Source organism: Halocalculus aciditolerans (assembly GCF_014647475.1).
GTDB lineage: Archaea > Halobacteriota > Halobacteria > Halobacteriales > Halobacteriaceae > Halocalculus > Halocalculus aciditolerans.
In genome coordinates, this window is the sequence record NZ_BMPG01000007.1 from 1 (window position 1) to 53,536 (window position 53,536).

The following is a 53,536-nucleotide window of genomic DNA, read 5'->3' on the forward strand; positions in this document are numbered from 1 at the left end:
AGCGAGCGAGAACCGCGGTAACGCGAACGGGGAGCAACGCGACCCGTGAGCCGCGCGACGTGAGGGGCGAGTGCTTCGCTGCTCGCACGTATACGTTCGCGCGAGACCTTGTGGAACCGGCAGGCGTCGACGTCGTGAACGAGACTTGAGGAGCGAGACCGCGGGAGACGGCGGAACAGGCGATGAGCGACAGTGCGGGTTCTCTTCGAGATGCGACGCGCGTCGCTGGGTGGAGTGAGTTCGGGAGGCGCGTACTTCGACAGCCAACCTCGCGTTCTGTATCGCACTATGAGATTTATCGGGTGTTCGCGGGGCTTTTACCCGCAGCGGGCGTACGGACGCTAAATGGTTCGTAACGTCGCCGCTGACGTCGCCGAGTTGGAGGACGAGGACTTCCACCTCCTCTCCGGCGTCGAACACGGCATGCGGTTCTCGCGATGGGTGAACCGGGAGAAGCTCCCGGAGTTCGCGCGGCTGACCGAGGAAGAAGTCGACTATCGGCTCGACCGGACCGAAGACCGGGGGCTGGTGGAGCGAAAGACCATCCAGTACGAGGGCTTCCGACTCACGTTCGAGGGGTACGACGTGCTGGCGCTCCGGACGTTCGCGGAGCGCGACACCGTCGAGGGGTTCGGTGCGCCGCTCGGCGTCGGGAAGGAGAGCGACGTCTTCGAGGTGCAGTCGTACAAGCCGATGGCGTTGAAGTTCCACCGCGAGGGGTACACGAACTTCCGGGAGGTCCAGAAGGAACGCGATTACACGAGCGACAACGACCACATCTCGTGGTTCTACACGGCGCGGAAGGCGGCGGAACGCGAGTACGACGCGCTCGAAACGCTCTATCCGGACGTGCGCGTGCCGCGCCCCATCGACCAGAACCGCCACGCCATCGTGATGGAGAAGATCGACGGCGTGGAGTTGAACCGCGCGAAACTCGACTCCGAGCAGGTCGTCGGCGTCCTCGACCTCGTGTTGCAGGAGCTCGGGACGGCTTACGCGGCCGGGTACGTGCACGCGGACATCTCCGAGTACAACGTCTTCGTCGCGGAGGACGGCATCACGCTGTTCGACTGGCCGCAGTCCGTGCCGACCGACCACGAGAACGCGCGGACGTTCTTAGAGCGCGACGTCGAGAACATCACGTCGTACTTCCAGCGGAAGTACCCGAACGACCTCCCCGACGTGGACGTGGACGCGATTGCGGACGCCGTCGCCGCCGACGACTTCCGGACCGTCCGAGAGCACCCCGAGTAGTCGCGTGTCGTATTCTCCCCGGGAATAAACCACGGTCGGTCAATTAGCACGCAACGACTAGGTACTTCACCGAATCCGGCGATTATCCGGTATGGGTTCGGAAGACTCTGAGCGGCAGCAGTTCGACACGCGCGCCGTGACGTTCGGTGAGAAAGCGGACGCCGCGGCCGGCGGCGACGTCGTCTCGCCCATCCACCTCTCCTCGACGTTCGCGCTCCCCGGGCTCGACCCCGATTTCGGCCTGGAGGACGCCGACCCGGAGAAGGGAGAGTGGCTCTACGGCCGGCTGTCGAACCCGACGCGGCACGCGCTGGAGAAGCGTCTGGCGTCGTTAGAGGGCGGCGAGCACGGGTTCGCGTTCGCGTCCGGGACGGCGGCTATCGCGACGGCGGCGATGGCGGTCGTCGAGCCCGGCGACCACGTCGTCGCGTTCGACGACCTCTACGCGGGGACGAAGCGGCTCTTCGAGCGGGTGCTCCGCGACCGCTTCGGCGTCGACGTCGAGTTCGTGGACGCGACGGACCTCGGCGCGGTCGCCGGCGCGGTGCGGGAGGACACGGCGCTCGTCTGGATGGAGACGCCGACGAACCCGCTGCTCCGGCTCTGCGACGTCAGGGGCATCGCGGCCATCGCGGACGCCGCCGGCGCGGTCTTCGGCGTCGACAACACCTTCCTCTCTCCCTTCTTCCAGAACCCGCTCGCGCTCGGCGCGGACGTCGTCGCGCACTCGGCGACGAAGTACCTCAACGGCCACTCGGACAGCCTGGGGGGCGCGCTCGTGACGAACGACGACGCGCTCGCCGAGGAGATCGCCTTCCTCCAGCAGGTCGGCTTCGGGAACCAGATGGCCCCGTTCGACGCGTACCTCGTCCTCCGCGGCGTGAAGACGCTCCCGGTGCGGATGCGCCAGCACGCCGCGAACGCCCAGCGCGTGGCGGAGTACCTCGACGACCACGACCGCGTGCGCGCCGTCCACTACCCCGGCCTCGCGTCCCATCCACAACACGACCTCGCCGCCGAGCAGACGACCGGCCACGGCGGCATTCTCTCCTTCGAGCTCGACGGCGAGTTCGCCGACGCGAAGGCCTTCCTCGAAGCCTTAACCGACTTCACGCTCGCGGTGTCCGTGGGCGGCGTCGAATCCCTCGTCGAACTCCCCGCCGGGATGACGCACGAACCGCTCCCGAAGGCGGAGCGCGAAGCCGTCGGCATCACGGACACGCTCGTCCGCATGAGCGTCGGCGTCGAGCACGTCGACGACCTCCTCGCCGACCTCGACCGCGGGTTCGCCGCGATGCCCGAATCCCGGGCCGTAAACTGAATAGAGCGATATAGAATCAGGTTCCGGGGGTCACGGGGCCGCGACGGCATTAGCGGTACCTGGCGGCCGGCGGCGTCGCTGTACGGGTTGGGAGCGGGAGAAAGGGGGATGGGGTTACTCGCGGTCGACGAGGAGCGGAGAGTCCGGGTTGCAGTCGTCACCGCCGCAGACGCCGGCGTCGTCGCCGGCGCGTTCGACGCCGGCGGTGAGGCGGTCGATCCGCCAGTCGGGGTCGTGGCCGTCGCGTTCGTGGTCGTCGACGCATTCGCGGGCGTCGCGGAGCTTCGAGAACGCCGCCTCGAACTCGCAGTCCGGACAGGTCACGGTCACGCGCGTGGGCATCACTCGAAGCGATGCGGCGGGCCGGGATAGGCGTCCCGCTTACCGGCCGGGAAGGGCGTCGCGATGATTGAGTTCGGGCAGGCTGACGGGGAAGGGAGCCGCGACGATGACGGCGGCGGTGACGTCGGGGGACGAAGTGGCTGGAGCCGTGGGCGGCGAGGAGCCCCGCGAGGAGGCTGAAGGGCGTGGCGGGCGTGAGCTCGGACGACCGTACGTCGCGTAGTCGGCTCCGCGACGTGAATCAAGGGGTCGTCGACGTGGCGCGCGTTCCGAAGGCCTTAACGTCGCGACGGAAGTAGCGAGAGTAACTCGCTGGTGACGGGCTCCAGCGGGCACCCGCTTCGGCGGGACGAAATGTGGACGGCCGGGGCGCATCGCGTCTCGCCGTCTGAATCGCAAGCGCCCGTGGACACACTATGGCACGAAGTTTCTACTCCCACATCAAGGACGCGTGGAAGCAGCCGGGCGAGGGCAAGCTCGCCGAGCTGCAGTGGCAGCGCAAGCAGGACTGGCGACAGCAGGGCGCAATCGTCCGCGTCGACCGCCCGACCCGCCTCGACAAGGCCCGCGAGCTCGGCTACAAGGCGAAGCAGGGCATCGTCGTCGCGCGCGTCTCCGTCCGGAAGGGGAACGCCCGCAAACAGCGCCACAAGGCCGGCCGACGGTCGAAGCGCCAGGGCGTGAACCGCATCGGCCGCACGAAGAACATCCAGCGCATCGCCGAGGAGCGCGCGACCCGGAAGTACCGGAACCTCCGCGTCCTCAACTCCTACTGGGTGGGTGAGGACGGCAGTCAGAAGTGGCACGAGGTCATCCTCGTCGACCCCGAGCACGGCGCGATCAAGTCCGACTCGGACCTGAACTGGATCTGCAACGACACGCAGCGCAACCGCGCGCTTCGCGGGCTCACGTCCGCCGGGACGAAGGGCCGCGGGCAGCGCACGAAGGGCAAGGGCACGGAGAAGACCCGTCCCTCGAAGACCGGCGGTTCGCAGCGCAAGAAGTAACCCGGTTTTCGGACTCTTCCGTTCTCTCGGTTCTTTCCGCTCGTTCGCGTCTGGGAGCCGTCGGCTCGCCGGCGTGTCAACGGTGGCGGGCGAGCGCGAGGGCGACGAGCGCGGCGACGAGGAAGAGCGCGGCGACGGCTTCGAAGGCGAGCGTGTAGCTGTAGGTGTGGCTGAGCGCGCCGAGGGCGACGGGGGCGAGCGCGCCGCCGACGGGGAGGCCAGTGTACACGATGCCGAAGCCCTTGCCGGTGTCACCGGCGTCGGAGAGCGCGTTCGTGATGCGGTCGCGGGCGGGGAGCGTGAGGCCGTAGCCCGCGCCGGCGGCGAGCCACGCAACGGTGAGGACGGTCGGGGAGAGCCCGAGGAGGAAGCCGGCGGCGAGGACGCCGGCGGCCCAGAGGAGGCTAGTGACGATGATGGCGAAGGCGTCGTAGCGGTCGGCGAGCCAGCCGCCGGCGAGGACGCAGACCGCGGCGGCGGCGAGGAACGCGGTGAGCGCGGTGTTCCCGAGCGCGGCGGTGTAGCCGAGGTCGACGGCGAACGTCGCGGTGTAGGTCTGGACGCCGGTGGTGGCGAGCGTGGCGAGGAGGAAGAACGCGAACATCCCGGCGACGAGCGGGTCGCGGAGCATGCGGACGCTCTCGAACCGCCCGGCGGCGTTGCCGCTCGCACGTTCGGTGTCGGCGTCGGCGAGCGCGCCGCGGTGGACGGGCGCGAGGCCGACGGCGAGGACGGCGGCGTAGGCGAGGCCGGCCGCGCCGATAGCGAAGAAGGCGGTGTGCCAGTCGGCGAGCGCGGTGAGGCCGACCATGAGACCGGGGGCGGCGGCGAACCCGACGAACCCGCCGAAGGAGTGGACGCTGAACTGGCGGCCTTCGGTGGCGTCGTCGCCGGCGGCGTCGAGGAGCGCGTAGTTCCCGGGGTGGAAGGGCGCTTGGCCGACGCCGGAGAGGAAGGCGAGCGCGAGCACGTGGAGGGGCGAGGTGGCGAATCCGACGAGGCCGACGCTGACGGCGGTGAGGGCGAGGCCGCCGACGACGACGCGTTTCCCGCCGACGCGGTCGACGAGTTCGCCGGCGGGGACTTGGCAGAGGAACTGCGCGACGAAGATGAGCGTGACGCTCAACGCGAGTTGGGTCTCGCTCGCGTCGAGCGCGCCGGCGAGCACGGGGAAGAGCGGCGGGAGGGCGAGGAGGTAGACGTGAGAGACGAAGTGGTCGACGCTCACGAGCGCGGTGACGCCGAGCGGGCCGGACGCTCGCCGCGTCACGCGACCACCCCCGCGGGCGTCGTTGTCGCGGTCGACATATCCGTCGGTAGTGGGGTTTCGACCCTAAGCGTTGTGAACGCTCCAAGATTCGGCGACAGTGAGGAACCGTCAGTTGTCAGGCGGCGCGGCCGCGTCGCGGCCGGTAGACGCGGGCGTACCAGAGCGCGAAGAGGACGAGGAGGACGCCGGTGCCGAGGAGGAAGGCTTCGACGCCGGGCTGGGAGAGGAACTCGACGGCTCTATCGAGGAGCGAGGGCTGGGTGTCCGCGGTCGAGACGGCCATCGTGGAGACTTGGCCGCCGCCGGCGTCGGCCTCCGAGCTCGCCGGTGCGCCGAGCGGGAGGCGGGTGACGAGCCCCTGGACGAGCACGCCGAGGACGGCGACGAGCGCGACCGCGCCGAAGAGCCGGGTGAGCGCGCGCGTGAGCACGGACTTCGACTCCTCGCCGCCGGCGAAGAGGACGAGACCGGCGTTCGTCGGCGCGTAGACGTTCATCTCCGTTCCCTGCTCGGAGTACCACGTGCCGGCGACTTCGACGAGCCCGGCTTCCTGGAGTTTCTCGAGGTGGTAGCTCGTGTTCTGCAGCGAGGTGTCGTGGCGGTCCGCGAGGTCTGAGGTCGTCGAGGGCTCCTCGTAGAGCGACGCGAGGAACTCGCGGCGCGTCCGCGCGGCGAGGACGTCGAAGACGTCGTCGGCGTCCGCGTCGTCCAGCGCGAGGACGCGCGTGTCGTCGTCACCCGACCCCTGCACGCGTGGTCGCGGTGGGAACTGACTGGGCACGCGTACGGATACGTGCCGGGTGGCTTAGATGTTTTCGAGAGTCAAGCCGTGATTTGACCCGGGTTCGTTCGCCGGTTACGCGCCGCGCCAGAGAACGTCGTCGGCGAGGTCGCCGCGCGTGATGACGCCGACCGTGCGCCTCCCGGCGTCGCGGACGACGGCGAACGCCACGTTCTGCTCGCGGAACGCCTGGTAGAGTTCGCGGGCGGTCCACGAGTCGCGCGCGGAGAGCGGCGCGTCGAGCACGCTGTCGAGCGTCGCTCCGTCGCGAGCGGCGCGGGCGGCGGCCCGCGCGGTGACGACGCCGCGGACGTCGTCCAGCGTGTCGCCGACGACGAGGACGCGGGTGACGTCGGCGTCGAGGGCCGCGTCGCGCGCCGCTTCCGCGGTGGCGCTGACGGGAACGGCGACGACGCTCTCACGCGGCGTCATGAGTTCCTCCACGGCTTCCTGTTCGAGGGAGAGCACGGCGTTCACGCTCTGGCGTTCGTCGTCGTCGATGACGCCGATCTGCGCGCCGGTGTGGAGGAGCGCGAGAATCTCCTCGCGGGTGACGTAGGGTTTCTCCACGGCCGGGCCGGCTACGAGCGTGGTGAGCGCGGCGGAGGCGTGCTCGAACAGCCAGACGACGGGGCCGAGCGCGCGTTCGAGGGCGGCGACGGGGCGGGCGACGCGGAGCGACCACGACTCGGCGTTCGCGACGCCGAACGCCTTCGGCGCGATCTCCCCGAAGAGGAGCACGAGCACGCTCGTCACGACGGTCGCGAGCGCGATGCCCGCCCCGTCGGGGAGGAGGGCGACGGAGAGCGCGGCGACGACCGTGGAGAGCGCGACGTTCACGACGTTGTTCCCGACGAGGATGGTGACGAGCAGTCGGTGTGGGTCCTCGCGGAGCGCGGCGAGCGTGCGCGCACGGGCGTCCGCCGACGAGGCGAGCGATTCGACACGGTGGATTTGGAGGCTGAAGATCGCGATTTCGGCCGAAGAGAAGAACGCGCTCGCGGCGAGCAACACGGCGCAGAAGACGGCCGCCCCGACGAGGAACGTATCGACCATACCGAATCGAGCGGGCGACGGCCACATAAGTGCCGTCCCGCGGACGGCGTCGCTTTTCCCGACGCCGCGTGAACAGACAAGTAATGAGCGGTCCCCCGGCCGAGTGTCCGCGGTGCGGCGGCGTGCGCTTCGAGCGACAGTACACGACCGGCGCGGGGTGGCGCGTCGTCGGCTACCGCTGTCAGGCGTGCGGCTACCGAGCGAGCGCGGACGCGACGACGCAGGCGGCGACCGTCGTGGGGGCGGCCGCGCTCGCCGCCGCCGTCGCCGCCGCGGTGAAGCGCTGGGTCTCCTGACTACGCGTCCCAGCGCGCGTCGGAGAGCGTGCGCTGCACGACCTCGTGGCCGACGGCTTCCGCGAGCGCCTCGTAGCCGGCGCGCTCCGCGGGGTTCCGGGCGTTCGCGATGAGGCGGGAGACGATGAACTCGGGCGTGGAGCGGCCGACGACGCCGAACCGCGGCTGGTAGTCGACTTCGAGTTCGAGGTCGGGCGTGAGGCCTTCGGCGAAGATACCGTCGACGCGCGCGGCGTCCGGGAGCGGTTCGAGGTCGTCCGCGAGGTGCGTGACGAACACGCCGAGCGCGCCGCGGTCGACCGTGAGCGTGACGAGGCCGTGCAGGAGGTCGGCGGCGCTCCCCGGCTCCGTGATGGCTTCGAACTCGTCGACGAGCATGATGGTCTTCCCCTCCGCCGTCACCGGCGGGACGACGGACTTCAGCGTTGACTCCAGCACGCCCGCGTTGAACGACGCGTGCCGGCGGTGGAAGACCACGGCGTCCACGACCGGGACTTCGGCGTGTTCCGCGGGCACGGGGAGGCCGAGGTGCGCGAGCACGCTCACCTCGCAGAGCGTCTCCAGCACCGTCGTCTTCCCGCCGGAGTTCGCGCCCGTCAGCACGGCGACTGCGTCGTCAGACGGCATCGGCGTCCCCGTCGCGTCCTCGCCGAACGTGATCCCGTCCGCCCCGCTCGCTCCATTCGCGCTCGCACCGAGCGCGTGCACGCCGACGCCGTAGTCGATGGGTTGGACGGATTCTCCCTCGGCTTCGAGGTCGAGGTTCCGCGCGCCCACGACGGCGAGTCCGTCGTCGACGAGCGTCGGGCGCGTGAGGTCGAACGCGTCGGCGAACCGCGCGAGCGAGAGCGCGAAGGCGATGTCGTCCACGGCTTCCACCGCGGCGTCCACGTCCGCCCGCGCGTCGTCCACCGCGTCCCGGAGGTCGTCGGCGACCGCCGCCTCCCGCTGCTCGACGTCCTCACGGAGGTCGTCCGCGAGCCCGCGGAGCGTGTTCGAGACGAAATCCGCCGCGTCAGCCGCCTCCACTTCGGTCGCGCGCCGCACGCGCGTCGACGACACGCCCGCCTCGTCGACGACGTACTCGACGAACGCCTCGCGGAATCCCTCTGTACCCTGCACGCCCTCGCTCCGCACCGCCGCCATGACGCTCGCCGGGTCGCGCGCCAGCCGCTCCACCGCGTCCAGCGACTCGCGGTACTCGTCCAGCCGGTCGTCCGCTCCGGGCGCGACACCGCCGTCGTCGAGCGCCGACAGCGCCGTCGACGCGTCCGCCAGTGCGTCCGCGTCCAAGTCGCCGAGCGGCGCGAACACCCCGTCCGTGAACCCCGCGTCGAGGAGGTCGACCGCCGTATCCACCGCCGACGCCTCGCCGCCCGCAACCGCGTCGTGCGCGTCGAACACCGCCAACACGCGCTCGCGCCCCCCCGCATCGAGCCCGCGCCACGTCTCCCGCGCCTCGCCCACGAGGTCCAAGCGCGCCTCTATCGCGTCCGCGTCGAGCAGCGGCGTCAACACGCGAATCCGGTCCGCCGCGTGCCCCGTCACCGCGTACGACTGCGCGCGCTCCACGAGATCCTTGTAGATGTCGCGCGCGTCGTCCGTCGCCAAGAGGTCCAAGCCCTCACCGCCGTTCGCCCGCCGCAGAATCCGCGTCGCCCGCCCGCTCGACACCCCCGCCTCCACGAGCGCGCGACTGTTCGCCGACTCGATCGCCGACACCGCCGCCTCCACCCCGAGCGCCTCCGACAGCAACGCCGCCGTCTTCGGGCCCACGCCCCAGTACTCCTCCAGTCGCATACCACCGACTGCGCGACCACGCCGGTTAGAGCTTTCGCGAGAACACACGGAGCCTCCACCGAATCGCCCCATTCGCTCGCTCGACCGTTCGGCTGTCCGGCGGGTCTCCCTCCTTCGCGTCGCTCTATCGCTCCGACCCGCCTACTCCTCGAAGGTCGCGCCTGCCGGGTGAACCCGGCAGGTCTCCGCGTCGTAGCCGGCGTCGGTGAGGCCGGTGCCGAGGGTGTAGACGGTGCGGCCGAGCATCGCCATGCTGGCGGTGTCGACGTCGTCGAGGACGGCGGCGACGTCGTCGGTGATGACGCCGGCGTCGCGGGCGAAGCTGCGGGCGGCGTCGATGAAGCCGGGGAGGGTCGGGCGGTCGAGGAGCGCGGTGAGAGCGTCTTCGCCGGCGGCGGAGAGTTCGGTGGTGGAGCCGGAGATGACGTCGCTGGTGGCGAGCCCGCCGAAGGTGAGGTATTCGACGCGGGCGGCGGCGGGGATGGCGTCGAGGCGGCCGTGGGGGGGTGCGCCGGGTTCGAGGCGGATGGGAACGCCGCCGCGGGCCTGCGCGACGACGTCGCCGAGGCCGGTTCCGGAGGAGACTTCGGCCTCGTGGGCGACGCGGATGACGGCGTTGTCCGTCTTCCCGCAGTCGAACGCGGCGTTCGCGGCGTAGGCGGTGCCGAGCGCCATCGCGCCGGAGACGCCGAAGCCCGCGCCGAGGGGGAGCGGCGTCTCCGCGTGAATCTCGGCGGTGACGTCGAGCGCGTCGAGCACGCCGGCGACGGGCGGCATCTCGACCGGGTCGCCGTTGAGCGTCACGAGAGAGTCCGGAGCGGGTGTGAGCGCGACGGTGACGCCGTCGGTGAGCGTGACGCCGGCACCGCGGGAGCCGGCGCGTTCGGGGTCGGCGTGTCGGTGGACGCTGAACAGCCCGGTGATGTGCCCGGGGACGAAAACCTCGACTGCGTCCGTCATTCGTGCGAGAGGAAGCGATGGGTGTAAGTTAACCGTTCGATTCGCGGACGGCGTCGACCGGGCCGCGGGCGCGGAGCGCGAGGAGCGCGCCGAGGAGGACGACCCCGGACGCGGTGACGACGAGGGGAGAGCGAGGCGTCGTCGACGGCGCTCAGCCCTCACTCCGCGCGGCTCGCGTGTCGCTCACGTTCGTGCTCCCGCTCGCCATAACGCGGTTCTCGCTCGCGCCGTCGGCGCTCGCTCCTCACTCCCCGCCCGGCTCACGGGTCGCTCACGTTCGTTCGCTCCCCGTTCGCGTCATCGCGGTTCTCGCTCGCGCCGTCGGCGCTCGCTCCGAACCGCGTTACGCCTCTTTCGCTCCTTTCACCGTCTCGCGGACGGCGTCGACGCCTTCGTCGTGCAGGAGGTCGCCGACGACGATGGTGTCGGCGTGCTGCGCCATCTCGTAGGCGGCGTCGTAGCCGTGGATGCCGCCGCCGTAGAAGAGCGTCGCCTCGTCGATGCCGTCCTGGGCGGCCTGCACGACGTCGGGGTCGCCGAGCGTCCCCGAATATTCGACGTAGACGATGTCCTGGCCGAACAGGCGTTCGGCGACTTTCGCGTACGAGTGGACGTCGTCCGCGGTGAGGTCCGTGTCCGCGTCAGTGAGTTCCGCGACGCTCGCATCGTCGTTCAGAACGATGTAGGCCTCCGTCGTCGTGCGCTCCCACGCGATGTCCGCGATGCGCTCCCACTCCTTGTGCGCGCCCGTCACCCAGAACACGTCGCCCGCGTTGAACACCGTCGGAATGAGATACCCATCTAAGGCGTCGTCCTCGACGACGACGCTCGGCATCGACGGCTCCTGATAGAGCGGCACGTCGTGTTTCGCGCACGCCTCGATGACGCGCTCCATCTTCTCCGCCGTGATATCCAGTGTGCCGCCGATCTCGATGGCGTCCGTCCCCGTCGCACAGACGTCGTCGAACGTCTCACCCGCTACCAGTTCCTTGTCCGGGTCCACCTTCAGAACGTGGTCCCAGTCCGTCCACGGCGTAGTCATACTACCGGGTAGCGGCGCGGACAGGCAAATTCCTTCCGAACCGACGGGAGAACCAGAACGTCTCGCCGACTAGTGGAGGCCCATCGCCTCGATCTGCTCCTGGTAGCGGTTCCGGATGGTGACCTCAGTCACCTGCGCGACGTCGGCGACCTCGCGCTGCGTCTTCTTCTCGTTGCAGAGGAGGGACGCGGCGTAGATGGCGGCTGCGGCGTAGCCCGTCGGACTCTTGCCGGAGAGGAGCCCCTTCTCGGCGGTGGTTTCGATGATTTCGCCGGCTTTCGACTGCACTTCCTCGGAGAGGTCGAGTTCGCTGCAGAACCGCGGGACGTACTTCGTCGGGTCGACGGGTTTCATCTCCAGGCCGAGCTCCTGACTCACGTACCGATACGTGCGGCCGATCTCCTTGCGCTCGACGCGGGAGACCTCGCTGATCTCCTCCAGCGAGCGCGGGATACCCTCTTTCCGGCACGCCGCGTAGAGACAGGAGGTGGCGACGCCTTCGATACTGCGCCCGCGGATGAGGTCCTCCTTCAGCGCGCGCCGGTAGATGACCGACGCCACCTCGCGCACGGAGCGCGGCACGCCGATAGCGGACGCCATGCGGTCGATTTCGCTGAGCGCGAACTGGAGGTTCCGCTCGCCCGCGTCCTTCGTTCGGATGCGCTCTTGCCACTTGCGCAGGCGGTGCATCTGCGAGCGCTTCTTCGAGCTGATGGACCGACCGTAGGCGTCCTGGTCCTTCCAGTCGATCTGGGTGGTGAGACCCTTGTCGTGCATCGTCTGGGTGGTGGGGGCCCCGACTCGCGACTTCTGCTGGCGCTCCGAGTGGTTGAACGCCCGCCACTCCGGCCCTCGGTCCACGTTGTCCTCCTCGACGACGAGCCCGCAGTCCTCGCAGATGAGCTCGCCCCGGTCGGCGCTCTGCACGAGGTTCGAGGACTCACACTCGGGGCAACCCCGCTGGTCGCCGTCGCGTTCTCGCTCCGCTACGTCCTCCTCTCGCGTGCGCGTGGACCGTGACATTCTATTGATAGAGTAGAGAAACGCTTATCATAAAACCACTGGCCGGGGTGAAGGTGGTCCGGCGTCGACGTCGAGGCCGAAAAGAGCGCCTATCGCGGTTTTACGGGCCTGAGGGAGGTGTTCTCCGTCTCCGGATAGAACGGAATCCCTATACGAGAGGAAGAGTGACTGCGGGTAATGCCGACCATTGAATGCGACGTCGCGGCCGCGCGCGAGCGCCTCGCGGACGCGGGCGCGGACGTCGAGGAGGGGAACACGCCTCACGAGCGGTGGCGGGCGTCGCTCGGCGACGCGACCGCCGTCGCCTACGAGGATAAGGTCGTGGTGCAGGGGAAGAACCCGGCCGACGTCACGGCGGTCCTCGAAGGCGAGCGCGGCGGGCGCGTACACGCGTACTTCGACGGGGCGAGCCGCGGGAATCCGGGGCCGGCCGCCGTCGGCTGGGTGCTCGTGAGCGGCGACGGCATCGTCGCCGAGGGCGGGGAGACCATCGGGCGCGCGACGAACAATCAGGCGGAGTACGAGGCGTTGACGAAGGCGCTGGAGATGGCGAGCCAGTACGGCTTCGACGAAGTGGAGGCGAAGGGCGACAGCCAGCTCATCGTGAAGCAGGTGAAGGGCGCGTGGAACACGAACGACCCCGAGCTGAAGGAGAAACGCATCGCGGTCCGCCAGCTCCTCGAAGGGTTCGACGACTGGTCGCTGACGCACGTCCCACGGGAGGTGAACGAGCGCGCGGACGACTTAGCGAACGAGGCGCTCGACGATGCCTGAACTGCCCGAAGACACCGTGGAGGAGGTCGAGCGGTTGACGCGGCTGGCGCGGGACGCCGTCGACGACGCGGCGGCCGACGCGTACCGCGCCGAGCGCGACGAACTGCTCGACGAGCACGGGTATACGGCGCGTCATCGGGAGGCCGACGACACGCTCGTCCTCCACCCGAAGGAGTGGCTGGACGACGCCGGGACGGTCCGGATGGACGCCGTCGACACCGAGGAGGCGGTGGAGCTCTCGCTGTCCGGGCCGGGCGACGCGGCGGCGTACCGGGAGACGGCGGAGCAGAACGCGGCAATCGTCGACGCCGTCGCCGAGAAACACGGGGAGACGCACGCGGCGAACGTCCGCACCCTCGCGGACTTCGCGGAGAACCACTACGCGAAACCCATCGGCGACCTCGCGTCCGAGGAGGTCGAGGAGTTCGCCGAGGAGTACTTCCCGCGGAACGCGTGGCCGACCGACGAACAGCGCGAACTGCTGGAGCAGTCGCTCGAATACGCGTTAAAAGAAGCCGAAACAGTGGGGTCCGACGATGTCAGGACGTCGGATTAGTTAACCAGGGATTCGATGGTGTCGCGGCGCTCGTCGTCGATGACGAACTTATCGAGCACCCACGAGAGGTCGTCGACGACGGCGTCGAGGCCGTCGGCGGTGAGACCGTACTCGTTGGTTCGCTTGTCGAGTTCGGATTTCTCGACGAACCCCATGGTGACGAGGTCGTCGAGGTTCGGGTAGAGACGGCCGTGGTTGACCTCCTCGCCGTAGTAGTCTTCGAGTTCGCGTTTGATGGCGAGTCCGTAGCGCGCCTCCTCGGCGAGTACGAACAGGATGTTCTTCTGGAACGCTGTCAGGTCGCGGACGTCACTCCGCGTCGCAGGTTGTGCCTCTGACATACATTAATTCATGTCATCCCGCTATTTAAACGCTTCCCACCAGGGCGGGCGGTTCTATCGAACGCCGACCCGAAAGGCCCTTTAGGGCGTCGAACGCAGGTCGAACCGACCGATGACGAACCTCTGGGAAGACTTAGAAACCGGCCCGAACGCACCGGACGAGATCTACGCCGTCGTCGAATGCCTGAAAGGCGAGCGGAACAAGTACGAGTACAACAAGGACATCCCCGGCGTCATGCTGGACCGCGTCCTCCACTCGAACGTCCACTACCCGAGCGACTACGGCTTCATCCCGCAGTCCTACTACGACGACGAGGACCCCTTCGACGTCCTCGTGCTCGTGAAGGACAAGACGTTCCCCGGCTGCGTCATCGAGGCGCGCCCGGTCGCCCTGATGCATATGGACGACGACGGCGAGCAGGACGACAAGGTCATCGCCGTCCCGTCCGAGGACCCCCGCTACGACCACATCGACGACCTCGACGACCTCACGAAGCAGAAGAAAGACGAGATCGCGGAGTTCTTCCGCACGTACAAGAACCTCGAGGAGGGCAAGGAAGTCGCCGTCGAGGGCTGGTCGGATAAGGCGACCGCGAAGGAGGCCATCGAGCACGCGATGGACCTCTACGAGGAGAACTTCGCGTAACGGACGAACCGACGGACCGAGTCGCGCTTTTTACTCTTCGAGTTCGTAGGTGCGGAGCGTTTCGAGCGACGAGAAGGATTTCGCGGGGTCGCGTTCGACGAGGTGGAAGGCGTCGATCTCGATGGGGTCGGCGTCGATGTCGCGGTTGTCTTCGAGCCACTCGACGAAGTATTCGAAGTCGCTGGTGCTCCGGAAGTCGCCGAGCGTGACGTGCGGCGTGTAGGCGTCGCCGTCGTTGGGGAGGGCGGGGACGTCGGGGAGGGAGAGGAGTTCGCGGTGGATGCGTTCGAAGCGGCCGTCGGCGTCGATTTCGGCGAAGACGGAGTCGGGGAAGAGGTTGACGCGCTCGAGTTCGGCTTCGAAGGGTCGTTCGTCGGCGAAGACGTCCGCGGCGGCGTCCGCGGCGGCGTCCGCGGTGTCCGGGTCGAGTTCGTCGCCGCCGTCGGGGTCGTCGACGACGAATCCGAGCGGTTTCACGGCGACGTGAAGGTATTCTTCCGATACGGGGTGGACGCAGTCGAACCCCCCGACGGCGTCGGCGAGGTCGGCGAGGGTGTTCGCCGGAGCGCCGGTGAGTCGGACCACGAAGCTTCGGTATCGATGCCGTCCGTCAGCCCACGCGGCGCGAGTCTCCGCGTCGGTAACGACGGGGTCGAGTCGACGTTTTCGTCCCCAGTAGCCCGAAGTCATTAGGTGAACGGAGACGCCGGAGGGATTAGGCCCTTCGGGTATCCGACGAGATTACCAGCGGGCATGGACACCCGCGCGACCGATACGTTATGCGTATGGGTAATTTTAGGGATGGCGAGCGGCTATCCCCGGGTATGGCAGCAAACCAGCCGATCGGCATCGACCACGTCACGGTCGTTCCCGGAGAGGCCGGCGCGGACGAAGAACCGGGCCGCGACGACGCGGACGAGGCCTGAACGCGCCGCAACGCCCGGAGTCCGCCTTAGCCGAACGCGTACGCGGCGGCACGAGAAGGGCGTATGGCGGACGGCCGGGCGCGTGCTCGCGTCGTAGCCCGCGGCAATCGGGGGCGAAGGCTGAAGATACTTGTAGGCGACAGCGGAAGGTGGGGTATGGGACTGTTCGACCGGCTGACGGGCGGGGATGCTCCGCGCGTCGCCTTCATCGGTATCGACGGGGTGCCGTTCTCGCTCATCGAGAACGAACCCGAGACGTTCCCGAACCTCCACCGCATCATGGAGTCGGGTTCTGGCGGTGACATCGACAGCATCGTGCCGCCGGAGTCGAGCGCGTGCTGGCCGTCGCTCACCACGGGCGTGAACCCCGGAAAGACCGGCGTGTACGGCTTCCAGGACCGGGAGAACGGGACGTACGACACGTACGTGCCGATGGGGAGTGACGTGCAGGCGGAGCGTGTCTGGGACCGCGTCACCGACGACGGCCGCGACGCGACCGTGATGAACGTCCCCGTCACCTTCCCGCCGCAGGGGAACGTCCAGCGGATGGTGTCGGGCTTCCTGTCGCCGGGCGTGAAGAAGGCGGCGCAGCCCGACGACGTCGCCGCCTTCCTCGACGACATCGACTACCGCATCGACACGAACGCGAAACTCGGCCACCGCGACGACAAATCCGAGTTCCTCGAAAACGCCCACGAGACGCTCGACGCGCGCTACGAGGCGTTCAAACACTACGTCGACGCGGACGACTGGGACCTCTTCTTCGGCGTCTTCATGACCACCGACCGCGTGAACCACTTCCTCTTCAAGGATTACGAGGAGGACGGCGAGAACAAGGAGGGGTTCCTCGAGTTCTACGAGAAGGTCGACCGCTACATCGGCGACCTCGAAGACCGCCTGCCGGACGACGTCACTCTGCTCGTCGCGTCCGACCACGGGTTCACGAGCGAGGAGTACGAAGTCCACCTGAACACGTGGCTGGAAGACGAAGGCTGGCTCGCGTTCGAGGACGACGACCACGACAGCCTCGACGACATCGACGGCGACACGAAGGCGTACTCCTTCATCCCCGGCCGGTTCTACATCAACCTCGAAGACCGCGAACCGCGCGGGAGCGTCCCCGAATCCGAGTACGAGGCCGTCCGCGACGAACTCAAGGGGAAGCTCGAAGGCCTCACCGGCCCCGACGGCGAGCAGGTCATCGACCGCGTCGTCGAGAAGGAGGACGCCTTCGCCGGCGACCACGACGACATCGCCCCCGACCTCGTCGCCATCCCCGCGCACGGCTTCGACCTCAAAGCCGGCTTCAAAGGCCACGAGGACGTCTTCGACGTCGGCCCGCGAAACGGCATGCACTCCTTCGAGAACGCGACGCTCGTCAGCAGCGACCCCGACGTCACCGTCGGCGACACCGACCTCTTCGACCTCACGCCGACCATCCTCGACCTCCTGGACGTGAACTACACGCCCCAGGAGTTCGACGGCGAATCGCTCGTGTGAAGCGCCTCGACGAGTCCCGGAACTGACCGCGACCGGGGCTACGAGGTGCGCGGCGGGCTCACCGAGAACCGAACGAGATCATCCTCGTCCTGGAGGAAGCCGTCGCCGAGGAGGGGTCGGTGAACGTCCTCGTCCGTGTCCGAGTTCCCGTGGCCGGACCGCGGCGCGTTAGAGGAGGACATCGCGTTCTGGCGGACGCACGGCGACGACATCGAGAGGTACGCCGTCGTCGGCGGCAGGCGGTTCGCGGAGTCGGCGACTCGGCTCGGCGACCGCCTCACCGACCGCGACGTCCGCCACTACGACGGCGGCGAAGTCGACGACGCCTGGGCGTGGCTGGAAGGCGGAGCGTAACTAGAGGCCTTCGAGGCTGCGGAGTTTCTGTTCGACGTCGGGGGGTGCGCCGCTGGGGCCGTCGCGGACGCGGTGGTCGGGGACGACGAGCGGGAGGGGGTTGTCGGCGAGGGCGTTCCGCACGGCGTCGGCGCTCGTCTCGTCGTTCGGGTCGAGGCCGGGGGTCTTGGCGACGAGCTGGTCGACGGTGAGCTGTTCGCCGTAGGGGATGTCTCGCACGGCTTCGAGGACGCTGCGGTGGTCGGTGGGGACGGTGAGGCCGATGGTGACGTCCGCGAAGTCGTCTTTGACGCCTTCGAGGTAGGCGAGGATGCGGTCGAGGACGGGGTGGTCGGCTTCGGCGTCTTCGGGCGGGGCGTTCGGGAAGCTGACGGAGATGACGTTCTCGCCCGCGACGCCGATCTGCACGTACCGTTCGAGGTACGGGGCGTCGGCTGCGTAGATACCGGCGTCGTCCATACGGGGAGGTCGGGTGTCTGCTTCTTCAAGCTTCCCACCCGCGGTTCCCGTCTCGCGAGCGCCCGCCACGTGGGAAAGACTAATGTACAGATTAGCTCATTAGCGTACAGTAATGAACGATGGAGTCGAGCTAGCGCCGGCGGTCCAGTCGATTCTGGACAGCGCGGACGACCGTCCGGGCGGCGCGGAGCGCGTGAGCGTGGACGCGCGGTCGCTGGACGAGGCGTTCGCGGCGGCGGACGCCGACGGACGCGTCCCGGTAATCGCGGAGGTGAAGCCGACGAGTCCGACGACCGAGGGCGAGCGGACGGAGGACCCCGTCGCGCTCGCGGAAGCGATGGTCCGCGGCGGCGCGGCCGCGCTGAGCGTCCTCACGGAGCCCACGCACTTCGGCGGGAGCGTGGAGAACCTCGAACGCGTGCGGGCCGCCGTCGACGTCCCGGTGCTCCGGAAGGATTTCCTGCTCCGCACCGAGCACCTCGACGTCGCCGAGTCGGACGTCGCGCTCCTCATCGCGCGGTTCCTCGAAACCGACGAGGCGGACAGCCTGGAGGCGATGCACGCGGCGGCGCTGGAGCGCGGGTTCCAGCCGCTCGTCGAGGTCCACACGCGAGCGGAACTCGAAAGAGCCGTGTCGGTGGACGCGGAGTACATCGGCGTGAACAATCGCGACCTCGCCGAACTCGTCGTGGACCTCGGGACCTTCGAGGACCTCGCGCCGCACGCCCCGGACCACGTGACGCTCGTCGCGGAGAGCGGTATCGGGAATCCGGAGGACGTCCGGCGGATGCGGGACGCGGGCGCGGACGCGCTCCTCGTCGGCTCCGCCATCATGGCCGACGGCGACGTCGAGGCGAACACGCGGGAGTTGGTGTCCGCATGAGTCGCGCGGAGAACACTGGCAAATTCGGGCAGTACGGCGGGCAGTTCGTTCCCGAGGTGCTCATGCCCGCCGTCGAGGAACTCACGGACGCCCACCGGCGATACGTGGTGGAGAACGAGGACGGCTTCATCGACGACTTCCGGAAGCGCCTCCGGAACTTCGGCGGGCGGCCGACGCCGCTCGGCCGCGCGGACAACCTCTCCGAGCGCTACGGCCACGACGTCTACCTCAAGCGCGAGGACCTCGTGCACGGCGGCGCGCACAAGCTCAACAACGCGCTCGGCCAAGCCCTCCTCGCGAAGTACATGGGGAAAGACCGCGTCATCGCGGAGACGGGCGCGGGCCAGCACGGCACGGCGACGGCGATGGCCTGCGCGTACCTCGGCCTCGACTGCGAGATCTACATGGGCCGCACCGACATCAACCGGCAGCGGCCGAACGTCTTCCGGATGCGGACGCACGGCGCGGACGTGAACCCCGTCGACGTCGGCTCCGGAACGCTCAAGGAGGCGACGAACGAGGCGATGCGGGACTGGGCGACGACAGTGGAAGACACCCACTACGTCATCGGGTCGGTCGTCGGCCCGCACCCCTTCCCGACGATGGTTCGGGACTTCCAGGCCGTCATCAGCGAGGAGGCGCGCGAGCAGTCCCGCGAGGTCATCGGGAGCCTCCCGGACGCCGTCGTCGCCTGCGCGGGCGGCGGGTCGAACACGATGGGCGCGTTCCACCACTTCGTCCCCGACGACGCCGTGAGCCTCTACGCGGTCGAAGCGGGCGGGAGCGCGCTCGGCGTCGAAGAAGCCGAGTCGTACGCGCCGAACTCCGCCTCCCTCGGCACCGGAACCGTGGGCGTGCTCCACGGCGCGCGGACGAAGCTCCTCCAGACGGGCGAGGGGCAGATCGTCGAGTCCCACTCGGTCTCCGCGGGCCTCGACTACGCGGGCGTCGGCCCCGAACTCGCCTACCTCGTCGACGAGGAGCGAGTGACACCGGTGAACGTGGACGACGACGACGCGCTCGAAGCCTTCCACCGGCTGAGCCGCGAAGAAGGCATCATCCCGGCGCTGGAGTCGAGCCACGCGCTCGCCTACCTCGAACACGCGGACTTCGACGAGGACGACGCCGTCGTCGTGAACGTCTCCGGCCGCGGCGACAAGGACTTAGATACCGTCATCGAGGAGTCCGCGAAACGCGACCTCGATATCGCCCCCGACATGGAGGTCTTCCGATGACGAGAGCGGATGTCCGCGCGGCGTTCGAGGGTGAGCCGGCGCTCGTGCCGTACGTCGTCGCCGGCGACCCCGGCGTCGAGGAGACGAAGGCGTACGTGGAGGCGCTCGTCGAGGGCGGCGCGGACGTCGTGGAGCTCGGTCTGCCGTTCTCGGAGCCCATCGCGGACGGGCCGACGATTCAGGCGGCGATCCGCCGCGCGCTGGACGCGGGCATCACGCCGCGGGACTACCTCGACCTCGTGCGCGACCTCGACGTCGACGTCCCCATCGTCTGCATGACGTACTACAACCTCCTGCTCCAGTACGGCGCGGACGAAGCGGAGACGCCGGAAGACCTCGACGTGAGCGCGTTCGTCGCCGACGCCGCCGAGGCGGGTGTCTCGGGACTCATCATCCCCGACCTCCCGCTGGAGGAGTCCGACGAGCTCGAAGCGGCCTGCGAGAAACACGATATCGCGCTCGTCTACATCGTCGCGCCGACGACGACGCCCGAACGCGCGGAGCGCATCCTCGAACACGCCTCCGGGTTCGTCTACGTCCAGGCGCGCATGGGGACGACGGGGGCGCGCGAGGACGTCTCCGGAGACACGCACGCGAGCCTCGACCGCCTCCGCGAGAAGAACGCGGACTTCCCGCTCGCTGTCGGGTTCGGCATCTCCGAGCGCGAACACGCCCGCGAGGTCGTCGCCGGCGGCGCGGACGGCGTCGTCGCCGGGAGCGTCTTCGTCGACATCATCGCGGAACACGCAGACGACGGCACCGCCGCCGAGCGCCTCGAAGAGAAGGCGTGCGAACTGAAAACGGGTGCCCGCGAGGGCGCTGAATAAGCCGGAACCGGAACGACCATACCCGACTCTTTGCTACACAATCGCAATGACTGACGCTGGCAAATCTGCACGACTCGACCGCATCGGAAAAGACGGGAAGCTCGTCACCATCCCGATGGACCACGGCATCACCCTCGGCGCGGTGAAGGGCCTGAAGGACATCGAGGCGACCATCGACGCGGTGACACGCGGCGGCGCGGACGCCGTGCTCACACAGAAAGGCATCGCCGAACGCGTCCACCCGAACAAGAACGGCGCGGGCTACATCGTCCACCTGAACGCCTCGACGACGATCGGCCCGGACGCGAACGACAAACGCATGACTGGAACGGTCGAGGAGGCCGTTCGCGCCGGCGCGGACGCCGTCTCCATCCACGTGAACGTCGGGAGCGACCACGAGCCGAAACAGCTCGAAGACCTCTCCCGCGTCACGAGGAACGCCGAGCGCCTCGGGATGCCCGTGCTCGCGATGGCGTACGCGCGCGGCCCCGGCGTCGACGAGCACGACGCCACGAACCTCGGACACGCCGTCCGATTCGCCGAGGAAGCCGGCGCGGACATCGTGAAGACCGCGTACTCCGGCGACGCCGAATCCTTCCGGCACGTCGTCGAATCGACGTCGAAGCCCGTCATCATCGCCGGCGGCAGCCCGAAGGGCGACCTCGAAACCCTCGAAGGCGTCGCCGGCGCGATGGAAGCCGGCGCGGCCGGCGTCTCCACCGGACGAACCGTCTTCCAGCACGACGACCCCGAAGCCATGTCGAACGCCATCGCCGCCGTCGTCCACGACGACGCCGACCCCGCCGACGCCCACGCCGAGTTCCTCGACTGACCCGTCCGGCGAACCGGCCCAGACCATCGACTTCCTCCCCGGTTCTCGATACCCCTCCGGAGCGTTATCGAGGGCGGCCGCGGACGTTTCGGGCGTCTAACATCCTCTTCCGCCACGTTCAAGCCGGCCGCACGAATGCGTAGGGGTATGACGCGGGAAGTCTGGCTGAAAGCCGACGCGGAGGTCGGTGACTGGGAGACGCGAAAGCAACGAATCACCGCCGGCCTCGAATCCGGCGTGGACTGGGTACTCGTCGACGAGCGCGACGTCGGGCGCGTCCGCGAGCTCGGCTCCGTGAACGTCGCGGCGTTCCGCGCCGACGACGTCGACGTCATCGGCGACGCCGAGTCCGAGCACGCCGAGGCCGACGCCTACGTCGTCGGGAAGGACGGCGAGGGCGACGGCACTATCGACCTCCCCGGTGACTTCTCCGGCTCTGCGGACCTGACGACGCTCCGGCGGAACGACGACGTCGTCGGCCAGTACGTCCGTATCTTCGACGAAGACTACGAGGCGTTCGCGGAAGCCGCGGCGCGCGACGCCGACTACACCATCGTCGTCGGCGAGGACTGGACCATCATCCCGCTCGAAAACCTCATCGCGCGCATCGGCGACGAGACCTCGCTCGTCGCCGGCGTCACCACCGCCGAGGAAGCCGAAACGGCGTTCGAGACGCTCGAACACGGCTCCGACGCCGTCCTCCTCGACACCGACAACCCCGACGAGATCCGACGCACCTGCAACGTCCGCGACGCCGCCGACCGCGAACAGCTCGAGTTCGAGTACGCTACCGTCGTCGACGTCGAGGAAGCCGGCTCCGCCGACCGCGTCTGCGTCGACACCGCCACCATGATGGACGGCGACGAAGGCATGCTCGTCGGCTCCATGAGCCGCGGGTTCTTCTTCGTGCACGCCGAGACCGCCGACTCGCCCTACGTCGCCTCCCGCCCCTTCCGCGTGAACGCCGGCGCGGTCCACGCCTACGTCCGCACCCCCGACGGCACGACGAAATACCTCTCCGAGCTCAAGTCCGGCGACGAAGTCCAGATCGTCGACACCGCCGGCCACACCCGCGAAGCCACCGTCGGCCGCGCGAAAATCGAGCGCCGCCCGATGTTCCGCGTCGAGGTCGAAACCGAGGACGGCGACCGCTTCGAGACCCTCATCCAGAACGCCGAAACCGTGAAAGTCGAGAGCGACGCCGGCCCGCTCGCCGTCACCGACCTCGCCGAGGGCGACAGCCTCCTCGTCTACCGCGACGAAGGCGGCCGCCACTTCGGCGAACCCGTCGAAGAACGCATCATCGAGCAGTAAACGCACGTTTTTATTGCGGGCGGGTCGCGACGCGACCCGCTCGGTCGCCGGACGCTGGCCGATGGTTCGCTCGTTCTCTGTCACACGTCTCCGTAGGTCGTTCCGTACCTTCATCTCGGAGTGAGCGGACGCAGAACTCGACGCCTACCGCGTTCGCGGGGTCGTCGTGGCGGTTCTGGTCATCCAAGACGTCCGATTCAGCTGACGCGGTCGTGGAAGGCCTCGACGGCGTCGTAGAGTCGCTCTCTGTTCTCCTCGAGTTGGAGGAAGTGCGTGCCGCCGGCGAGTTCCGCGTAGGTCGCGTCAGGCGTGGAGAGGTCGTCGTAGAGCGCGAGGGCGTCGTCGCGAGTGGACGCGGTATCACGAGAACCGCGGACGACGAGCGTCGGGACGTCGATGTCGGCGGGGTCGTACTGGGGGTCGTCGATCGATGCGGCGAGGTCGGCGAGCGTTCCGTTCGGCGCGACCACGGTCTCGTCGCGGACGCGCTGACCGGATTCGTCGAGCGTCGCCCAGAAGGCGTCGAAGGCGTCGTCGGGGACCGCGGCGTCGCGCTGTGCGCGCCACCGGTCGCGGGCGGTGTCGCGGTCGACGTGCCGGTAGGCCTTCGGCGGCTCTCCCGGTGCGTAGTAGTCGCGGCGGGACGCGGGCGGGCTGTAGACGGGCGCGTACTGGACGAGTGAATCGGCGTCGAACCCGTCAGCGGTGAGCGCGTGCCCGGCCGTGATGGTCCCCCACGAGTAGCCGACGAGGTGGAGGGTGTCGTAGGTATCGCGAATAGCGGTGAAGGCGTCGGCGGCGTCGCTCGCGGCGGTCGGCGCGCGAACCACGGGGCCGTTGTCGGCGGCGGGCACGTCGAGTTCGGGCGGGCGCTCGGCGTCGCCGTACCCGCGGACGTCCACGGCGAAAGCCGCGCGTCCAGCGTCGGCGACCGCGTCGAGCCAAGAGAACCCGTCCGGGGCGAACGCGCTGCGCCCGCCGTAGGTCGCGCCGTGGACGAAGCAGACGGCTTCGGTGGCATCAGCGGGGGCGCGTTCCCAGCGCCGGAGTCGCGTCCCGTCGCTCGCGGTGACGTCAGTGTGGGCGAGTGCGGTCACGACCGCCGAGACGCACCGGACGCACAAACCGATGGCGGGCCGGTGAACGCGGCGAGAAGACCCCTCGAGTGAGCGGGGGTCGCGAGAGACGGGGGCGGCTACCGCGTCGAGTCGTACTGGTCGGCGTCGTCGACCCACTCGAGCTCCGTGGTGCACCACGGGCAGAAGTCGAGTTCGGTGTCGAGCGCGCGCCCGCAGACCGGGCACGCCGGCTCCTCCGTCGCGTCGGCGGTGGAGGGCATGGACTGCTGGACGGCGACGCGGTAGGCGTCCACCATCGTCGCGAGGCGGACGGCGAGCACGCCGACGGTGACGTAGAGCGGGAACTCGTAGTCGACGAGCGCCATCACGCCGCCCTGCTGGGCGACCTGGTAGGCCGAGTCCGGCAGGAGGAGCGCGGCGGTGACGATGGCGAGCGCGAACCACGCGAACGCCCGCGCCCACGTCCGGAGGTAGGCGTGACCCAGCCCCGGGTAGACGAAGGCGAGCGCGCTCGCGATGAGGCCGCGTCGATTCACGCTCACTAGTTCGGACTCGCGCTGCCGGACGCGCCCTGCTGGCCGGCGTCGAGCGCCTTGCTCGTGATGTTCTTCAGGCGGTCGACAAGCGAGTCCTTCTCGACTTCGCCGACGAGCGCCACGTCGAGCACTTCGCTGATGTGGCTCACCGGGATGATCTCGATCTGGTCTTTGTACTCGTCTTCGATCATGACGTCCTGTTCGTTCGCCTTCGGGATGATGACGCGCTTACAGCCGGCTTTCGCGGCGGCTTCGATCTTGTGCGTCACGCCGCCGACGGGGAGGACGTCCCCGCGGACGGAGAGGCTCCCGGTCATGGCGAGGTCCTGCGCGACGGGGATGTTTTCGAGCGCGCTGATGACGGCGGTCGCGACCGTAATCGAGGCCGAATCGCCGTCGACGCCGCCTTCACCCACCTGAACGAACTGGATGTGGACGTCCTTCTGGGAGAGGTCCTCGTCGCTGAACTTCTTGATGATGGCGGAGACGTTCTCGACGGCCTCCTGTGCCATCTCCTTCAGCTGGCCGGTCGCGATGACCTCACCGGGGCCCTGCGACGGCGCGACTTCCGCCATCACGGGGAGCACGATACCGGAGTCGCCGCCCATGACGGCGAGCCCGTTCACGCGCCCGACGGCTTCGCCCTGGGAGACGCGGAGCTCGTAATCCTTCCGGCGTTCGATGTAGTCGTCGGCGACCTGCTGTTCGATGCTGCGCGAGCGCTTCTTCGCGTCGAGGACGTCCTGCCGCGTCGTCCTCTCGGCGTCGCGAGACCGCGCGATGTCGCCGGCGACGCGGACGAGCCCGCCGAGGTCGCGGAGTTCGAGCGTCAGCTGGCCTTTCCGGCCGGCGCGACGCTTCGCCTCCAGGATGATCTCCCGGACGGCGTCCGGAGAGAAGTGCGGGAGGCGGCCGTCCTTGTCGACCTCCTGCGCGATGAACCGGACGTACTGCCGGCGCATCTCGGGGTCGTCGTCGATGGTGTCCTCCATGTACACCTCGTACCCGTAGCCCTTGATTCGGGAGCGGAGCGCCGGGTGCATGTTCTCCATCGCGTCCATGTTCCCCGCGGCGACCATGATGAAGTCACAGGGGACGGGTTCGGTCTGCACCATCGCGCCCGAGCTGCGTTCGGACTGCCCGGTGATGGCGAACTCGCCCTCCTGAATCGCGGTCATCAGGTGCTGTTGGCTGCGGATGTCGAGCGTGTTGATCTCGTCGACGAACAGCACGCCCTTGTTCGCTTTGTGGATGGCACCGGCCTCGACGCGGTCGTGGCTCGGCGTCTCCATCCCGCCGGACTGGAACGGGTCGTGGCGGACGTCGCCGAGCAGCGCACCCGCGTGCGCGCCGGTCGCGTCCTCGAACGGCGCGACGGAGCGGTCGGCGTTGTTGATGAGGAGCTTCGGCACCATCGCGTCCCCGCCCCGGCTGGAGTACCGGAAGGCGAAGTAGATGATCCCGGCGGCGAGGATGCCGATGAGGATCTGGTGGACCACCAGGAAGGAGTAGCCGATGATGACGGCGAGGATGATCCACATCAGGAAGGAACGCATCTGGTTGCGTTTCCGGGATTCCTCGCGGTGGGCTTCGACGATCTGGTCGCCCTTCCCCGCCGGGACCGTCCGAACTTTCGGCTCGTTCGAGTCGTCGGGGTTGTGGTAGACGAGGACGTCCTGGAGCGACTCCTTCGGCAGGAGGTAACTCATCGCCTTCGCGAGCATCGACTTCCCCGTCCCCGGGGAGCCGATCATCATCACGTGGCGGTGTTGTTTCGCGGCGCGCATCACGATGTCGCGCGCCTCCTTCTGGCCGATGACTTGGTCGACCAGTCGGTCGGGGATGCTGATGTTCGAGGTGTCGTCGAAGCGGAGGCCGCCGAGGAGGTCGTCCTCGTTCGCCTCGTCGATTTCGACGTTCTCCCCCTCGACGGCGACCTCGCTACCGAGGGCGTCGAGGTCCCCGTCGGTCGGTTCGTCCGCACCCGCCTCCGAATCGTCCTTCGGAGGCGGAAGGTCAGTCGTGGGGTCGTCGCTCATGAGAACGGTAGTTCCGTTGGTTGAATTTCAAGGGAGCGCGATTGATATACTTTCTCCCTCCGGAACACACGTACGCGCCTCGTAGCCCGCGAAAACGCCGGGTAGCGCCGTCAACGGGTCGGGTCGTGAGTCGCGGCCGCTGCGGCCGGCTCGGAGCCGTCGCGAGCGAGTGGTACGACTCGACGCGGACAGGCAGTGTGACTCGACGCGAGCGCGGCGTCGACGCCGGGCGAGGCCGAAACGGGGGCGTGGAAACTCGCCACGCTTATGCGGGCGCGTGGGGACGTTCAGTCATGCGACGCGGCTTCTACATCGGCCGGTTCCAGCCGTTCCACGACGGCCACTACCGCGTGGTCGAGGAGATCGCGGCGGACGTCGACGAACTCGTCCTCGGCATCGGGAGCGCGGGAGACTCCCACTCGACCCACGACCCCTTCACGGCCGGGGAGCGCATCATGATGATTCGGCAGGCGCTCGCCGACCACGAGCTCACCGTCTACGCGGTCCCCATCGAGGACCTCGACCGGAACGCGGTCTGGGTGAGCCACGTCCAGTCGATGACGCCGGAGTTCGACGTGGCGTACTCGAACAACCCGCTCGTCGTCCGGCTCTTCGAGGAGAAGGGCGTGCGCGTCGAGGGGTCGCCGATGTTCGAACGCGACGTCTTAGAGGGGACGGAGATTCGCGAGCGGATGGTCCGAGGCGACGACTGGGCGGCGCTCGTCCCGGACGCCGTCGCGGCCGTCATCCGCGAGGTCGGCGGCGTGGAGCGCATCACGCAGGTCGCGGAGACCGACACGAGCATCGACGAGTGACGGAACGGTCTCGCTCGGCGTCGGCCCCTTCCTCGGCGTCGACGAGCGGCGGCGGTGTCGAGCGGTTTTTGCCGGGCTGCGTCCAGAGTCGTGTATGGTCTCGGTCTTCGACGTGATGAACGCGGTCGGGCTGGTGGCGTTCGCGGTCGTCGGGTCGCTGAAGGCGAGCGACGCCCGCCTCGACCTGCTCGGCGTCGCGGTTCTCGGCTTTCTGACGGCGCTCGGCGGCGGCATCACGCGCGACGTGCTCGTCGGTCGCGTGCCGGCGGCGCTCGGCGGGAGCGGCGACGTGGCGTGGGCGGGTGTCGGCGTGGTGCTGGCGGTCGCGCTCGCAGCGGTGACGGAGGAGCGCGACCTCCTCGACCGGCCGGCGCTCCTCGTGCCCGACGCGGTCGGGCTGGCGGCGTTCGCGGCGACGGGCGCGCTCGTCGGCGTCGAAGCGGGCGTCACGGCGTTCGGCGTCGTCGTGCTCGCCACGCTGACCGGCGTCGGCGGCGGGACGATTAGCGACGTGCTCCTCGACCGCGTGCCCTTCGTGCTCACGGAGGATTTCTACGCGACGTGCGCTATCGGCGGCGGCGTCGTCTTCGTCGCGGCGTCGGCGGCCGGCGCGACGGCGCGGACCGCGGCGGTCGCGTGCGCCGGCGTCGTCTTCACCACCCGCCTCGCCGCGCTCCACTGGGGGTGGCGGCTCCCGAAGCTCTGACCCGGCCGGTTATTGCGAACGCTCCGTCCGGCCTTCTCGATGCGCTCCTCGACCATCTCGGACTGTGTGCGGGAGACGAGTTCGAGGGCGGGAACGACCGTGGACGGGGGAGAGCAGTGGGTGGGACGAGCGGCCCGGGTCAGTCGTGGAGGCCGGCGACGCGGGCGAGCTGCTCGCGTTCGAAGTAGGAGAGTTCGATGAGGAAGACGGCGATGGCGGTGAGGACGACGGCGACGAAGGTGCGGGGTTCGCGGCTGAGGAGGTGGTAGAAGAGGAGGGGGAGGAAGGCGGCGGTGCCGAGCACGCCGACGGCGGGGAGGACGGGATTGACGCGGTCGTCGTCGCGGAGGCGGAAGGCGAGCGCGCTCATGGCGCCGAAGACGACGATGAAGGCGAGGCTGGCGAGGGTGGTGATGCCGTCGAGGCTGCCGTAGATGGTGAAGCCGACGGTGATGACGCCGAGGAGGACGAGGGTGCGTTCGGGGACGCCGTCGGCGTCGCCGTCGCCGACGCGGTCGGGGAGGAGGTTCTCGTCGAGCATCCCCTTGGCGAAGTGCGCGGCGGAGAAGAGCGTCGCGTTGATGGCGGAGCCAGTGGAGACGACGGCGGCGAGCGACATGAGGGTGTAGCCTCGCTGTCCGAGGAAGGGTTCGGCGGCGGCGGCGAGCGCGACCTCCTTGTACTGGGCGATAGTCTCGGGGGAGAGGAGGCTGGTGGTGACGACGGCGATGAGGACGTAGACGGCGACGGCGACGGGGATGGCGACGTAGACCGCGCGGGCGATGGTGGTGTCGGGGTCGCGGATGCTCTCGCGGTCGTAGAAGAGGAGCTGCCAGCCCTGGAAGGCGACGAAGGAGACGGCGGCGGCGACGAGCGGCGCGACGCCGAGGCTCCCGGACGCGCCATAGGAGAGGACGCCCTCCGCGTGGCCGTAGTACGCGCCGGCGACGCCGAAGCCGACGAGGACGAGCATCTTCGCGCCCACGAGGAGGTTCTCGGTGGTGCCGGACGCCCGCGCGCCGAGGAGGTTCAGTCCGACGAACCCGGCGACGGCGAGCGTGGAGACGGCCGGGCGGGCGACGGGGCCGAACGCGGCGTGGAGGCCGAGGAGTTGCACGGAGAACTCGCCGAAGGCGTAGGCGTACATCGCCATCGAACCGATGTAGCCGAAGAGCAAGGTCCACCCGACCATGCCGGCGAGCGTCGCGTTCCCCGTGAACCGCTGGACGTAGGTGACGGACGCGCCGTGGCGCGCTGCGACCGCGTTCAGTTTGTTGTACGAGTAGCCCGCGCAGAGCGCGACGACGCCGGCGGCGGTGAACGCGAGCCACGTCCGCGCGCCCGCGATCTTCGCGACGACGCCCAGCACGGAGAAGATGCCGCCCCCGATCATCCCGCCGAGGGCGATAGAGACACTCGACGGCAGCCCGAGTTTCTCAGCCATTATCGGAGTTCTGTCGCGCCGCGGAGTTACGGATTACGGCTCGAAGCATCACGCCGCGGGCGGGGTCGTCGCAGCGGCAGAGTCGGCGACGGCGTCGGCAACCCATCGATCAGGGTCGCTCGCGCCACAAGCCTTTCACGGGCGGCGTCGAACGGCACACGCATGCTCGATGACCGAACGGACGCGGGGGCGGCGTTGGCGGCGGCGCTCCGTGACGCCGGCGTCGAGGCGGACCTCGTGGTCGCGATTCCACGCGGCGGCCTCCCGGTCGCCCGCCCGGTCGCGGACGCGCTCGGCGTGCCGCTCGACATCGTCGCCGCGAAGAAGCTGGGCGCGCCGGGGGACGCGGAGTACGCCATCGGCGCGGCCGCGCCCGACGGGAGCGCGTGGCTGAACGAGGACGCCATCGCTCGGCTCGGTGTCTCGGACGCGTACGTCGCGGAAGCGCGGGAACGCGCCGCCGAGACCGCGCGGCGGAAAGAGGAGACCTACCGCACGGGCGACCCCGAGCCGGTCGCGGGGCGGCGTGTCGTCGTCGTCGACGACGGCGTGGCGACGGGCGCGACGATGCTCGCGAGCGTCCGCCGGCTGAACGAGGCGGGTGCCGCGTCGGTCGTCGTCGCCGTCCCCGTCGGCCCGCCAGACACCCTCGATCGACTCCGACAGGAGGTCGACGACGTCGTCGCCCTTGAGGAACCCGCGGCCTTCCGAGCCGTCGGCCAGTTCTACCGGGATTTCGAGCAAGTGACAGACGACGAAGCCCGCGCATACCTCCGACGGTAGGTCGAACCGCCGCATCGCGGGTCTCGTCAGCGGGGGAGAGCAGAAAGTGCGCGTCGGTGCGTATGCTTATTCCCCGGCGATGATGTCGTCGATGCGGAGGATCATCGTCGCGGCTTCGGTGGCGGACTCTAAGGCTTCGCGTTTGACGGCGGCGGGGTCGAAGACGCCGTGGTCGACGGGGTCGGCGATGTCGCCGTGTTCGCCGGTGGCGATGAGGCCGGCGCGGCCGGTCTCGTTGGCGGCGCGGAGGTCGACGAGAGCGTCGATGGGGTCCATGCCGGTGTTCTCCGCGAGGGTGCGCGGGAGGACGTCGAGCGCGTCGGCGAACGCGTCGGCGGCGAGCTGGCCGCGGCCGCTGATGGAGTTCGCGCGCTCGCGGACGTGGTCGGCGAGCTTGATTTCGGGGTAGCCCGCGCCGGGGACGACGCCGCCCTCGTCGAGGGCGACCGCCGCGACGTCGAGGGCGTCGCCGACGGCGCGTTCGAGTTCGTCGAGGACGTGCTCGGTGCCGCCGCGCAGGAGGAGCGTGACGGTCTCGGCGTCCGCGCCGCCTTCGACGAAGGTGAGGTCGTCCTCGCCGACGCGCTCCACGCGGACGGACGCGGCGTAGCCGAGGTCGTCGGCGTCGATGTCGTCGACGGACGCGATGCTGACCGCGCCGGTCGCGGAGGCGAGCGCCTTCGCGTCCGAGGTCTTCACGGACTTGAACGCGAGGATGCCGTGCTTCGCGAGGTGGGCGGCCGCGCGGTCGTCGATTTTCTTCGTGCAGAAGAGCACGTCGACGCCGGCGTCGTCGAGCGACTGCGCATAGGATTCGAACTCGGCCTCTTCGGCGTCGAGCGCGGCGTTCAGCTGGTCGACGTCCGTGATGTTGTACTCGGCGTCGACGCTCGCCTCGCGCGTGTCGAGCTTCGTGCGGAGGATGGCGACGGTGGCGTCCTCGACGCTCCGGGGCATGTTGTCGCGGACGGGTTCCTCGTCGACGACGATGCCCTCCACGAGCGCGGATTCGGAGGCGGCCGCGCCGACCTCCGTCTGGATGCGGACGTTGTCGCGCTGGACGCCCTCGGCGGTCTCGACGCGTCGGACGGCGTCGACGACGAGGTCCGCGAGGCGGTCGGCGGAGACGTCGCCCGTGCCCTTCCCGGTCATGCTTGACGCGGCGACGCGGCGGAGGAGCGCGTCGTCGAGTTCGTCGTCCAGCGTGAGGTCGTCGAGCGCTTCGAGCGCGAAGTCACGGGCCTGCGCGTACCCCTCGACGATGGTCGTCGGGTGGACGTTCTGTTCGACGAGCTCCTCCGACTTCGCGAGGAGCTGGCCCGCGAGGACGGACGCCGTCGTCGTGCCGTCGCCGACTTCGCTCTCCTGCGTCTGCGCGACCTCGACGAGCATCTGCGCGGCGGGGTGTTCGATATCCATCTCCTCGAGGATGGTCACGCCGTCGTTCGTGATGACGACCGTCCCCGTCGAGTCAACGAGCATCTTGTCCATGCCTCGCGGACCGAGAGTCGTGCGGACGGACTCCGCGACCGCTTTCCCGGCGGTGATGTTCGAGGACTGCGCGTCGCGCCCGCGGGTGCGCTGCGCGTCGTCACCGAGGATAAACACCGGACTGCGTGAACCTCTAACGGCCATACTATCTGGATGGTTAGCGGTTCTATATGTACGTTTCGCGCCGTGTGCTCGCACAGCGCGCGGCGTCCGTCAGAGAGAAATAGCCGGCCGCGAGAGACCCCCGTATGCTGGAGTTGAACCACGGGTTCCGCGTCGTCGACGTGAACGCGCGCCTCCACGCCGGCCCGACGCCGCCGGCCCGCGGCCGCGACGTCGACGCCGAGGAGCTCGAACGGGAACTCCACCAGGCCGGCGTCGTCCGCGCCGTCGTCCACGCCGGCCCGGAAGAAGCGGGGTATCTCCGCGCGAACAACGCCGTGGCGCGCGCGAGCGTCGACCGGCCGTTCGTCGCGTTCGCCCGCATCGACGGCCCGCGCGCCCCCGGCGAGACCGCGCGCTCCCGCCTCCGGAACCTCACCGCCGTCCGCGACGACGCCCACACCAGCCCCGACGACGTCGAACAGTACGCCTACGACGACCGATTCGACGGGTTCTACCTCGACCCCGCGACCGACGGCCTCCCGGACGAGGAGACCCTCGACGTCCTCGCCGCCACCGACCTCCCCCTCCTCGTCCACGCCGGCGACGCCCTCACGCCCGCGCAGGTCGAAGCGTCCCTCCTCGGCCGCGGCCTCACCGTCATCCTCGAAGGCTTCGGCGGCCACCCCCTCGACCGCGACCGCATGACCGACGCCCTCGACCTCCTCGACGCCCGCGACGACCTCTACCTCGACACCGCCGCCGTCCGCTACCGCGACCTCCTCGAACGCGCGCTCCGCGAACACCCCGACCGCGTGCTCTTCGGCAGCGGCGTCCCCGACGTCCACCCGAACGTCGCCGTCATGGAACTCCTCACGCTCGACGTCCCCGAAGACCTCATGGGCCGCGCGTTCGAGAAAAACCCCCGACGCGTCATCCCCGGGCTCGACGGCTGACGCATCGTCGAGCACCATCGGCCTCGACGGCTGACGCAGTGTGGAAGGAGCGGCGGGCGTTCAGATAGACTGCTGTTCGTGGGCGTCGTGGCGGGCGACGGCTCGGTCCATGCGCGTGGAGACGCCGTTGGGGTTGCGGCGGGGGGTGGTGTCGGCGCGGCGGGCGCGCGTGCCGTCGCGGACGCCGTCGGCCGCGCCGCGGACGACGGCAGAGCCGTTGGACACCCACTTCGAGGGGAGTTCTTCGCCGGAGACGACGTCGCGGGCGACCGTCCACGCGTCCAGTCCCGCCTGTTTGGCGAGGACGAAGGCGACGCCGGGGCGGACGCCGTAGTTCTTCGCGAGGCGGTAGCCGAGCGCGCGGTATTTCACGCCCCAGCGGGACTCGTCGGAGGCGGAGACGACGCGGTCGGCGACGTCCTCGTGGTCTTCGCGGAGGACGACCATCGACGGCTCCCAGCGGACGGTTCGGTCGAGCGCGGCGAGGCGGTGGGCGGCGTCGCGCGCGCCGCCGGTTTCGAGGTATTCGTCGAACCCGTCGAGGGCGTCGAGGGTGTCGCGGGCGAACGCGACGTTGCCGCCGTCGAAGAAGGAGACGTCGCGGCCGGCGACGGTCGCGGATTCGAGGGATTCGGTGGTGACGCCGCCGGAGACTTCGCGGTGGACGGGGCCGGTGACGGCGTCCGCGCCGGCGTCGAACGCTGCGCGCACGCCGTCGAGCCACGACTCGCGGATGCGGGAGTCCTGGCCGACGAAGGCGACGGCGTCGCCGTTCGCGGCGGAGATACCGGCGTTCCGGGCGGCGTTGAGGTTGCGTTCGGAGAGTTCGAGGAGGACGTCGACGGCGGGGTGGGCGCGCGCGAGGCCGGACGTGCCGTCGGAGGAGGGGCCGTTGACGACGACGACTTCGACGCCGGGAGCGTGGTCGTCGAGCGCGGACAGCGCGTCGGCGAGGCTGTCGCGGGCGTTCAGCGTGGCGACGACCACGGACAGCTCCATGCCCGCTACAACGAGTCGGGGCGTAAAAACACCACGGGACGCGTCCTCCGGGCGTCAGACGCTCGTCCGCCAGTAGGAGACGGACGCGAGCGGCTGGCCGACGGGCGTGTCGACGACGGAGACGTCGAGGTTCCGGATGGGGTCGGCGACCCAGTCGGGAATCTTCCGGTAGAAGCCGTAGGGGAGGATGAAGTCGTGTTCAGCGCCGGCGAGCGAGAGGTTCGCGCCGTCGACGAGGCGTTCGACCTGCCCGCGCGTGTAGAGGCGCGACCCCATCGGGAGGAGCCAGTTGTAGAGCGAGCGCGTGCTGCGCGCGTTGAACGTGTCGAAGAAGACGACGTCCTTGGAGACGCGCGCCATCTCGGTGAGGAACTTCGCCGGGGTGTCGGCGAGGTGGAAGAAGCGCATCGCGAAGACGACGTCGAAGTGGTCGTCGGGGAACGGGAGGCGCGCGGCGTCGCCGCGCATGAACTCGAGGTGGTCGTCGACGCCGGCGGCGTGCGCCTTCTCCCGGCCCTCCTGGAGCATCGCCTCGGAGATGTCGAGGCCGGTGATGTCCGCGCCGCGTTCGGCGAGCATCACGGTGAACCGCCCGGTCCCGCAGGCGATTTCGAGGACGCGCTCCCCGTCGACGGGTCCGATGGCTTCGAGCACCGCTCGCTTCTCCCGCCGGTCGATGAGGCGGCCGCCGCGGGAGAATCGCTTCTCGTCGTACTCCTCGGCGACCTCGGCGGTCTGATACCACTCCTGGCCCTTCACGGTATTCGCTCGAAATACCTCGGCGGAAGCATAAAACCGTACTGGAAGGCCGGCGCGAACGTCTATGGTGGGTGTGGCCGTACCACGTCGTATGCCGACGTGTCCAGGCTGCCACGAGACCTTCGACGTCGACGAACTCGACGACCACCGCGTGGAGGGCGTCCACCACGTCCACTGTCCGGGCTGCGGGCGCGCGCTCGGGACGTACAACGAACACGCCGACAGAGAGTAATATGGATATAAGGAATATAGTCGTGCATATAGCCAACCTTTACCCGACGTCCCGAGTCACCTACGCGGTATGAGCACATCTGTCGAACAGAAACACTCTCCGATCCGGAACGACGAGGCGTTCCGCGACACTCTCCGCGAACTCCCGCCGAGCGCCAAGCTCGTCGCCAAAGTCTTAGAGAGCGACGCCCCGCTCTCCCAGGGCGAACTCGCCACCGAGACCCTCCTCCCGGACCGGACGGTCCGCTACGCCCTCAACCGCCTCGACGACGCCGGCCTCGTCGACTCCCGCCACAGCTTCCGCGACGCCCGGAAGCAGGTCTACTCCCTCTCCGCCTGACGCGGACGAACGTCTTTTTCTCCCGCCCCGCCTACCCGCCGACGTGATAGACTCCTTCGCCCTCCCCGTGGACGCCGCCGCGCCCGGCGGGGAGACGAACGGCGCGCTCGTCGGCGACACGCTCCTCGTCGACCCGGCCGCGCGCACCCCGGAGCTCGACGACGCCGTCGCCGCCGCCGACGTCGAGCACCTCGCGCTCACGCACACCCACCCCGACCACGTCGCCGGTGTCGCCCACTACGCCGCGACGACCGACGCGACCGTCTGGTGTCGGTACGGCCGCGAGGACCGCTTCGAGGACTCGACCGGCGTAGAACCCGACGAGACGTTCCGCGAGGGCGACCGCGTCGGCCCCGCGACCGTCCTGGAGACGCCCGGACACGCGCCCGACCACGTCGCGTTCCGAGTGGACGGAGAAATCGTCTCGGGCGACCTCGTCTTCCGCGACACCTCGACCTACGTCGGGTCGCGCGACGGCGACATGCGCGCGTACCTCGCGAGCCTCCGCCACCTCCGCGCCGCCGAACCGGGGACGCTCTACCCGGGCCACGGCCCGCGCATCGAGAACCCGATGGAGCGCATCGCGGAACTCCTCGCACACCGCCGCTACCGCGAGCGCCAGGTCGAGACCGCCGTCCACGGGGGCGCGCGAACCGCGAGCGAAGTCGTCGACGCCGCCTACGACCGAAACCTCGGCGACGCCCGCCCGCTCGCCGTCGAAGCCGTCCGCGCCCACCTCGAGAAACTCGCCGTCGAGAAGCGCGTCGCGTGGGACGGCGACCGCGCCGAACCGCGCTGAGAGAGCGGGGCGTTTTTCCACCTCTCGCGCGTTCTCTCCCTATGGAGAGCCTCGAAACCGAGCTCGAACGCGCCCGCGGACTGGACGTCGACGACCTCGCGGACGCCATCGAGTCCATCGGATTCGAGTGCACGCGCTGCGGCGCGTGCTGTACCGCCGAGGCCGACGACCCCCACACCGCCACCGTCTTCCCGGACGAAATCCGCACCCTCGAAGCCGAGACGGACAGTGAGTGGAACGACGTCGCGCGCCCGATGCCCTACGGCCTCGACGCCGACGGGACCGGCGAGACGTTCGAGTGGGCGCTCCAGACCGACGCGTGCGGCGACTGCGTCTTCTACGAAGAACACGACGGCCGGGGAGCCTGCGGCGTCCACGCGGACCGCCCGCTCATCTGCGAGACCTACCCGTTCAGCGTCGCGCTCGCCGGCACCAGCCAGCCGATGGGCGACGCCGTCGACGAAGCCGGCGTCGTCCGCGCGCACGAGTGCGAGGGCCTCGGTCGCGACATCAGCCGGGAGGACGCCGAAGAGCTGGCCGCCGCGCTCAAAGAACGCGCCGTCACGGAACTCGAAGAAGCCATCGGCGTCCGCGACGCCTACGCCCCCGTCGACGTCGCCCCCGGCGAAACCGTCGTCCACGACTCCGAAGGCGCGAAACGCGCCGACGGCACCCGAATCGAGTAGCCCGCCGCGCCCCGCCAACCACGCCCGCGGCGGCCCGAACCGACCCGCAGAGGCCGAAGATATATTACGAACGATTACGTGGGTCGGGCCGGAGGTCTGTTCCCTTGGAAATCTCTGATAAGCTCCTCTGTCTGTTCAACGCGGAAGTCGCGGTCTCCGACGACGAGTACGTCGTCGAAATCCCCCGACGCGAGATCGACTCCGGCGCAATCGAACCCGGTGAGACCTACCGCGTCGCACTCATCGCCCGCGACGAGGACGACGCCGACACCGAAACGACAACGTCGACGGCCGCCTCCACCGGCCCGTCGACGGCCGACCAACCACAACCGCCCGTCGAGGAGAACGAAATCCGCTACGTCGAAATCGAAGACATCGGCAAACAGGGCGACGGCATCGCCCGCGTCGAACGCGGCTACGTCATCATCGTCCCCGACGCCGAAATCGGCGAACGCGTGAAGATCGAAATCACCGAAGTCAAATCCAACTTCGCCGTCGGCGAAATCATCGACGACGAGGAGCCACAGTAACCGCACCAGCCACCGACCACCCCACAGCGGCCCCACCGGCCGCCATTCTCTCGACCACACACCGACCGCCAGAGCCACGTCTCCCGAACGCCCAGAGCGCCGAACCTACGCCTGTCGCGTCGATTCCTCTCGGTCACTCCTCGTCTCTCCGTGAATCCGGTTGGGACGACCGCGAACCACATTACTCGCGTGTCGCTCCCTATCGGTCGCTCCCGCTCGCCTCCTCCGTGGTTCTCCCTCGACCGCCTGCGGCGGCCTCTCCGAACCACATTACTCGCGTGTCGCTCCCTATTCGGTCGCTCCCGCTCGCCTCCTCCGTGGTTCTCCCTCGCTCACGTTCGTTCGCTCGCTCCGAACCACGTTACTCCACGTACTTCCGCAGCTCCGCATCGATGGGGACGTCGCCGGGCGAGTCGTAGGGGCGGTTGACGACGACGTCGCCGGCGGACTGCGAGCCGACGCCCGGGATGGCCTGGAGCTCGTCCATGGAGGCGTCGTTGAGGTCGAGGGGGTACGGGATACCCGTGATGGAGCGGTAGCCGTGGCCGGTGACGGCGATATCTATCGACTGGCCGAGTTCGCGTTCGCCGGGGATGCCGACGAGGAGAGCGTACGTGCCGAGCTGGCGGCCGAACGTCTTCCCGTCCTGGTGGTATTCGAGGTGGACGTCCTCCAGGATGGTGCCCGGTGGGCAGACGCGGTTCAGCATCGGGTTGTCGATCTGTTCGCGCACCTCCTGCTTGTAGGATTTGAAGTTCTGTTTGTGGTCGTTGGCGATGCTCGCGCCGGTGTCGCTCATCTCCGTGCCCTCGAAGGCCATGACCTGACGGATGTTGATGCGGCGGAGCATCAGGCCCTCGTCGTAGACGCGCTGGAGGAACTGCTTGTTGTGCTCGTAGGTCTCGGGGCGTTCGCCCTGGAGGCCGTGGAGGAGGTTGATGCCGGGGAGAATCTTCGGGAGGCGGTTCGCCGCGTCGGCACCGGTCGTGGGGGCGTCGGCGGGGTCGTCGCCGGGCCGCCAGCCGCCGGCTTCGTTCACGACGCGAATCGCCTCTAAGCACTCGTCGGCGGTGACGAGGAGGTTGTTCTTCTCCTGGACGACGGGGTCGGCGGACTCGAGGCCGAACGCGGCGGTGTCGCCGGGCGTGTTGTGCTCGGCGATGATTTCGATGGCTTCCCGCGACGCCTCGGGGTAGTCCACGATGGTCACGGGGTTCATGTTGTCGAGGTGGAGGGTTTCGAGGTCGGGCGCGACCTCGCGGATGCCGCCGTAGAGCCGCTGGATGGCGTCGGGGTTGGGGGCTTCGCCGTCGCCGCCGAACGCGAGGATGTCGGCCTGCCGGCCGAGGCGGAAGTGCCGCACGCCCGCCTCGTAGAGCTGTTCGACCTCCCGAACGACGCTCTCGGCCGTGCGGAAGGAGGGGTTGCCGTAGAGGGGTTCCGTGCAGAACGAACACCGGTAGGCGCAGCCGCGGCTCGTCTCCAGTTCCGCGATGAGGTATTCGGGGAAATTCGGGTGTTGGTCGACGACGAACGCGCCTTTCGCGCCCCAGCGGTCGATCTCTTCGTTGCTCCGCACGCGGTTCCCGAAGCCCTCCATGCCCTCGGAGACGAGGTCGTAGACGGCGGCTTCGACGTCGCCTTTCGCGACGAAGTCGAAGTCGAGGTCCTTGCGTTCCATGTCGCTCGCGCCGGCGTTCTCCTCGCCGACGCCGAACCGAATCGGGCCGCCCATGACGCTCGTCCCGTTCGCCGTCCACGCGAGCTCGCGGACTTCGTCGGGTTCGGCGGGCGTCCCGCCGACGTACTTGCCGGGGACGGTCATTCCGCCGAGGTAGACGAGGAGGTCCGCTCGCTCGACGTCCAGCCACCGCGAGCGCTCCTCGCGGAGCGCGTCGATGGTGTGGTAGGTGACGTTCTCCTCGGGGACGCCGGCGTCGACGAGCGCGCCCGCCGTGTAGCGCGGATACGTCGAGATATACGGGGGAACGCCGAAGTGCGCGGGTTCGTCCACGTACCCGTCCACTAACACGACGTCCAGGGACGCGGGGTCAGTCATTAGCCCGGATACGGCGTCGACGCGTAAAAACTCGGCTGACTCGCCCGGGTCGCCACGCGAGACGGCCGTCGAACGCGGCGCGGCCGGCGTGCGGCGACGTTCGGGTTCCGCGATTCAGTGCCGCGTCCCGCCCGTTTATGCCGCTGGCAGTCGAACAACGAGATATGCCCGCAACGCTGGAACTCACCTGTACGAGCGACGACTGCGAGATGGACATGTTCGACATGCATTACACCTACGACATGCCGGACGACGTCGGCGTCGAGGACTTCCAGTGCCCGTACTGCGGGGGGACGGACTGCCTGGAGGAGACGATGGGATGAGGGGGACAGAGTTCGGGAAGGCGCTGGGGACGGAGGCGTTGAAGCGCGTGGGGCGTGCGGCGTCGCGCTTCCAGGAGGAGCGCCCGCTCCCCGTGGACGTGCTGGAGAGCGACGAGGAGTACCTCGTGGTGTTCGACGCGCCGGGCGTGACGAGCCAGGACGTCCAGGTGGACGTCGACGGCCGCGAGGTGCGCGCGCGCATCGACCGATTCCGCGAGCCACGCCCGGGGTTCGAGATGCGGTTCCCGGGGCGCGGCCTCGCGCTCGACGGCTCCGCGAAACTCCCGGCCGACGCCGATGTCGACGCCGACGCCACGCGCGCACAGCTCAACGACGACGGAACGCTCTACGTCTACGTGCCAAAACGTGATTCGGAAGGAGCGAACGGCGTCGACGTGAGCGAGTGAGAGGCGCGAATTAGCGCGGGGGAGCGCGTGGTTCGGAGCGAGCCGAGGCGTTTCGGAGGGAGAGAGCCGTCGGCGTGAGAGCGAGGTGGCGGCGTGCTCGAGTGATTCGTGGTTAGGCGTCGAGTGCGATGAACTCGATGTCGTGTTCTTCCATGTAGGCGCGGAATTCGGAGACGATGTCGTCGAGGTGGGGGAAGACGCCGCGGTCGAAGGCGGCGATGGCGACTTTGTCCCCGACGAAGCCGGTGAAGAGGATTTTGTCGTCGGCGACTTTGATTATCTGGTTGATGTTTTCGGCGCTCATGAGGGTCTCGTAGGTGTCGACGGCGACGAGGCTGTCGAGTTCGCTCTCGATTTCGCGGTCGCGGTTCGCGTTCCACTCGACGTCGTCGCGGAGGTAGAGGCGTTCGACGTCGCGGTCGTCGGGAGTCGCGCCGACGAAGTAGCGGAGGGTCCCGCCGGCGTTCTCCTCGGTGATCGTCGCCATGTCCGCGAGCACGTCCATGGTTTCGCCACGGAGGGAGGGAAATTAAAATTACCCGATGTTCATCGCGTATCACCCGATATCCATGCCTTCGCGAATCGCGAAGGACTCGTCGCCGTCGAAGCGCGCGGGGTCGAAGGGAGCGACGTCGATGCCGTCGCGGCCGAGGACGGCGTCGGCGAGGGCCTCGCCGGTGGCGGGGGCGCGCATGAAGCCGTGGCCCTGCCAGCCGGCGGCGACGTAGACGCCGTCTGCGAGTTCGCCGAGGAGCGGGTCGCCGTCGGGGGTGGCGACGCAGAGGCCGGCCCAGGAGCGGTGGAGTGAGATGTCACCGCGGAGGCGTTCGCGGAGGGCGGCGAGGGTGCGGGCCTCGAACCAGCCGTCTCCCTCGCGGTTCCAGTCGTCGGGGTCGAACTCGCGGGGTTCGGTGCCGTCGCCGGCGAGGATGCCCTGGGGGTGGGGGCGGGCGTAGTAGCCGGCGGTGGCGTCGTGGAACATCGGGACGGGCGGGCCGGTGGCGACGAGCGCCTGCACGCGGTAGGGTTTGAGTGGGACGGAGAGACCGGCGTCGGCGAGCACCTGTTTGGTGTGTGCGCCGGCGGCGACGGCGACGGCGTCGAAGGGGTCGCCGTTCACCGCGGTCGGGTCGAGCGTGAGTTCGGCGGGCGTGCGCTCGCGGACGTCGACGCCGCGCTCGCGGGCGAGGTCGGCGAGGAGCGCGGGGTAGGTCGCGGGGTCGGCGTAGCCGGCGTTCCGCGCGACCATCGCGCCTTCGACGTCCGACCAGTCGACGTGCGGGAACTCGCGTTCGAGGTCGTCGCGAGAGATAACCGAGACGTCGCGGTCCTGCGCTTGGAGGTGGAAGACGGTCTCCTCGATGACGTCGGCGCGTTCGGCGTCGGTGGCGAACTGGACGTAGGGCGTCTCGTGGAAGGCGAAGTCGCCGCGCCCCGAGAAGGCGCGGAAGCGGTCGAGCGCGCGGTCGGCGATGCGGGCGTCGACGGCGTCGCTGTAGGCGTCGTAGAGGACGCCGGCGGCGCGCCCGCTGCTCCCCGCGCCGACCGTCTCGCGCTCGAAGACGGTGACGTCCGCGCCGGCCTCGGCGAGGTCGTAGGCGGCGGTGAGGCCGACCGCGCCCGCGCCGACGACGGCGACGGAGACCGTCATCGGTGCGGGGCGGGCCGGAGGTCCTCGAATCGCTGTGCCGCGAGCCAGTCGACGAGGGCGTTCAGGTCGTCGACGGCTTCGGCGACGAGCTCCGCGCCGATCTCCGCAGTGCCGTCCGTGGGGTGGCCGACAGCGCCGGAGTCGGAGAAGTCCGCGGTGTCGAAGCCGACGTCAGCGCCGCCCGGCACTTCCCGCCCCCACGAGTCGGCCGCGCCGGCCTCGGCGTCGGCCAGGAGGTCTTCCTGGACGAGTTCGGTGAGGTGGAGCATCGCGCTCGTCTCGACGGCGTCGGCGTGCCCGAGCGAGGTGTCCAATCGCGCGTCGATGAGGTCGTCGAGGTTGTCCCACCAGTGCCAGGGGACGGTGAAGGCGACGTCGTCGGCGCGGAGGCGGCGGGCGGCGCGCCGGAGGGCGTTCGTGTTGCCGCCGTGGCCGTTGACGACGACGACCTTGCGGACGCCGTGGGCGGCGACGCTCTCGACGATGTCGGCGACGTAGTCGGCGAAGGTCTCCTCGGTCGTGGACAGCGTCCCGTGGAACTGGCGGTGGTGGTCGCTCACGCCGACGGGGACGCCGGGGAGGACGATTGCGTCGGCGCGGTCGACGCGGGTGGCGACGCCGGCGGCGGCGAAGAGGTCGGTGCCGAGCGGGAGCGCGGGGCCGTGCTGTTCGACGCTCCCGGTGGGGAGGACGGCGACCTCGGCCTCGCCGAGGGCGTCGGCGGCCGTCGTCGTCGTGTGTTCGTGGAGTTCGCGCATACGGAGTGGGCGTCGGCCCGGCCCTTCAGGGTTCGCGTCCCGGCGGCGAGTGAAACTGGAGCGCGAAGCGGTTCGGAAGAATCCGGAGACGGCGGCGGGTTTTCTCGACGGCGGTTTCAGTTTCACTTTCACCCCGCGTATGGCTGAGGTATATGCTCGGTGGCCGGCGAGAGAGGAGTATGACGCGAGATGGAAGCAGTCAGGGGGTATCGTTCGCGGGGGTCGACGTCTCGGAGCTCCCGCTCGCGGAAGTCGAGTCGTTCGTTGAGAACCGGGGGGAGGACGCCTACCTCGAACGGCGGGTCTCGCGGACGTACGTCGGCCGCGAGTAGTCAGACGAGGTCGTCGAGGCCGCGGGCGGGGTAGGCGACGACGTGGTCGACGCCGGCCTCGCGGAGGGCGTCCACGCGCTCGCTGACGGTCGCCGCGTTGCCGACGAGCGCGTAGTCGCGGACGGCCTTCGAGAGGACCTCGCGGGCGCGGCCGGCGGCGTCGCCGTCGGTGGCGGCGTCGTCGGGGAGCGCGCGGTTCACGGGGCCGCGGCGAGCGGCGTAGGCACCGACGGCGTCGAGCACCGCGTCCTCGTCGTCCGTGAGGACGGTGGGAGCGTAGACGGCGATGTCGCCGGTGTAGCCGGCGGCGCGGAGCGCGCGCACGTCCCGCTCAGTGGTTCGTGAGAGGAGTTCGAACTGGGGTGCGCCGGTGGCGAGCGCGACGCGTTCGACGCCCTCCGTGCCGACCCAGGCGTCCGGGTGTCTGCCGGTGGCGTCGCCGAGCCGGGGGGCGACGGCGCGCGCTCGCTCCGCGTCGGTGAGGTAGGCGGCGTGACCGGCGACGAGCACGCGGCCGACGCCCTCGGGGATGTCGCGGTCGAGGGCGTCGTCGCCGCGCGGGTCGAAGCCGTCGGCGCGCACGGGCGTCGTCACCCGCACGTCCTTGGCGGCGGCGAGGTCGGCGAGCGTCCCGCGGTCCGGGAAGGCCGCTCGGCCCTCGTAGTCGACGACGACGCGAGGAATCGAGATATCGAGAGCGTCGCGGACGTCGCACTCTTCGGGTTTGAGGGCGACGGCGTCGAACGCGACACGCGCCTCTGTGACGGCGGTCTCGCTATGCAACTCGAATCACTCCGTTAGAGAAGGGGTCAGTCGTGGGCTCGCGGAACGCGATCCATCGTCTCTGCGACCATACGCGTGGTACTCCGTCCGGGGGCAAAAGGGCGTCGCTCGCGTCAACCGCGCTCCGGGGAGGCGTCGGGGTCGATGACGTACTCGGGGCCGGCCGGCGGCTGCCAGTCGAGCGCGAGGTCGAGGAAGTCGGTGAGGATGCGGCCGGTCGCCCCCCAGACGGTGTAGCCGTCGACGTGGAAGAAGTGGACGAGGATGGGGCCGTATTCGGGGTGGTCGCGGCGTTCGGCCTCGTAGTTCGCGGGGTCGAGGAGGTCGTCGAGCGCGAGCACCGCGACCTCAGCGACTTCGCGCTCGTCGGGCGTGTACGCGCGGTCGGGGACGCGGCCGACGAACGGCGAGATGGCGTAGCCGGTCGTCGTCTCGATGTCGTCGAGGCGGCCGACGACTTCGACCTCCTCGGAGTGGAGGCCGATTTCCTCGTCGCATTCGCGGAGCGCGGTGGCTTCGAGGGAGTCGTCGCTCGGCTCGCGGCCGCCCCCGGGGAAGCTCATCTGGCCGGGGTGTTCGGAGAGGTGGCTGGCGCGTTTCGTGAACAGGAGGTGCGGGTCGCCGTCGCGCTCGACGACGGGGACGAGCACGGCCGATTCGCGCTCCGGGTCGGCGGCCCGGACGGGCTCGTGGCGGGCGACGGCCGCGAGGTTCATACGAGGGGTGACGCCGGCCACGGACTTATACTGTCGGCTGAAGGTCCGTGATGGTTAGGCGTCGAGGCGGGCGTGGATGCGGTCGCGGTAGGGTTCGAGGGTCGCGTCGATCCAGACTTCGGCGTCGTAGGTGACGTCGAGAAGGGTTTCGGCGCGGTCGTCGTCGCCGGGGCCGAGCGCGGCGACGTCGGTTTCGAGGCGGGAGCGGAGCGCGGCGGCCTTCTCGGGTTCCGTGACGTCGCGGCGGTCGATGTCGAGGATGTGCGGGAGGTCGTCGGCGTCGTCGGGAACAGTTGGAAAGGCGGCGGGGCCGGGCGCGACGAGGACGTCGCCGTCGTGCGGGACTTCGAGGAGGCGGTAGTCCGCGGTGGCGGCGTCGACGGCGTCCTCGACGGCGGCTTCGTCGAGGTCGCGGCCGTCGCGGAACGCGAGTTCCACGAGCGCCTCGGTGAGCTCGTCGCGCGTCAGGCCGCCGAAGAGGTCGACGATGCCCGCGAGCTCGTCGTGCGTTCGCTGCATACTCCCTCGAACCGGCTTCTCGCCTATGAGTCTACTGCCTGCCGTGCGAGACTCTCTCTACCGGTCGCGGGCGGCGGCGAGGTCGTCGCGGGCGGCGGCGACGACCGCGGCGGGGTCGAGGTCGGCGTCCGCCCACGCGGGGAGGCGGGTGTCCGCGCCGGGCGGGGCGATGGCGTCGGCGTACGCGGCCACCTGCTCGCGTTCGCCGTGTTCGTCGTGCGCGAAGTCGTTGAAGGCGGCGTCGGCGGCGTACGCGCGGACGTGGCGCTCGGCGGCGTCGCGGTAGGCGGCGGTGAGTTCGTCGTAGTCGACGGTCGCGCCGTCCGCTTCGACGGCGTGGAGGACGGCCGCGCCGACGCCGTCGCTCATGTCCGTGAGGCCGGAGGGGCCGGAGACGGCGCGGTGGTCGTGTTCGTAGCGGCCGAGGTCGACCTGCGCCGCGGCGTCGCTGCCGGCGACGCGGTAGGCCTCCGCGAGCACGCCGACTTCGAGCCCCCAGCGCCGCCGGACGCGGACGCGTCGCGCGAGGTCGGCGGTGAGCGCGCATTCGCCGGCGAGCGCGTACCGGAACGCGTCGAGGTAGTCGACGACGGGCGCGTCCGTGACGTCGCCGAGCGCGGCGACGAGCGGTTCGTAGAAGAGCCGACAGAGCCGGCCGTAGAGCCGGTCGTTCTCCACGCGGGCGTAGTAGCCTTTCGCGAAGTCGTGCCCGCGCGTGAGCGGGAAGAGGAGTTTGCGGACGTCGCGGGCTTCGTAGGTAGTGGTGTCGGCGTCGTGGACGGCGACGAAGTCCGCGCGGTCGGCGGCGTGGCCGAGCGCGAGCCAGATGTCGCGGCCCTTCCCGCTCTCGCCGTCGAGGCCGGCGTCGGCGAGGCGGTCGGCGAGCCGCGGCCCCGTACACCAGAGGACGTCGAGCGGGAGGTCGAAGCCGTCGAGCCAGTCGGCGAACGCCGGGGCGCGTTCCGGGGACGCGCGGAGCGGGACGACGACGCGTTTCGGCTGGAGCGTTTCGAGTTCGGAGAGGACGGCTTCGGTGGCGAGCGCGGTGTACTCGCGCTCCGTCATGGGGACGACGACGGCGGCGTCGGCGACCGGGGCGTCGGGGTTCGCGCGCCCGAAGTCGTGGAGCGTCGTCACGCGCTCCTGCGTGTAATCCATACGCGTGGCGAGGGCGTGCGCGCCGAAAAAACACGCCGGTTACTCGTGAGACGCGGTCGGGAGGACGCCGCCGCGGTGCGCGAGGAGGACGGTGAGGGCGACGACGGCGACGGCGACGGCGGCGACGCGGAAGATGCCGTCGTAGGAGAACCCGGCGGTGCGGAGGCCGCCGACGAGGACGCCGCCGCCGGCCTGGAAGAGCATCGTGACGGCGGAGTAGGCGGCGTAGGCGCTCGCGCGGTCGGCGTCCGGCAGGGAGTCGAGGAGGAAGGTGTCGACGGTCGGGAAGATGTGGTGGATGGCGTAGCCGACGACGACGGTGGCGGCGACGACGGCGTAGAGGCCGCGGGCGTAGGTGAAAGCGAAGAGCGAGCCGGCGAAGGCGGCGGGGACGCCGACGAGGAGGACGATGTAGGAGAGGCGGTCGGCGAGGCGGCCGGCGAACCAGAACGCGGGGATGCCGGCGGCGAACATCACGGTGAGAAGGGTGCGGGCGGTGGCGGCGTCGACGACGCGGGCGTCAGTGACGTAGGAGACGTAGAAGTTGAAGAAGCCGTTCCAGACGATGCCGGCGACGCTCATGACGAGGATGCCGGTGAGGACGAGCGGGAGGCGGCGGCGGGTCGCGCCGAGGAAGTCGCGGTCGCCGCGGCCGGCGGCGGGCATGCGGTCGGCGGCGACGGCGGCGCGCGAGGAGACCGCGAGCGCGGCAGTGCCGAGGAGGGCGGCGGCGGCGAGCAGCCAGAAGACGAGTCGCCAGTCGCCGACGCCGAGGACGACGCCGACGGCGAGCGGGGCGACGACGGCGGCGGACTGGCTCGCGGTGCCGTGGATGCCGATGACGCGGCCGACGCGGTCCGGGAAGAGCTCGCTCACGAGCGGGTTGCCGGCGATGAAGTAGACGCCGGAGGCGACGCCGACGAGGAACGCGCCGACGGCGACGGCAGTGACGCTCCCCGCCATCGCGGTGCCGGCGCTCGCGGCGGCGAGGAAGACGCCGTCCGCGATGATGACGTGGTGGCGGTCGAAGCGCGTGAGGAGGTAGCCGGTCGGGAGGCGCGGGAGGGCGCTGCCGAGCCACGCGAGCGACGCGATGACGCCGACGGTCGCGGCGTTCACGCCGAACGCCGTTTCGAAGGTGTCGAGGAGCGGTGCGAAGGTGATGCGGCCGAAGTTCACGAGGAAGACGACACCGCAGAGCGACCCGAACACGCGGAGTCGGCGGTCGTCGCTCTCGGTGGACTGAGACACGACCGCGAGTCGGACGGCGTCGGCCTTCAGCCTCTCGGTTCGACACCGCCACGAGCGTTTTACGTCCACTCTGCGTAGGCCGCGTCATGGACTCTGTCCAGAAGGGGCTGCGAGGCGGCGCGCTGGAGAAGGACACCTACGACCGGCTGGTGTGTTCGGACTGCGGCGAGCAGTTGAAGACGAAGGCGATGCCGGACGAAGTCTACTCGGTGCGCGTCTGCCCGGAGTGCGGACTGGAGTGGCGGCAGTTAGGCTGACCGGCGCGCGTCGACGGCGGCGCGATAGCCCTCGCGGAACGTCGGATACTGGAAGTCGTAGCCGCGCTCGTGGAGGCGGTGGTTCGAGCAGCGTTTGCTCGTGGTGACGCGGCGACACGCGGCCTCGGAGAGGTCGCCGTCGTCGAGGCGTTCTTCTTTCGTTCGTTTCGGCGGGCGCTGGCGGTCGCACTGGTCGGCGAGCCAGTCGGCGAACTCCCACTTCGAGACCGGTTCGTCGTCGACCGCGAGGAGGGTGTCGTCGCCGGGTTCGTCGAGCGCGAAGCGGACGACGCCGGCGGCGTCATCGCGGTGAATCATGTTCAGGTAGCCCTCGGTGACGGGGCCGTCGAGGTAGCGGTCGAGCCGGTAGCGGTCGGGGCCGTAGAGGCCCGCGAACCGAACGACCGTGGGCGTCATGCCGTATTCGGCGGCGGAGCGCGCGACGTCCTCCGCCTCCGTGAGGACGCGCGTCTTCTCCGTCGTCGGCTCCAGCGGCGTGGACTCGTCCACCCAGTCGCCGCCGTGGTCGCCGTAGACGCCCGTACTGGAGGTGTAGACGAGGCGGTCGGGGGCGTCGTCGCGCGCGGCGAACGCGTCGACGGCGGTGCGGAGGCCGTCGACGTAGACCTCGCGGGCCGCCGCGGCGTCGCGGCCGCCGGAGCTCGCGATGAAGACGAGCGCGTCGACGTCCGGCACGCGCGCGAGCGAGTCGGCGTCCGTCACGTCCGCCTGCACCGCGTCGATGCCGTGGGTTTCGAGCGTCTCGATGCCGTCGTCCGACCGGCGCACGCCGACCGGGTGGTGGCCGGCGGCGTCGAGCTGGCGGGCGAGTTCGATGCCGACGTAGCCACAGCCGAGGATGGCGACGCGCATCGGCGCTACCAGGGGTTCTCCGCGGCGAGGTGGTGAGTGATGCGCGCGTACTCGCCGATCGTCATCGGGTGGCGGCCTTCGACGCGCTGTTGGACTTCCTTCGCGTCGAGGTCGTCGTCGATGGCGGCGGCGAGCGACTCGACGTCGACGATGGCGGAGCTCATCTCCAACATCACGTGGTCCTGGACTTCGAGTTTGAGGGTTTCGGCGTCAGGCCAGTCGTCGGTGAGCGCGAGGATTTCGGCGGCCTCCGTGACCGTGATACCCGCCGACTCGCCCGCGCGGATGGCGTCGAGTCGGTCCGCGTCGATGCCGGTCTCGGCGGCCGCGGCGTCGACGCCGACGTCGTCGAGTACCGTCTCCAGCGTCGCTTCGTACTGGGCGCGGACGTCCGCGGGCGACGCCGCGTCCGCGTCAATCTGGTCGGTGAACATACCCGGGCGTAGGCGGCGGAAGTAAAAGGGCCTTTCACCAGCCGGTCGAGCGTTCGTCGGCGTTCCCGTCGGTGTCGCCGACGCCGCGCGGCCCGGGCGGGACGACCACGACGACGACGGTCGAGACCGAGAACGTGACCTCCTCGTTCCGGCCGACGACCTCTCGCGCGCCGTCGCCGTCCACGTCGACGCGCACGGTCTCGTTCTGCCGAACGTAGGTGAGCGAGTCGTTCCCGGGCGTGTGCGTGCGGGCGGTGACGGCGACGCGCTCGTAGCCGCCGCGGGCGGAGACCACCCAGGCGTTCGCGGTCGCGTACCAGTAGCCGGGAACGGGCGCGATGGGGAGGCCGGCGGGCAGTTGTGCGAGCCGCTGCTTGGCGGCGCGGCGCGCCGCGGCGTCGTCGAGTTTCTCGCCGAGCACGCGCTCGCCGGCGTCGGCGACGCGGTGGGCGGCTTCCCGCTTCGCCGCGTCGCCGATGCGGTTCGCGCCCTCCGCGGTGACTGCACTGAGAGCGGTCTGCGCGCTCCGTCGCGCGTCGGTGACGCGGCCGCCGGGCACGCGGCCGCGCGTCCGCCGCGCCTCGCGGAGCGCCACGCGGAGCGCGATGCGGAGCCCCGGAGCGTCCGCGCCGCGCGCCGCGGCCTCACGCGCGACCGTGGACGCGAGCGAGCCGTTCACCGCGGCGGTCGCCGTCACGGCTGGGCCATCGTACCGGGCGAACGCGGCGTCGACGGCCGCCCGACGAGCGTCCTCGGTGAGGGTTGTTCGGCGCGCGAGCGCGTCGACGAGCGGCGGCCGCAGTCGGTCGGTCGCGGCGGCGACGTCGGAGCGGAGCGCGGCGCGCCGCTCGCGCAGCGTCGCGTTACCGCGGACGCCGTCGAGCGCGCGGAGCGTGGTGACGGCGGAGGCGAGCGACGCGTCCGCGGGCGGGTCGGGAACGACGGCGTCGGCGACCGCGTCCCCGGCGTCCGCGTAGGGGACGGTGAAGAGATTCGTGTTCCGCGTGGCGAGCGGGTAGCGGCCGTCGACGCGGCTCGTCGAGAGGTACGACGGCGTCCCTCGAACGGAGAGCACTGGGGAGTCCCCGGCAGAGGCGTTCGCGGTTCGCTCCGGTCGGGCGGTCGCGGCGGCGAGCGGCTGGTCGGCGTGAGCAGCGACGACGCGGCGCACGGCGTCGAACCCGCCGGTTTCGCCGCGGAGACGCTCGACGACCGCGTCGAGGTAGGCGGCGCGGGCGGCGGTCGCGGCGCGCGCGTCGAGCGAGCGATACCGCGCCGGCGCGTCGACGAGCGCGGCTCGTTGCTCGGCGAGTCGGTCGGCGAGCCGACGGCGCGGATTCGCGTCGAGTCCCGCCCCGGGGGAGAGAGTCGTGGAGAGCGCCCGGGTGAGGCGGTCGTGGAGGCGCGTGACGTTCCGAACAGCCACTTTTCGGGCGTTCTCGGGGACGCTGAGGGGAACGGTCGCGGCGGTCGTGCTCGCGCCGCCGTCGGCGGCGCGGCGGGCGAGCGTGTCGACGCCGCCGCGCGCACGGACGACGGCGTTCGACGCGTCGCGGAGCAGACCGGTAGGCTGGTCGACGAGCGCTCGATCCGGCGCGCGGCCGTCGGGTGCGGCGCGGCCGACGACGGCGACGGTCACGAGGCTGGTCGTCGCGAGCGACGCGTTCCCGACTCGGCGGACGGTCCGGACGCGTCGGTGGCGTGTCGCGAGGCGCACGAAGCCCCCGGGCGTGGCAACCGCGGGGCCGCGCTCTGCGGCCGTAACCCCGGCGCGCGCGGCGGTGGCGTTTACGCGACGGGTACTGAGTGTCGTCGCCGCGGTTTCGACGCGGATGCGGCCGCGGTAGGTGTCGCGGAAGACGCCGTCGAGGTCCTCGTCGAGGGCGAGAAACGCGCGGTCGGCGGTCGCGTTCACGTCGACGGAAACCGCCTTCTTCTCGCCAAGGAGCGTGCCGGCGGCGTCGCCGGGTAGGCCGGGTGAGGCGGGCGCGCCGCCGACAGCGCCAGCGCTCGGGCCGAGGAGGTCCTGCACGCCGGTTTCGACGGCGGCTCGGCGATACCGAGTGGTCGCGCGGGCGTCGGCGCGGCCGAGTGTCTCACGCTGGACGCCGAGAACGGCGGCGTTCGTCGTGACAGCGACGTGGCGGGTGGCGAGGACGTTCGCGACGGGCGCGCCGCCGTACTGCGCCCAGCCGCGGCCCCACGCGACGACGGTGGCGCGGGCGGTGAGGCGGCGACCGAGGCCGGGGCCGTCGAGCGGGCCGGCGTCGAGTCGCGCCGCGTAGTCGGCGACGCGGTCGTGGAGACCGAGCACGGGCGTGGCGACGGCGACGGTCACGGCGGTAGTTTCACGGGAGACGACGCGTCCGTCGCGGCGAAGCGTGAGTCGGAGGCCGGTGACGGTGACGTTCGTCCCGCCGTCGGCGCGCTCGGCGAGGTGGACGCGGCCGATGGCGCGTTCGGCGTCCGCGGGCGAGTCGATGCCGGGGAGGGCGACGGTCGCCGTCACGTCGCCGCGGCGCGTGGTCGTGTTCGCGAGCGCGCGCCGGACGGCCGCGTAGGTCCGGAGGCGGAGGGCGTCCCGGAAGGCGTGGTCGGCGCGGAGGGCGTCGCCGTAGGGGCCGGCGGGCGCGACGACCGGGTGTGCGGCCGCCGCTCGCGCCGCGCGGGTCGCGCCGTCGGCGACGGCGAGGCGCGCGAGCACGGTGGCTTCGCGGGCGGCAGCGTCGGTGTCCGGCGTCGTGGCCTGTGGCGCGGCGAGGGAGACGTGGCTGGCGACGCCCGCGCTCGCGACGAGCAGGGCGACGCCGACGAGGGCGAGCGGGACGCGGCCGCGTTCGTCGGTCACGGCGACCACGTCCGAACGACGAGGGTCGCGTCGGGCGCACCGGGGAGGGCGGCGGTGGCGGCGCGGACACGGTCGCCGTGCGGCGGCGGCCCGGCGGCGAGTACGCGCTGCCCGGTCGTGACGAGTGTAAGGTTCGCCCGCGGGACCGCCAGCCCGAGCGCGCGCTCCGCGGCGCGTGCCGCACACGCGGGCGGAGTTCGGTTGGCGGCGGCGCTGGCGAGGAGGTCGCCGAGCGGCGCGCGGACGCGGCCGGCGCGGCCGGTGCAGGAGACGTTCGCCGTCACGGGAAGAACGGCGTCGGCGACGCGGTGTGGCGACGGCGCGGGGTCACTAGGTGGCTGCGCGGCGACGAGCACGGCGATGGCAGCGGCGACGAGGAGGACGGCGAGGGCGGCGTCGAGCGGCGTGCTGACGGCGCGGCTCACGTCCACACCACCACGCGGAGGCGGCCGAACGCGACCCGCCCGCCGGTGCGAACGGGGAGCGGACGCGCGGCGGCCGGCGCATCTCTCGGCGGGCGCGGCCCGACCGACCACGCGCGGGTCGCCGCGCGGAGCGTGACGTTCAGCGAGAGACCCGCGGAGCGTTCGAGGTTCGCCAATTTCGCAGGTCGGGCGACGCCGCCCGCGGTGATTTCGTCCGCGACGTGGTCGAGCGTGGCCGTCGGCTGCGCCGTCGCCTGTCCGGGGAGCGCGCGGCCGTAGACGGTGGCGTACGTGCCGACCGCGGCGACGACGGCGAGGACGGCGACGAGCGCGGCGAGCGGCTCCGTCTGCGCGCTATCCGACGAGCGTCGCATCGACGTCACCCCAGGTGACGTGGCGGACGCGGAGGCGGTCGGTCGTCAGCCAGCCGCCGGCGCGGGTTCGAGCACGGGCGAGCGCTCGCTCGACGGCGTCGCGGAACGCGGCGGGCGTCTCGAAGACGTCCCGAACGTCTCGACCGGCGAGGACGGCCGCGAGCCGGCCGGACGCGGGGACGACGGGGCCGTAGCGGAGGGTGGCGGTCGCGGTGCCGCCGTCGGAGCGGAGGGAGAGCCGGGCGGGGTGGAGGCGGACGGCGTCGGCGCGGACGGGGAGCGTGCGACGCGTGGGATGGTCGCTGGCGGCGACGGCGTCGACGGCGCGGGCGAGCGCGGCGGCGTCGGGCGGCGGGGCGGTCGGAACGGCGAGAGCCGCGGCGAGGAGGACGGCCGTGACGGCGGTGAGAGCGACCCAGACGGGGAGCGTGTCGGCGGCGAGCGTCGGCATACGCCCGTATGGCCGCGGTATCGGGTAAAAAGGTTCAGACGAGGCGGCCGGTGGTGCAGAGCGTCGCGGGGAAGACGACGCTGGCGGCGAGGAGGCCGCGGCCGGCTGCGCCGGCGAGCGCGGTTCGGTCGAGCGGGCCGTCGAGGCCTGCGGCGAGCACGGGGAGGAGGGCGGCGAGCCAGAGGACGTACGCGCCGACGACGAGCGCGAGCGTGCCGACCGCGAAGGTCTCGGTGGGTGCGCCCGCGCTGGCGGCGGCGAGCGGGGTGCCGGCGGGCTGGCCGAGGCCGCGGACGCGACCGGCGAGCGCGACGGTTGCGCCGGCGATGCCGGGGGCGAAGAAGCGGCCGGTGGTGCGGAGCGTACCGGTGGTGTGGCCGAGTTCGGCGCGGAGGTCGGCGGCGAGTTCGTGGAGGCCGTGCCGGGCGTCGGCGTAGTCGCGGAGCACGCGGCCGCCGCGCGGGCCGGCGTCGGCGGCGGTGACGAGGAGGCGTACGGTGCGAGCCACGCCGGGGAGCGCGTCGGTGGGGAGCGCGCCGTAGGGCCCCGAGACCGCGTCGGTGGGTGTGAGGGAGAGCGCGCGACGACGGGTGGCGGCGTCGGCGAAGACGTCGCCGGTCGAGCCGGGGACGGAGCCGGCGGCGGTGAGGGCGCGCTCGGGCGGGTCGCCGGCGACGAGTCGGGTGGCGGCGGCGGTGGTCGCGGCGGGGAGGCCGCGGGCGACGCGTTCGTAGCGGTCGCGTATCGCCTCGCGCGGCCGGGAGAACGCGAGGAGGCCGATGCCGAGGGCGAGGCCGACGCCGGTGACGGGGGCGGCGGTGGG

At 70.3% G+C, this 53,536-nt stretch carries 61 protein-coding genes (1 of these 61 cut by a window edge); 27 read left to right on the forward strand and 34 right to left on the reverse strand.

Going from position 1 to position 53,536, the window contains the following annotated elements:
• Positions 1–345: 345 nt before the first annotated feature.
• Positions 346–1,254 (forward strand): serine/threonine-protein kinase RIO2, encoded by a 909-nt coding sequence (locus tag IEY26_RS16250; RefSeq protein ID WP_188980798.1) that lies wholly within the window; start codon positions 346–348, stop codon positions 1,252–1,254.
• A gap of 91 nt (positions 1,255–1,345) precedes the next feature.
• The gene (locus IEY26_RS16255; RefSeq protein ID WP_188980800.1) at positions 1,346–2,575 is read left to right on the forward strand and encodes a trans-sulfuration enzyme family protein; all 1,230 of its coding nucleotides are present in this window, start codon (positions 1,346–1,348) and stop codon (positions 2,573–2,575) included.
• Positions 2,576–2,689: 114 nt separating this feature from the next.
• Here the strand turns inward: IEY26_RS16255 and IEY26_RS16260 are convergent, their stop codons facing one another.
• Positions 2,690–2,917, reverse strand: coding sequence for a DUF7542 family protein (locus IEY26_RS16260; RefSeq protein ID WP_188980801.1), 228 nt, complete (start codon positions 2,915–2,917; stop codon positions 2,690–2,692).
• A 416-nt stretch (positions 2,918–3,333) separates the two neighbouring features.
• Here IEY26_RS16260 and IEY26_RS16265 point away from each other — a divergent pair, with 416 nt between their 5' ends.
• Positions 3,334–3,924, forward strand: coding sequence for a 50S ribosomal protein L15e (locus IEY26_RS16265; RefSeq protein WP_188980802.1), 591 nt, complete (start codon positions 3,334–3,336; stop codon positions 3,922–3,924).
• Between the two features lie 76 nt (positions 3,925–4,000).
• Here IEY26_RS16265 and IEY26_RS16270 read toward each other — a convergent pair whose 3' ends face one another.
• From IEY26_RS16270 to IEY26_RS16280, 3 genes are all read right to left on the reverse strand, one after another.
• Entirely contained in the window at positions 4,001–5,194 is a 1,194-nt protein-coding gene (locus IEY26_RS16270; RefSeq protein ID WP_188980803.1) for an MFS transporter, read from the reverse strand.
• Between the two features lie 115 nt (positions 5,195–5,309).
• A complete protein-coding gene (locus IEY26_RS16275; protein ID WP_188980804.1) occupies positions 5,310–5,975 on the reverse strand; it encodes an ArsR/SmtB family transcription factor in 666 nt (221 codons plus the stop codon).
• Between the two features lie 75 nt (positions 5,976–6,050).
• Positions 6,051–7,031 (reverse strand): CNNM domain-containing protein, encoded by a 981-nt coding sequence (locus tag IEY26_RS16280; protein WP_188980805.1) that lies wholly within the window; start codon positions 7,029–7,031, stop codon positions 6,051–6,053.
• Between the two features lie 83 nt (positions 7,032–7,114).
• Here IEY26_RS16280 and IEY26_RS16285 point away from each other — a divergent pair, with 83 nt between their 5' ends.
• On the forward strand, positions 7,115–7,327 hold the full coding sequence (locus tag IEY26_RS16285) for a hypothetical protein (protein WP_188980806.1): 213 nt from the start codon (positions 7,115–7,117) through the stop codon (positions 7,325–7,327).
• On the opposite strand, the gene IEY26_RS16290 is transcribed toward IEY26_RS16285, so the two are convergent.
• The 4 genes from IEY26_RS16290 to IEY26_RS16305 form a co-directional block, all read right to left on the reverse strand.
• Positions 7,328–9,127, reverse strand: a complete 1,800-nt coding sequence (locus IEY26_RS16290; RefSeq protein ID WP_188980808.1) for a MutS-related protein — start codon at positions 9,125–9,127, stop codon at positions 7,328–7,330.
• 141 nt (positions 9,128–9,268) lie between these two features.
• Positions 9,269–10,087 (reverse strand): pantoate kinase, encoded by an 819-nt coding sequence (locus IEY26_RS16295; protein ID WP_188980810.1) that lies wholly within the window; start codon positions 10,085–10,087, stop codon positions 9,269–9,271.
• A 343-nt stretch (positions 10,088–10,430) separates the two neighbouring features.
• Positions 10,431–11,129, reverse strand: a complete 699-nt coding sequence (locus IEY26_RS16300) for a phosphoglycerol geranylgeranyltransferase (protein ID WP_188980812.1) — start codon at positions 11,127–11,129, stop codon at positions 10,431–10,433.
• A 69-nt stretch (positions 11,130–11,198) separates the two neighbouring features.
• A complete protein-coding gene (locus IEY26_RS16305) occupies positions 11,199–12,152 on the reverse strand; it encodes a transcription initiation factor IIB (RefSeq protein WP_188980814.1) in 954 nt (317 codons plus the stop codon).
• 177 nt (positions 12,153–12,329) lie between these two features.
• Here IEY26_RS16305 and rnhA point away from each other — a divergent pair, with 177 nt between their 5' ends.
• Positions 12,330–12,926, forward strand: a complete 597-nt coding sequence (rnhA, locus tag IEY26_RS16310) for a ribonuclease HI (protein WP_188980816.1) — start codon at positions 12,330–12,332, stop codon at positions 12,924–12,926.
• Complete coding sequence (locus tag IEY26_RS16315) at positions 12,919–13,482, forward strand: DUF7108 family protein (RefSeq protein WP_188980818.1); 564 nt, start codon at positions 12,919–12,921, stop codon at positions 13,480–13,482. Before rnhA ends, IEY26_RS16315 begins: the two co-directional genes overlap by 8 nt.
• Here the strand turns inward: IEY26_RS16315 and IEY26_RS16320 are convergent.
• On the reverse strand, positions 13,479–13,823 hold the full coding sequence (locus tag IEY26_RS16320; RefSeq protein WP_188980820.1) for a PadR family transcriptional regulator: 345 nt from the start codon (positions 13,821–13,823) through the stop codon (positions 13,479–13,481). The two genes, IEY26_RS16315 and IEY26_RS16320, sit on opposite strands and share 4 nt — an antisense overlap.
• A gap of 112 nt (positions 13,824–13,935) precedes the next feature.
• Here IEY26_RS16320 and IEY26_RS16325 point away from each other — a divergent pair, with 112 nt between their 5' ends.
• Positions 13,936–14,469, forward strand: a complete 534-nt coding sequence (locus IEY26_RS16325; protein ID WP_188980822.1) for an inorganic diphosphatase — start codon at positions 13,936–13,938, stop codon at positions 14,467–14,469.
• Positions 14,470–14,499: 30 nt separating this feature from the next.
• Here the strand turns inward: IEY26_RS16325 and IEY26_RS16330 are convergent, their stop codons facing one another.
• Entirely contained in the window at positions 14,500–15,159 is a 660-nt protein-coding gene (locus tag IEY26_RS16330) for a 2'-5' RNA ligase family protein (protein ID WP_188980823.1), read from the reverse strand.
• Between the two features lie 392 nt (positions 15,160–15,551).
• On the opposite strand from IEY26_RS16330, the gene IEY26_RS16335 reads away from it, so the two are divergent.
• Both IEY26_RS16335 and IEY26_RS16340 read left to right on the forward strand, forming a co-directional pair.
• Positions 15,552–16,895: an alkaline phosphatase family protein gene (locus IEY26_RS16335; RefSeq protein WP_188980824.1), complete on the forward strand. Its 1,344-nt coding sequence runs from the start codon at positions 15,552–15,554 to the stop codon at positions 16,893–16,895.
• Between the two features lie 135 nt (positions 16,896–17,030).
• Positions 17,031–17,249 (forward strand): SpoIIAA family protein, encoded by a 219-nt coding sequence (locus IEY26_RS16340; RefSeq protein WP_188980825.1) that lies wholly within the window; start codon positions 17,031–17,033, stop codon positions 17,247–17,249.
• On the opposite strand, the gene IEY26_RS16345 is transcribed toward IEY26_RS16340, so the two are convergent.
• Positions 17,250–17,708 carry an MGMT family protein gene (locus IEY26_RS16345; protein ID WP_188980826.1) on the reverse strand — a complete coding sequence of 153 codons (459 nt, stop codon included), beginning with the start codon at positions 17,706–17,708 and terminating at the stop codon, positions 17,250–17,252.
• Positions 17,709–17,820: 112 nt separating this feature from the next.
• On the opposite strand from IEY26_RS16345, the gene trpC reads away from it, so the two are divergent.
• From trpC to IEY26_RS16370, 5 genes are all read left to right on the forward strand, one after another.
• A complete protein-coding gene (gene trpC / locus IEY26_RS16350; protein ID WP_188980827.1) occupies positions 17,821–18,591 on the forward strand; it encodes an indole-3-glycerol phosphate synthase in 771 nt (256 codons plus the stop codon).
• On the forward strand, positions 18,588–19,826 hold the full coding sequence (trpB, locus tag IEY26_RS16355) for a tryptophan synthase subunit beta (RefSeq protein WP_188980829.1): 1,239 nt from the start codon (positions 18,588–18,590) through the stop codon (positions 19,824–19,826). Before trpC ends, trpB begins: the two co-directional genes overlap by 4 nt.
• Positions 19,823–20,653, forward strand: a complete 831-nt coding sequence (gene trpA, locus IEY26_RS16360) for a tryptophan synthase subunit alpha (RefSeq protein WP_188980831.1) — start codon at positions 19,823–19,825, stop codon at positions 20,651–20,653. Before trpB ends, trpA begins: the two co-directional genes overlap by 4 nt.
• 46 nt (positions 20,654–20,699) lie before the next feature.
• The gene (locus IEY26_RS16365) at positions 20,700–21,485 is read left to right on the forward strand and encodes a 2-amino-3,7-dideoxy-D-threo-hept-6-ulosonate synthase (protein WP_188980832.1); all 786 of its coding nucleotides are present in this window, start codon (positions 20,700–20,702) and stop codon (positions 21,483–21,485) included.
• 147 nt (positions 21,486–21,632) lie between these two features.
• Positions 21,633–22,799, forward strand: a complete 1,167-nt coding sequence (locus tag IEY26_RS16370; RefSeq protein ID WP_188980834.1) for a 3-dehydroquinate synthase II — start codon at positions 21,633–21,635, stop codon at positions 22,797–22,799.
• Between the two features lie 197 nt (positions 22,800–22,996).
• Here the strand turns inward: IEY26_RS16370 and IEY26_RS16375 are convergent, their stop codons facing one another.
• The 3 genes from IEY26_RS16375 to lonB all read right to left on the reverse strand — a co-directional run bounded on the left by IEY26_RS16375 (position 22,997) and on the right by lonB (position 26,453).
• Positions 22,997–23,896, reverse strand: coding sequence for an alpha/beta hydrolase (locus tag IEY26_RS16375; protein ID WP_188980836.1), 900 nt, complete (start codon positions 23,894–23,896; stop codon positions 22,997–22,999).
• A 98-nt stretch (positions 23,897–23,994) separates the two neighbouring features.
• On the reverse strand, positions 23,995–24,420 hold the full coding sequence (locus IEY26_RS16380) for a DUF7575 domain-containing protein (RefSeq protein ID WP_229774187.1): 426 nt from the start codon (positions 24,418–24,420) through the stop codon (positions 23,995–23,997).
• Positions 24,420–26,453: an ATP-dependent protease LonB gene (lonB, locus tag IEY26_RS16385; RefSeq protein WP_188980838.1), complete on the reverse strand. Its 2,034-nt coding sequence runs from the start codon at positions 26,451–26,453 to the stop codon at positions 24,420–24,422. The genes IEY26_RS16380 and lonB overlap by 1 nt, the downstream gene beginning before the upstream one ends.
• A 293-nt stretch (positions 26,454–26,746) precedes the next feature.
• Here lonB and IEY26_RS16390 point away from each other — a divergent pair, with 293 nt between their 5' ends.
• Both IEY26_RS16390 and IEY26_RS16395 read left to right on the forward strand, forming a co-directional pair.
• Entirely contained in the window at positions 26,747–27,268 is a 522-nt protein-coding gene (locus tag IEY26_RS16390; protein ID WP_188980840.1) for a nicotinamide-nucleotide adenylyltransferase, read from the forward strand.
• A gap of 94 nt (positions 27,269–27,362) precedes the next feature.
• Positions 27,363–27,974, forward strand: a complete 612-nt coding sequence (locus tag IEY26_RS16395) for a trimeric intracellular cation channel family protein (RefSeq protein ID WP_188980841.1) — start codon at positions 27,363–27,365, stop codon at positions 27,972–27,974.
• A gap of 139 nt (positions 27,975–28,113) precedes the next feature.
• Here the strand turns inward: IEY26_RS16395 and IEY26_RS16400 are convergent, their stop codons facing one another.
• A complete protein-coding gene (locus IEY26_RS16400; protein WP_188980843.1) occupies positions 28,114–29,418 on the reverse strand; it encodes an APC family permease in 1,305 nt (434 codons plus the stop codon).
• Positions 29,419–29,580: 162 nt separating this feature from the next.
• Here IEY26_RS16400 and IEY26_RS16405 point away from each other — a divergent pair, with 162 nt between their 5' ends.
• On the forward strand, positions 29,581–30,201 hold the full coding sequence (locus IEY26_RS16405; RefSeq protein ID WP_188980845.1) for a phosphoribosyltransferase: 621 nt from the start codon (positions 29,581–29,583) through the stop codon (positions 30,199–30,201).
• Positions 30,202–30,267: 66 nt separating this feature from the next.
• On the opposite strand, the gene thsA is transcribed toward IEY26_RS16405, so the two are convergent.
• On the reverse strand, positions 30,268–31,836 hold the full coding sequence (thsA, locus tag IEY26_RS16410) for a thermosome subunit alpha (RefSeq protein WP_188980847.1): 1,569 nt from the start codon (positions 31,834–31,836) through the stop codon (positions 30,268–30,270).
• Positions 31,837–31,940: 104 nt separating this feature from the next.
• Between thsA and IEY26_RS16415 the strand changes: the two genes are divergently transcribed.
• A complete protein-coding gene (locus tag IEY26_RS16415; RefSeq protein WP_188980849.1) occupies positions 31,941–32,750 on the forward strand; it encodes an amidohydrolase family protein in 810 nt (269 codons plus the stop codon).
• 60 nt (positions 32,751–32,810) lie between these two features.
• Here IEY26_RS16415 and IEY26_RS16420 read toward each other — a convergent pair whose 3' ends face one another.
• The gene (locus IEY26_RS16420) at positions 32,811–33,749 is read right to left on the reverse strand and encodes a glycosyltransferase family 2 protein (protein ID WP_188980851.1); all 939 of its coding nucleotides are present in this window, start codon (positions 33,747–33,749) and stop codon (positions 32,811–32,813) included.
• Positions 33,750–33,803: 54 nt separating this feature from the next.
• A complete protein-coding gene (locus IEY26_RS16425) occupies positions 33,804–34,508 on the reverse strand; it encodes a class I SAM-dependent methyltransferase (protein WP_188980853.1) in 705 nt (234 codons plus the stop codon).
• Between the two features lie 91 nt (positions 34,509–34,599).
• On the opposite strand from IEY26_RS16425, the gene IEY26_RS16430 reads away from it, so the two are divergent.
• From IEY26_RS16430 to IEY26_RS16450, 5 genes are all read left to right on the forward strand, one after another.
• Positions 34,600–34,740 carry a hypothetical protein gene (locus IEY26_RS16430; protein WP_188980855.1) on the forward strand — a complete coding sequence of 47 codons (141 nt, stop codon included), beginning with the start codon at positions 34,600–34,602 and terminating at the stop codon, positions 34,738–34,740.
• A 69-nt stretch (positions 34,741–34,809) separates the two neighbouring features.
• A complete protein-coding gene (locus IEY26_RS16435; protein WP_188980857.1) occupies positions 34,810–35,079 on the forward strand; it encodes a helix-turn-helix domain-containing protein in 270 nt (89 codons plus the stop codon).
• 43 nt (positions 35,080–35,122) lie between these two features.
• Positions 35,123–35,878, forward strand: a complete 756-nt coding sequence (locus tag IEY26_RS16440; RefSeq protein WP_188980859.1) for an MBL fold metallo-hydrolase — start codon at positions 35,123–35,125, stop codon at positions 35,876–35,878.
• Between the two features lie 41 nt (positions 35,879–35,919).
• Entirely contained in the window at positions 35,920–36,564 is a 645-nt protein-coding gene (locus IEY26_RS16445) for a YkgJ family cysteine cluster protein (protein WP_188980861.1), read from the forward strand.
• Between the two features lie 104 nt (positions 36,565–36,668).
• Positions 36,669–37,094 (forward strand): TRAM domain-containing protein, encoded by a 426-nt coding sequence (locus tag IEY26_RS16450; protein ID WP_188980863.1) that lies wholly within the window; start codon positions 36,669–36,671, stop codon positions 37,092–37,094.
• Between the two features lie 361 nt (positions 37,095–37,455).
• Here IEY26_RS16450 and IEY26_RS16455 read toward each other — a convergent pair whose 3' ends face one another.
• Positions 37,456–39,153, reverse strand: coding sequence for a radical SAM protein (locus IEY26_RS16455; protein WP_188980864.1), 1,698 nt, complete (start codon positions 39,151–39,153; stop codon positions 37,456–37,458).
• A gap of 164 nt (positions 39,154–39,317) precedes the next feature.
• Between IEY26_RS16455 and IEY26_RS16460 the strand changes: the two genes are divergently transcribed.
• Together IEY26_RS16460 and IEY26_RS16465 are read left to right on the forward strand one after the other, a co-directional pair.
• Positions 39,318–39,476 (forward strand): DUF7559 family protein, encoded by a 159-nt coding sequence (locus IEY26_RS16460; RefSeq protein ID WP_188980865.1) that lies wholly within the window; start codon positions 39,318–39,320, stop codon positions 39,474–39,476.
• Positions 39,473–39,883: an Hsp20 family protein gene (locus tag IEY26_RS16465; protein WP_188980866.1), complete on the forward strand. Its 411-nt coding sequence runs from the start codon at positions 39,473–39,475 to the stop codon at positions 39,881–39,883. The genes IEY26_RS16460 and IEY26_RS16465 overlap by 4 nt, the downstream gene beginning before the upstream one ends.
• Positions 39,884–39,995: 112 nt before the next feature.
• Here the strand turns inward: IEY26_RS16465 and IEY26_RS16470 are convergent, their stop codons facing one another.
• Genes IEY26_RS16470 through IEY26_RS16480 form a run of 3 tightly spaced genes read right to left on the reverse strand, consistent with a single transcriptional unit; the run spans position 39,996 to position 42,292 of the window.
• Positions 39,996–40,388 (reverse strand): hypothetical protein, encoded by a 393-nt coding sequence (locus IEY26_RS16470; RefSeq protein WP_188980867.1) that lies wholly within the window; start codon positions 40,386–40,388, stop codon positions 39,996–39,998.
• A gap of 51 nt (positions 40,389–40,439) precedes the next feature.
• Entirely contained in the window at positions 40,440–41,534 is a 1,095-nt protein-coding gene (locus tag IEY26_RS16475) for an NAD(P)/FAD-dependent oxidoreductase (protein ID WP_188980868.1), read from the reverse strand.
• The gene (locus IEY26_RS16480) at positions 41,531–42,292 is read right to left on the reverse strand and encodes a creatininase family protein (protein WP_188980869.1); all 762 of its coding nucleotides are present in this window, start codon (positions 42,290–42,292) and stop codon (positions 41,531–41,533) included. The genes IEY26_RS16475 and IEY26_RS16480 overlap by 4 nt, the downstream gene beginning before the upstream one ends.
• A gap of 179 nt (positions 42,293–42,471) precedes the next feature.
• On the opposite strand from IEY26_RS16480, the gene IEY26_RS16485 reads away from it, so the two are divergent.
• Positions 42,472–42,624, forward strand: coding sequence for a hypothetical protein (locus tag IEY26_RS16485; protein ID WP_188980872.1), 153 nt, complete (start codon positions 42,472–42,474; stop codon positions 42,622–42,624).
• Here IEY26_RS16485 and IEY26_RS16490 read toward each other — a convergent pair whose 3' ends face one another.
• The 5 genes from IEY26_RS16490 to IEY26_RS16510 form a co-directional block, all read right to left on the reverse strand.
• Positions 42,625–43,407 carry a DUF7388 family protein gene (locus IEY26_RS16490; protein WP_188980874.1) on the reverse strand — a complete coding sequence of 261 codons (783 nt, stop codon included), beginning with the start codon at positions 43,405–43,407 and terminating at the stop codon, positions 42,625–42,627.
• Positions 43,408–43,520: 113 nt separating this feature from the next.
• Entirely contained in the window at positions 43,521–44,123 is a 603-nt protein-coding gene (locus IEY26_RS16495; protein ID WP_188980875.1) for an NUDIX hydrolase, read from the reverse strand.
• Between the two features lie 54 nt (positions 44,124–44,177).
• Positions 44,178–44,642, reverse strand: a complete 465-nt coding sequence (locus IEY26_RS16500) for a DUF7109 family protein (protein WP_188980877.1) — start codon at positions 44,640–44,642, stop codon at positions 44,178–44,180.
• Between the two features lie 57 nt (positions 44,643–44,699).
• The gene (locus tag IEY26_RS16505; protein WP_188980879.1) at positions 44,700–45,800 is read right to left on the reverse strand and encodes a glycosyltransferase family protein; all 1,101 of its coding nucleotides are present in this window, start codon (positions 45,798–45,800) and stop codon (positions 44,700–44,702) included.
• A 39-nt stretch (positions 45,801–45,839) separates the two neighbouring features.
• Entirely contained in the window at positions 45,840–47,051 is a 1,212-nt protein-coding gene (locus tag IEY26_RS16510) for an MFS transporter (RefSeq protein ID WP_188980882.1), read from the reverse strand.
• Between the two features lie 86 nt (positions 47,052–47,137).
• On the opposite strand from IEY26_RS16510, the gene IEY26_RS16515 reads away from it, so the two are divergent.
• Positions 47,138–47,308, forward strand: a complete 171-nt coding sequence (locus IEY26_RS16515; RefSeq protein ID WP_188980884.1) for an HVO_0758 family zinc finger protein — start codon at positions 47,138–47,140, stop codon at positions 47,306–47,308.
• Here the strand turns inward: IEY26_RS16515 and IEY26_RS16520 are convergent.
• The 7 genes in view from IEY26_RS16520 to IEY26_RS16550 are tightly spaced (at most 34 nt apart) and all read right to left on the reverse strand, a layout consistent with a single transcriptional unit that may run on beyond the window.
• Positions 47,300–48,181 (reverse strand): SDR family oxidoreductase, encoded by an 882-nt coding sequence (locus IEY26_RS16520; protein ID WP_188980886.1) that lies wholly within the window; start codon positions 48,179–48,181, stop codon positions 47,300–47,302. The two genes, IEY26_RS16515 and IEY26_RS16520, sit on opposite strands and share 9 nt — an antisense overlap.
• A 5-nt stretch (positions 48,182–48,186) precedes the next feature.
• A complete protein-coding gene (locus tag IEY26_RS16525; RefSeq protein ID WP_188980888.1) occupies positions 48,187–48,615 on the reverse strand; it encodes a DUF5791 family protein in 429 nt (142 codons plus the stop codon).
• Positions 48,616–48,649: 34 nt separating this feature from the next.
• The gene (locus tag IEY26_RS16530) at positions 48,650–51,463 is read right to left on the reverse strand and encodes a DUF7286 family protein (RefSeq protein ID WP_188980891.1); all 2,814 of its coding nucleotides are present in this window, start codon (positions 51,461–51,463) and stop codon (positions 48,650–48,652) included.
• A complete protein-coding gene (locus IEY26_RS16535; protein ID WP_188980893.1) occupies positions 51,460–51,894 on the reverse strand; it encodes a DUF7284 family protein in 435 nt (144 codons plus the stop codon). The genes IEY26_RS16530 and IEY26_RS16535 overlap by 4 nt, the downstream gene beginning before the upstream one ends.
• Positions 51,885–52,262 (reverse strand): DUF7285 family protein, encoded by a 378-nt coding sequence (locus IEY26_RS16540; RefSeq protein WP_188980895.1) that lies wholly within the window; start codon positions 52,260–52,262, stop codon positions 51,885–51,887. Before IEY26_RS16540 ends, IEY26_RS16535 begins: the two co-directional genes overlap by 10 nt.
• The gene (locus IEY26_RS16545; RefSeq protein WP_188980897.1) at positions 52,243–52,713 is read right to left on the reverse strand and encodes a DUF7283 family protein; all 471 of its coding nucleotides are present in this window, start codon (positions 52,711–52,713) and stop codon (positions 52,243–52,245) included. Before IEY26_RS16545 ends, IEY26_RS16540 begins: the two co-directional genes overlap by 20 nt.
• 34 nt (positions 52,714–52,747) lie before the next feature.
• Positions 52,748–53,536, reverse strand: the final stretch of a protein-coding gene (locus tag IEY26_RS16550; RefSeq protein ID WP_188980899.1) for a hypothetical protein. It continues 918 nt past the right edge of the window; the window shows 789 of its 1,707 coding nt (coding positions 919–1,707); the start codon falls outside the window, past its right edge; its stop codon occupies positions 52,748–52,750.

What these genes read in the sequence shown, in the direction of transcription:
- IEY26_RS16480 (WP_188980869.1), bottom strand. Translation starts at nt 42,292, where the DNA reads ATGCGCGAACTCCACGAACACACGACGACGACGGCCGCCGACGCCCTC.
- IEY26_RS16505 (WP_188980879.1), bottom strand. Translation starts at nt 45,800, where the DNA reads ATGGATTACACGCAGGAGCGCGTGACGACGCTCCACGACTTCGGGCGC.
- IEY26_RS16435 (WP_188980857.1), top strand. Translation starts at nt 34,810, where the DNA reads ATGAGCACATCTGTCGAACAGAAACACTCTCCGATCCGGAACGACGAG.
- IEY26_RS16520 (WP_188980886.1), bottom strand. Translation starts at nt 48,181, where the DNA reads ATGCGCGTCGCCATCCTCGGCTGTGGCTACGTCGGCATCGAACTCGCC.
- IEY26_RS16285 (WP_188980806.1), top strand. Translation starts at nt 7,115, where the DNA reads ATGAGCGGTCCCCCGGCCGAGTGTCCGCGGTGCGGCGGCGTGCGCTTC.
- IEY26_RS16470 (WP_188980867.1), bottom strand. Translation starts at nt 40,388, where the DNA reads ATGGACGTGCTCGCGGACATGGCGACGATCACCGAGGAGAACGCCGGC.
- IEY26_RS16400 (WP_188980843.1), bottom strand. Translation starts at nt 29,418, where the DNA reads ATGGCTGAGAAACTCGGGCTGCCGTCGAGTGTCTCTATCGCCCTCGGC.
- IEY26_RS16320 (WP_188980820.1), bottom strand. Translation starts at nt 13,823, where the DNA reads ATGTCAGAGGCACAACCTGCGACGCGGAGTGACGTCCGCGACCTGACA.
- IEY26_RS16540 (WP_188980895.1), bottom strand. Translation starts at nt 52,262, where the DNA reads ATGCGACGCTCGTCGGATAGCGCGCAGACGGAGCCGCTCGCCGCGCTC.
- trpB (WP_188980829.1), top strand. Translation starts at nt 18,588, where the DNA reads ATGAGTCGCGCGGAGAACACTGGCAAATTCGGGCAGTACGGCGGGCAG.
- IEY26_RS16475 (WP_188980868.1), bottom strand. Translation starts at nt 41,534, where the DNA reads ATGACGGTCTCCGTCGCCGTCGTCGGCGCGGGCGCGGTCGGCCTCACC.
- IEY26_RS16345 (WP_188980826.1), bottom strand. Translation starts at nt 17,708, where the DNA reads ATGGACGACGCCGGTATCTACGCAGCCGACGCCCCGTACCTCGAACGG.
- IEY26_RS16415 (WP_188980849.1), top strand. Translation starts at nt 31,941, where the DNA reads ATGCTGGAGTTGAACCACGGGTTCCGCGTCGTCGACGTGAACGCGCGC.
- IEY26_RS16430 (WP_188980855.1), top strand. Translation starts at nt 34,600, where the DNA reads ATGCCGACGTGTCCAGGCTGCCACGAGACCTTCGACGTCGACGAACTC.
- trpA (WP_188980831.1), top strand. Translation starts at nt 19,823, where the DNA reads ATGACGAGAGCGGATGTCCGCGCGGCGTTCGAGGGTGAGCCGGCGCTC.
- IEY26_RS16515 (WP_188980884.1), top strand. Translation starts at nt 47,138, where the DNA reads ATGGACTCTGTCCAGAAGGGGCTGCGAGGCGGCGCGCTGGAGAAGGAC.
- IEY26_RS16325 (WP_188980822.1), top strand. Translation starts at nt 13,936, where the DNA reads ATGACGAACCTCTGGGAAGACTTAGAAACCGGCCCGAACGCACCGGAC.
- rnhA (WP_188980816.1), top strand. Translation starts at nt 12,330, where the DNA reads ATGCCGACCATTGAATGCGACGTCGCGGCCGCGCGCGAGCGCCTCGCG.
- IEY26_RS16280 (WP_188980805.1), bottom strand. Translation starts at nt 7,031, where the DNA reads ATGGTCGATACGTTCCTCGTCGGGGCGGCCGTCTTCTGCGCCGTGTTG.
- IEY26_RS16545 (WP_188980897.1), bottom strand. Translation starts at nt 52,713, where the DNA reads ATGCCGACGCTCGCCGCCGACACGCTCCCCGTCTGGGTCGCTCTCACC.
- IEY26_RS16315 (WP_188980818.1), top strand. Translation starts at nt 12,919, where the DNA reads ATGCCTGAACTGCCCGAAGACACCGTGGAGGAGGTCGAGCGGTTGACG.
- trpC (WP_188980827.1), top strand. Translation starts at nt 17,821, where the DNA reads ATGAACGATGGAGTCGAGCTAGCGCCGGCGGTCCAGTCGATTCTGGAC.
- IEY26_RS16395 (WP_188980841.1), top strand. Translation starts at nt 27,363, where the DNA reads ATGGTCTCGGTCTTCGACGTGATGAACGCGGTCGGGCTGGTGGCGTTC.
- IEY26_RS16405 (WP_188980845.1), top strand. Translation starts at nt 29,581, where the DNA reads ATGCTCGATGACCGAACGGACGCGGGGGCGGCGTTGGCGGCGGCGCTC.
- IEY26_RS16465 (WP_188980866.1), top strand. Translation starts at nt 39,473, where the DNA reads ATGAGGGGGACAGAGTTCGGGAAGGCGCTGGGGACGGAGGCGTTGAAG.
- IEY26_RS16335 (WP_188980824.1), top strand. Translation starts at nt 15,552, where the DNA reads ATGGGACTGTTCGACCGGCTGACGGGCGGGGATGCTCCGCGCGTCGCC.
- IEY26_RS16445 (WP_188980861.1), top strand. Translation starts at nt 35,920, where the DNA reads ATGGAGAGCCTCGAAACCGAGCTCGAACGCGCCCGCGGACTGGACGTC.
- IEY26_RS16420 (WP_188980851.1), bottom strand. Translation starts at nt 33,749, where the DNA reads ATGGAGCTGTCCGTGGTCGTCGCCACGCTGAACGCCCGCGACAGCCTC.
- IEY26_RS16390 (WP_188980840.1), top strand. Translation starts at nt 26,747, where the DNA reads ATGCGACGCGGCTTCTACATCGGCCGGTTCCAGCCGTTCCACGACGGC.
- IEY26_RS16250 (WP_188980798.1), top strand. Translation starts at nt 346, where the DNA reads ATGGTTCGTAACGTCGCCGCTGACGTCGCCGAGTTGGAGGACGAGGAC.
- IEY26_RS16485 (WP_188980872.1), top strand. Translation starts at nt 42,472, where the DNA reads ATGACGCGAGATGGAAGCAGTCAGGGGGTATCGTTCGCGGGGGTCGAC.
- IEY26_RS16255 (WP_188980800.1), top strand. Translation starts at nt 1,346, where the DNA reads ATGGGTTCGGAAGACTCTGAGCGGCAGCAGTTCGACACGCGCGCCGTG.
- IEY26_RS16460 (WP_188980865.1), top strand. Translation starts at nt 39,318, where the DNA reads ATGCCCGCAACGCTGGAACTCACCTGTACGAGCGACGACTGCGAGATG.
- IEY26_RS16370 (WP_188980834.1), top strand. Translation starts at nt 21,633, where the DNA reads ATGACGCGGGAAGTCTGGCTGAAAGCCGACGCGGAGGTCGGTGACTGG.
- IEY26_RS16525 (WP_188980888.1), bottom strand. Translation starts at nt 48,615, where the DNA reads ATGTTCACCGACCAGATTGACGCGGACGCGGCGTCGCCCGCGGACGTC.
- IEY26_RS16455 (WP_188980864.1), bottom strand. Translation starts at nt 39,153, where the DNA reads ATGACTGACCCCGCGTCCCTGGACGTCGTGTTAGTGGACGGGTACGTG.
- IEY26_RS16300 (WP_188980812.1), bottom strand. Translation starts at nt 11,129, where the DNA reads ATGACTACGCCGTGGACGGACTGGGACCACGTTCTGAAGGTGGACCCG.
- IEY26_RS16260 (WP_188980801.1), bottom strand. Translation starts at nt 2,917, where the DNA reads ATGCCCACGCGCGTGACCGTGACCTGTCCGGACTGCGAGTTCGAGGCG.
- lonB (WP_188980838.1), bottom strand. Translation starts at nt 26,453, where the DNA reads ATGAGCGACGACCCCACGACTGACCTTCCGCCTCCGAAGGACGATTCG.
- IEY26_RS16330 (WP_188980823.1), bottom strand. Translation starts at nt 15,159, where the DNA reads ATGACTTCGGGCTACTGGGGACGAAAACGTCGACTCGACCCCGTCGTT.
- IEY26_RS16305 (WP_188980814.1), bottom strand. Translation starts at nt 12,152, where the DNA reads ATGTCACGGTCCACGCGCACGCGAGAGGAGGACGTAGCGGAGCGAGAA.
- IEY26_RS16500 (WP_188980877.1), bottom strand. Translation starts at nt 44,642, where the DNA reads ATGCAGCGAACGCACGACGAGCTCGCGGGCATCGTCGACCTCTTCGGC.
- thsA (WP_188980847.1), bottom strand. Translation starts at nt 31,836, where the DNA reads ATGGCCGTTAGAGGTTCACGCAGTCCGGTGTTTATCCTCGGTGACGAC.
- IEY26_RS16290 (WP_188980808.1), bottom strand. Translation starts at nt 9,127, where the DNA reads ATGCGACTGGAGGAGTACTGGGGCGTGGGCCCGAAGACGGCGGCGTTG.
- IEY26_RS16265 (WP_188980802.1), top strand. Translation starts at nt 3,334, where the DNA reads ATGGCACGAAGTTTCTACTCCCACATCAAGGACGCGTGGAAGCAGCCG.
- IEY26_RS16495 (WP_188980875.1), bottom strand. Translation starts at nt 44,123, where the DNA reads ATGAACCTCGCGGCCGTCGCCCGCCACGAGCCCGTCCGGGCCGCCGAC.
- IEY26_RS16295 (WP_188980810.1), bottom strand. Translation starts at nt 10,087, where the DNA reads ATGACGGACGCAGTCGAGGTTTTCGTCCCCGGGCACATCACCGGGCTG.
- IEY26_RS16365 (WP_188980832.1), top strand. Translation starts at nt 20,700, where the DNA reads ATGACTGACGCTGGCAAATCTGCACGACTCGACCGCATCGGAAAAGAC.